This window comes from Arthrobacter paludis, from assembly GCF_056782315.1.
Window position 1 is genome coordinate 1 of record NZ_JBXAEW010000022.1, and the last position, 55,569, is coordinate 55,569.

At 72.6% G+C, this 55,569-nt stretch carries 50 protein-coding genes and 1 pseudogene (1 of these 51 only partly in view); 22 read left to right on the forward strand and 29 right to left on the reverse strand.

The annotated features are described in order from the left end of the window. Positions 1-139 precede the first annotated feature (139 nt). Genes AC1Q5D_RS15995 through AC1Q5D_RS16015 form a run of 5 tightly spaced genes read left to right on the forward strand, consistent with a single transcriptional unit; the run spans position 140 to position 5,231 of the window. On the forward strand, positions 140-1,465 hold the full coding sequence (locus AC1Q5D_RS15995) for an IS21/IS408/IS1162 family transposase (RefSeq protein ID WP_481739330.1): 1,326 nt from the start codon (positions 140-142) through the stop codon (positions 1,463-1,465). After that, on the forward strand, positions 1,462-2,301 hold the full coding sequence (gene istB / locus AC1Q5D_RS16000) for an IS21-like element helper ATPase IstB (protein ID WP_481739329.1): 840 nt from the start codon (positions 1,462-1,464) through the stop codon (positions 2,299-2,301). The genes AC1Q5D_RS15995 and istB overlap by 4 nt, the downstream gene beginning before the upstream one ends. A gap of 46 nt (positions 2,302-2,347) precedes the next feature. Then, positions 2,348-3,814: a radical SAM protein gene (locus AC1Q5D_RS16005; protein ID WP_481739452.1), complete on the forward strand. Its 1,467-nt coding sequence runs from the start codon at positions 2,348-2,350 to the stop codon at positions 3,812-3,814. Then, entirely contained in the window at positions 3,811-4,638 is an 828-nt protein-coding gene (locus AC1Q5D_RS16010; RefSeq protein ID WP_481739453.1) for a class I SAM-dependent methyltransferase, read from the forward strand. The genes AC1Q5D_RS16005 and AC1Q5D_RS16010 overlap by 4 nt, the downstream gene beginning before the upstream one ends. 44 nt (positions 4,639-4,682) lie before the next feature. Next, entirely contained in the window at positions 4,683-5,231 is a 549-nt protein-coding gene (locus tag AC1Q5D_RS16015) for a carboxymuconolactone decarboxylase family protein (RefSeq protein WP_481739454.1), read from the forward strand. Positions 5,232-5,379: 148 nt separating this feature from the next. Here AC1Q5D_RS16015 and AC1Q5D_RS16020 read toward each other — a convergent pair whose 3' ends face one another. The 3 genes and pseudogenes from AC1Q5D_RS16020 to AC1Q5D_RS16030 form a co-directional block, all read right to left on the reverse strand. Further along, the gene (locus AC1Q5D_RS16020; RefSeq protein ID WP_481739455.1) at positions 5,380-5,850 is read right to left on the reverse strand and encodes a DUF4383 domain-containing protein; all 471 of its coding nucleotides are present in this window, start codon (positions 5,848-5,850) and stop codon (positions 5,380-5,382) included. A 176-nt stretch (positions 5,851-6,026) separates the two neighbouring features. Beyond that, a complete protein-coding gene (locus tag AC1Q5D_RS16025; protein ID WP_481739456.1) occupies positions 6,027-6,719 on the reverse strand; it encodes an esterase/lipase family protein in 693 nt (230 codons plus the stop codon). A gap of 58 nt (positions 6,720-6,777) precedes the next feature. Beyond that, a pseudogene (locus AC1Q5D_RS16030) lies at positions 6,778-7,365 on the reverse strand (alpha/beta fold hydrolase); the annotation flags it as partial. Positions 7,366-7,613: 248 nt separating this feature from the next. Here AC1Q5D_RS16030 and AC1Q5D_RS16035 point away from each other — a divergent pair. Beyond that, positions 7,614-8,378 carry a hypothetical protein gene (locus AC1Q5D_RS16035; RefSeq protein ID WP_481739457.1) on the forward strand — a complete coding sequence of 255 codons (765 nt, stop codon included), beginning with the start codon at positions 7,614-7,616 and terminating at the stop codon, positions 8,376-8,378. A gap of 117 nt (positions 8,379-8,495) precedes the next feature. After that, positions 8,496-9,065: a hemerythrin domain-containing protein gene (locus AC1Q5D_RS16040; RefSeq protein ID WP_481739458.1), complete on the forward strand. Its 570-nt coding sequence runs from the start codon at positions 8,496-8,498 to the stop codon at positions 9,063-9,065. A gap of 172 nt (positions 9,066-9,237) precedes the next feature. Here the strand turns inward: AC1Q5D_RS16040 and AC1Q5D_RS16045 are convergent, their stop codons facing one another. Continuing rightward, the gene (locus AC1Q5D_RS16045) at positions 9,238-9,861 is read right to left on the reverse strand and encodes a GlcG/HbpS family heme-binding protein (RefSeq protein WP_481739459.1); all 624 of its coding nucleotides are present in this window, start codon (positions 9,859-9,861) and stop codon (positions 9,238-9,240) included. 232 nt (positions 9,862-10,093) lie between these two features. Here AC1Q5D_RS16045 and AC1Q5D_RS16050 point away from each other — a divergent pair, with 232 nt between their 5' ends. Both AC1Q5D_RS16050 and AC1Q5D_RS16055 read left to right on the forward strand, forming a co-directional pair. Next, the gene (locus AC1Q5D_RS16050; RefSeq protein ID WP_481739460.1) at positions 10,094-10,843 is read left to right on the forward strand and encodes an ANTAR domain-containing protein; all 750 of its coding nucleotides are present in this window, start codon (positions 10,094-10,096) and stop codon (positions 10,841-10,843) included. A 140-nt stretch (positions 10,844-10,983) separates the two neighbouring features. Then, positions 10,984-12,138, forward strand: a complete 1,155-nt coding sequence (locus tag AC1Q5D_RS16055; protein ID WP_481739461.1) for a glycosyltransferase — start codon at positions 10,984-10,986, stop codon at positions 12,136-12,138. A gap of 78 nt (positions 12,139-12,216) precedes the next feature. Here AC1Q5D_RS16055 and AC1Q5D_RS16060 read toward each other — a convergent pair whose 3' ends face one another. Beyond that, positions 12,217-12,699, reverse strand: a complete 483-nt coding sequence (locus AC1Q5D_RS16060) for an Lrp/AsnC family transcriptional regulator (RefSeq protein WP_481739500.1) — start codon at positions 12,697-12,699, stop codon at positions 12,217-12,219. Positions 12,700-12,839: 140 nt separating this feature from the next. Between AC1Q5D_RS16060 and AC1Q5D_RS16065 the strand changes: the two genes are divergently transcribed. From AC1Q5D_RS16065 to AC1Q5D_RS16075, 3 genes are all read left to right on the forward strand, one after another. Continuing rightward, positions 12,840-14,501 carry a thiamine pyrophosphate-binding protein gene (locus tag AC1Q5D_RS16065; protein WP_481739462.1) on the forward strand — a complete coding sequence of 554 codons (1,662 nt, stop codon included), beginning with the start codon at positions 12,840-12,842 and terminating at the stop codon, positions 14,499-14,501. A 292-nt stretch (positions 14,502-14,793) separates the two neighbouring features. Next, positions 14,794-15,936 (forward strand): ABC transporter ATP-binding protein, encoded by a 1,143-nt coding sequence (locus AC1Q5D_RS16070; RefSeq protein ID WP_481739463.1) that lies wholly within the window; start codon positions 14,794-14,796, stop codon positions 15,934-15,936. Positions 15,937-15,998: 62 nt separating this feature from the next. Further along, the gene (locus AC1Q5D_RS16075) at positions 15,999-17,012 is read left to right on the forward strand and encodes an NAD(P)-dependent alcohol dehydrogenase (RefSeq protein ID WP_481739501.1); all 1,014 of its coding nucleotides are present in this window, start codon (positions 15,999-16,001) and stop codon (positions 17,010-17,012) included. A gap of 456 nt (positions 17,013-17,468) precedes the next feature. On the opposite strand, the gene AC1Q5D_RS16080 is transcribed toward AC1Q5D_RS16075, so the two are convergent. Genes AC1Q5D_RS16080 through AC1Q5D_RS16090 form a run of 3 tightly spaced genes read right to left on the reverse strand, consistent with a single transcriptional unit; the run spans position 17,469 to position 20,675 of the window. Next, positions 17,469-18,359 carry a carbohydrate ABC transporter permease gene (locus tag AC1Q5D_RS16080; protein ID WP_481739464.1) on the reverse strand — a complete coding sequence of 297 codons (891 nt, stop codon included), beginning with the start codon at positions 18,357-18,359 and terminating at the stop codon, positions 17,469-17,471. Positions 18,360-18,362: 3 nt separating this feature from the next. Beyond that, the gene (locus AC1Q5D_RS16085; protein ID WP_481739465.1) at positions 18,363-19,280 is read right to left on the reverse strand and encodes a carbohydrate ABC transporter permease; all 918 of its coding nucleotides are present in this window, start codon (positions 19,278-19,280) and stop codon (positions 18,363-18,365) included. Positions 19,281-19,283: 3 nt separating this feature from the next. After that, on the reverse strand, positions 19,284-20,675 hold the full coding sequence (locus AC1Q5D_RS16090) for an ABC transporter substrate-binding protein (RefSeq protein WP_481739466.1): 1,392 nt from the start codon (positions 20,673-20,675) through the stop codon (positions 19,284-19,286). A gap of 127 nt (positions 20,676-20,802) precedes the next feature. On the opposite strand from AC1Q5D_RS16090, the gene AC1Q5D_RS16095 reads away from it, so the two are divergent. Both AC1Q5D_RS16095 and xylB read left to right on the forward strand, forming a co-directional pair. Further along, a complete protein-coding gene (locus AC1Q5D_RS16095; RefSeq protein ID WP_481739502.1) occupies positions 20,803-21,765 on the forward strand; it encodes a sugar-binding transcriptional regulator in 963 nt (320 codons plus the stop codon). Next, positions 21,762-23,180, forward strand: a complete 1,419-nt coding sequence (gene xylB / locus AC1Q5D_RS16100; protein WP_481739467.1) for a xylulokinase — start codon at positions 21,762-21,764, stop codon at positions 23,178-23,180. The genes AC1Q5D_RS16095 and xylB overlap by 4 nt, the downstream gene beginning before the upstream one ends. 36 nt (positions 23,181-23,216) lie before the next feature. Here the strand turns inward: xylB and AC1Q5D_RS16105 are convergent, their stop codons facing one another. The 5 genes from AC1Q5D_RS16105 to AC1Q5D_RS16125 all read right to left on the reverse strand — a co-directional run bounded on the left by AC1Q5D_RS16105 (position 23,217) and on the right by AC1Q5D_RS16125 (position 29,342). Next, positions 23,217-24,734 (reverse strand): mannitol dehydrogenase family protein, encoded by a 1,518-nt coding sequence (locus tag AC1Q5D_RS16105; RefSeq protein WP_481739468.1) that lies wholly within the window; start codon positions 24,732-24,734, stop codon positions 23,217-23,219. A 364-nt stretch (positions 24,735-25,098) separates the two neighbouring features. After that, entirely contained in the window at positions 25,099-26,022 is a 924-nt protein-coding gene (locus AC1Q5D_RS16110) for a F510_1955 family glycosylhydrolase (protein ID WP_481739469.1), read from the reverse strand. Then, positions 26,015-26,689 carry a DUF305 domain-containing protein gene (locus tag AC1Q5D_RS16115; protein ID WP_481739470.1) on the reverse strand — a complete coding sequence of 225 codons (675 nt, stop codon included), beginning with the start codon at positions 26,687-26,689 and terminating at the stop codon, positions 26,015-26,017. The genes AC1Q5D_RS16110 and AC1Q5D_RS16115 overlap by 8 nt, the downstream gene beginning before the upstream one ends. A gap of 118 nt (positions 26,690-26,807) precedes the next feature. After that, positions 26,808-27,257, reverse strand: a complete 450-nt coding sequence (locus AC1Q5D_RS16120; RefSeq protein WP_481739471.1) for a DUF6153 family protein — start codon at positions 27,255-27,257, stop codon at positions 26,808-26,810. 258 nt (positions 27,258-27,515) lie between these two features. Continuing rightward, a complete protein-coding gene (locus AC1Q5D_RS16125) occupies positions 27,516-29,342 on the reverse strand; it encodes a flavin-containing monooxygenase (RefSeq protein WP_481739472.1) in 1,827 nt (608 codons plus the stop codon). Positions 29,343-29,430: 88 nt separating this feature from the next. Here AC1Q5D_RS16125 and AC1Q5D_RS16130 point away from each other — a divergent pair, with 88 nt between their 5' ends. After that, entirely contained in the window at positions 29,431-30,555 is a 1,125-nt protein-coding gene (locus AC1Q5D_RS16130; RefSeq protein WP_481739473.1) for a GAF domain-containing protein, read from the forward strand. Between the two features lie 62 nt (positions 30,556-30,617). Here AC1Q5D_RS16130 and AC1Q5D_RS16135 read toward each other — a convergent pair whose 3' ends face one another. Next, positions 30,618-30,905 (reverse strand): hypothetical protein, encoded by a 288-nt coding sequence (locus AC1Q5D_RS16135; protein WP_481739474.1) that lies wholly within the window; start codon positions 30,903-30,905, stop codon positions 30,618-30,620. 203 nt (positions 30,906-31,108) lie between these two features. Here AC1Q5D_RS16135 and AC1Q5D_RS16140 point away from each other — a divergent pair, with 203 nt between their 5' ends. From AC1Q5D_RS16140 to AC1Q5D_RS16150, 3 genes are all read left to right on the forward strand, one after another. Then, positions 31,109-31,933, forward strand: coding sequence for an alpha/beta fold hydrolase (locus AC1Q5D_RS16140; protein WP_481739475.1), 825 nt, complete (start codon positions 31,109-31,111; stop codon positions 31,931-31,933). Between the two features lie 187 nt (positions 31,934-32,120). Next, on the forward strand, positions 32,121-32,531 hold the full coding sequence (locus AC1Q5D_RS16145) for a four-helix bundle copper-binding protein (RefSeq protein WP_481739476.1): 411 nt from the start codon (positions 32,121-32,123) through the stop codon (positions 32,529-32,531). Between the two features lie 145 nt (positions 32,532-32,676). Further along, positions 32,677-34,029 (forward strand): DUF2254 domain-containing protein, encoded by a 1,353-nt coding sequence (locus AC1Q5D_RS16150; RefSeq protein ID WP_481739477.1) that lies wholly within the window; start codon positions 32,677-32,679, stop codon positions 34,027-34,029. A 22-nt stretch (positions 34,030-34,051) separates the two neighbouring features. Here AC1Q5D_RS16150 and AC1Q5D_RS16155 read toward each other — a convergent pair whose 3' ends face one another. The 15 genes from AC1Q5D_RS16155 to AC1Q5D_RS16225 form a co-directional block, all read right to left on the reverse strand. Continuing rightward, positions 34,052-36,949: an FAD-binding and (Fe-S)-binding domain-containing protein gene (locus AC1Q5D_RS16155; protein ID WP_481739478.1), complete on the reverse strand. Its 2,898-nt coding sequence runs from the start codon at positions 36,947-36,949 to the stop codon at positions 34,052-34,054. 73 nt (positions 36,950-37,022) lie between these two features. Next, on the reverse strand, positions 37,023-37,943 hold the full coding sequence (locus AC1Q5D_RS16160; protein WP_481739479.1) for an alpha/beta hydrolase: 921 nt from the start codon (positions 37,941-37,943) through the stop codon (positions 37,023-37,025). Between the two features lie 44 nt (positions 37,944-37,987). Next, a complete protein-coding gene (locus AC1Q5D_RS16165) occupies positions 37,988-39,316 on the reverse strand; it encodes an MmgE/PrpD family protein (RefSeq protein WP_481739480.1) in 1,329 nt (442 codons plus the stop codon). A gap of 73 nt (positions 39,317-39,389) precedes the next feature. Next, positions 39,390-40,217, reverse strand: coding sequence for a DUF6282 family protein (locus AC1Q5D_RS16170; protein WP_481739481.1), 828 nt, complete (start codon positions 40,215-40,217; stop codon positions 39,390-39,392). Between the two features lie 2 nt (positions 40,218-40,219). Then, positions 40,220-41,068 carry a nitrilase-related carbon-nitrogen hydrolase gene (locus AC1Q5D_RS16175; protein ID WP_481739482.1) on the reverse strand — a complete coding sequence of 283 codons (849 nt, stop codon included), beginning with the start codon at positions 41,066-41,068 and terminating at the stop codon, positions 40,220-40,222. Continuing rightward, positions 41,061-42,029 (reverse strand): glycine betaine ABC transporter substrate-binding protein, encoded by a 969-nt coding sequence (locus AC1Q5D_RS16180; RefSeq protein ID WP_481739483.1) that lies wholly within the window; start codon positions 42,027-42,029, stop codon positions 41,061-41,063. The genes AC1Q5D_RS16175 and AC1Q5D_RS16180 overlap by 8 nt, the downstream gene beginning before the upstream one ends. 39 nt (positions 42,030-42,068) lie before the next feature. Further along, positions 42,069-42,839, reverse strand: coding sequence for an ABC transporter permease (locus tag AC1Q5D_RS16185; protein ID WP_481739484.1), 771 nt, complete (start codon positions 42,837-42,839; stop codon positions 42,069-42,071). Continuing rightward, positions 42,836-43,834, reverse strand: a complete 999-nt coding sequence (locus tag AC1Q5D_RS16190; RefSeq protein WP_481739485.1) for an ABC transporter ATP-binding protein — start codon at positions 43,832-43,834, stop codon at positions 42,836-42,838. Before AC1Q5D_RS16190 ends, AC1Q5D_RS16185 begins: the two co-directional genes overlap by 4 nt. After that, positions 43,827-44,474 carry an ABC transporter permease gene (locus AC1Q5D_RS16195; protein WP_481739486.1) on the reverse strand — a complete coding sequence of 216 codons (648 nt, stop codon included), beginning with the start codon at positions 44,472-44,474 and terminating at the stop codon, positions 43,827-43,829. The genes AC1Q5D_RS16190 and AC1Q5D_RS16195 overlap by 8 nt, the downstream gene beginning before the upstream one ends. After that, positions 44,461-45,309 (reverse strand): IclR family transcriptional regulator, encoded by an 849-nt coding sequence (locus AC1Q5D_RS16200; protein ID WP_481739487.1) that lies wholly within the window; start codon positions 45,307-45,309, stop codon positions 44,461-44,463. Before AC1Q5D_RS16200 ends, AC1Q5D_RS16195 begins: the two co-directional genes overlap by 14 nt. A gap of 203 nt (positions 45,310-45,512) precedes the next feature. Continuing rightward, positions 45,513-46,220, reverse strand: a complete 708-nt coding sequence (locus AC1Q5D_RS16205; protein WP_481739488.1) for a DUF4240 domain-containing protein — start codon at positions 46,218-46,220, stop codon at positions 45,513-45,515. 126 nt (positions 46,221-46,346) lie between these two features. After that, positions 46,347-47,591, reverse strand: coding sequence for a cation:proton antiporter domain-containing protein (locus tag AC1Q5D_RS16210; RefSeq protein ID WP_481739489.1), 1,245 nt, complete (start codon positions 47,589-47,591; stop codon positions 46,347-46,349). Between the two features lie 149 nt (positions 47,592-47,740). Further along, positions 47,741-48,535 carry a TM2 domain-containing protein gene (locus AC1Q5D_RS16215; RefSeq protein ID WP_481739490.1) on the reverse strand — a complete coding sequence of 265 codons (795 nt, stop codon included), beginning with the start codon at positions 48,533-48,535 and terminating at the stop codon, positions 47,741-47,743. Positions 48,536-48,577: 42 nt separating this feature from the next. Further along, complete coding sequence (locus AC1Q5D_RS16220; protein WP_481739491.1) at positions 48,578-49,231, reverse strand: hypothetical protein; 654 nt, start codon at positions 49,229-49,231, stop codon at positions 48,578-48,580. Between the two features lie 116 nt (positions 49,232-49,347). Then, complete coding sequence (locus AC1Q5D_RS16225) at positions 49,348-49,890, reverse strand: hypothetical protein (RefSeq protein WP_481739492.1); 543 nt, start codon at positions 49,888-49,890, stop codon at positions 49,348-49,350. Between the two features lie 238 nt (positions 49,891-50,128). On the opposite strand from AC1Q5D_RS16225, the gene AC1Q5D_RS16230 reads away from it, so the two are divergent. The 4 genes from AC1Q5D_RS16230 to AC1Q5D_RS16245 form a co-directional block, all read left to right on the forward strand. Next, positions 50,129-52,216: a hypothetical protein gene (locus AC1Q5D_RS16230; RefSeq protein ID WP_481739493.1), complete on the forward strand. Its 2,088-nt coding sequence runs from the start codon at positions 50,129-50,131 to the stop codon at positions 52,214-52,216. A 44-nt stretch (positions 52,217-52,260) separates the two neighbouring features. Next, positions 52,261-53,832: a class I SAM-dependent DNA methyltransferase gene (locus AC1Q5D_RS16235; RefSeq protein ID WP_481739503.1), complete on the forward strand. Its 1,572-nt coding sequence runs from the start codon at positions 52,261-52,263 to the stop codon at positions 53,830-53,832. Beyond that, on the forward strand, positions 53,829-54,995 hold the full coding sequence (locus AC1Q5D_RS16240; RefSeq protein ID WP_481739494.1) for a restriction endonuclease subunit S: 1,167 nt from the start codon (positions 53,829-53,831) through the stop codon (positions 54,993-54,995). The genes AC1Q5D_RS16235 and AC1Q5D_RS16240 overlap by 4 nt, the downstream gene beginning before the upstream one ends. A 161-nt stretch (positions 54,996-55,156) precedes the next feature. Further along, positions 55,157-55,569 carry the 5' end (the start) of a type I restriction endonuclease subunit R gene (locus tag AC1Q5D_RS16245; RefSeq protein WP_481739495.1) on the forward strand. The gene runs 2,833 nt beyond the window's last position, so only the first 413 of its 3,246 coding nucleotides appear in the window; the start codon lies at positions 55,157-55,159; its stop codon lies beyond the right edge, outside the window.

Here is a 55,569-nt window from a genome sequence, read left to right on the forward strand (position 1 = left end):
TGATCACGCTCATCGAAATTCCCCACCCGGCGCTCACTGAATTTCCCCAGTTCGTGTCAGTCCCTGAATAGGGGCGGGCCCTCCCCGAAGCTGGTGGTCTCTGACCACACACCGGCTTTCGAGAAAGGCCCGTCCCTTCATGCTGCCATGGAAGGAAGACGTGGAGATCCACGCGTTGAAAGAGCGCGGCTGGAGCATCAGCCGCATCGCCAAACACACGGGGCGGGACCGCAAGACCGTCCGCGCCTACCTCAACGGGGAACGGACCCCGGGGATGCGCCGCCGCTCCGGACCGGATGTTTTCGCCCGGTTCGAGGCCTACGTCACCGCCCGGCTGGCCGAGGACCCGCACTTGTGGGCGTTGACCCTGTTCGACGAGCTGGCCGGGCTGGGCTATGACCGCTCGTACCAGACGCTGACCCGCCAGATCCGCGCCCGCGGGCTGCGCCCGGCGTGCGTGGCGTGCGGGAAGGTCACCGAGCGCCCGAACGCGGTGATCGAGCACCCGCCCGGGGAGGAGACCCAGTTCGACTGGCTCGAGCTGCCCGACCCGCCGTCCGGCTGGGGGCCGGGGCGCAAGGCGCTGCTGCTGGTGGGCTCGCTGCCGCACTCGGGCAAGTGGCGGGCCGTGCTGGCAGAATCGATGGACCACGCGCACCTGATGGAGGCCATCACCACGCTCATCGCCCTGCTCGGGGGCCTGACCCGGGCCTGGCGCTTCGACCGGATGGGAACCGTCGCGGTTGCCGGCAGTGGGGACATCAACCCCGCCTTCGCCGGCTTCGCCAAGCACCACGGCGTCGAGGTGCTCCTCTGCCCGCCCCGGTCCGGGCACCGCAAGGGCGTGGTGGAGAAGAACAACCACACCGCCGCGCAACGCTGGTGGCGCACCCTGCCCGATGAGACGGGCTTCGAGGCCGCCCAGGCGAGCGTGTTGGCCTTCGCCCAGTCCCAGGACGCCCGCCGGCGCCGCGGGCCCCAGGGCTGGAGCACGGTGGCGGCGATGGCCGAGGTGGAGGTGTTGCGCCCCGCCCCGGCGGCCGCCTACCCGGTCGCGGTCCAGGACGAGCGCACCGCCTCACGGCAGGGCCTGGTCTCCTGGCGCGGCAACCGGTACTCCGTGCCCCCGGAGCTGGCCGCGGCCAGGGTCGTGGTCACCCACCGGGTCGGTGCCGGGCACCTGCAGATCCGCTCCGGGAACGCGGTCGTGGCCCGGCACCGCATCGCCGAGCCGGGCTTGGGCGCCACCATCCGCGACACCGGACACGTCATCGCCCTGAACGCGGCGGCGATGGCCGCGGTGAACACGGCCAAGCCCCACCGCCGCAAGGAACGCATCCCGCCCGGGGCCGCCGCCCGCGCCGCCGCCGACGCCCTGCTCGGGCGCCCCGCGGCGCCGGAGGCCTCCGTGATCGACCTGGCCGCCTACGAGGCCGCCGCCCAACGAAAGAGCTACCTGCCATGACCACCACCCCCACCCCGGCCGCCGTTCCGTCCACGAACGCGCAGGCGGCCACCTACCAGCGGCTGCGCGCCCATCTGGCCACGCTCAAGCTCGCCGGGGCCGCCGAGGCGCTGCCCGCCGTCCTGGACCAGGCCCGCGCCGACGGCTGGTCGATGACCGAGACCCTCGAGCGCCTGTTGGCCGTCGAGGTCGACAGCGCCGAGGCCCGGCGCCTGGCCGGACGGCTGCGCTTCGCCAGCATCCCCACCCCGGCTACCCTGGCCGGGTTCGACACCGACCACGCCCAGGGCGTCGACCGGTCCCTGATCAACGAGCTGGCCACCTGCCGGTGGCTCGAGAACGCGACCAACGTGCTGCTCATCGGCCCGCCCGGCACCGGCAAGACCCACCTCGCCGCCGGGCTGGCCCGCGCCGCCGTCGAGGCCGGATACCGCACCTACTTCACCTCCGCGGCCGACCTGGCCGCCCGCTGCCACAAGGCCGCGATTGAGGGCCGGTGGGCCACCACCATGCGCTTCTTCGCCGGCCCCACCCTGCTGGTCATCGACGAGCTCGGGTACCTGCCCCTGCCCGGGGAGGCCGCCTCGGCCCTGTTCCAGGTCATCAACCAGCGCTACCTCAAGACCAGCATCGTGATCACCACCAACCGGCCCGTCGGGGCCTGGGGCGAGATCCTCGGCGACACCACCGTCGCCGCCGCCATGCTCGACCGGCTCCTGCACCGCTCCGTGGTCCTGAACCTGGACGGGGACTCCTACCGGCTCCGAGCCCACCACGACGCCGCCGAACAGCTCCGCCGAGCCACTACAGGCACCCCGAAAACGCTGCTAACCTAAACCCCGCGACTGGGGACATTCACCGAGCACCAACCGGGGAATTTCGATGAGCGTCATCACCTTCGAAGCCCTGGTCTACAGCGACGCGGACGCGTACGTGTCCTCCGCGAAGTACAACAAGCCCGGCACGCTGCCGCTGGCCACGCAGACGGAGGTCGTGGACGGATGCCCCAGCGACTGCGGCCTGTGCCCGGCCCACAAGCAGCACGCGTGCCTCGGCGTCATCGAGGTCAACACGAACTGCAACCTCGACTGCCCGATCTGCTTCGCCGACTCCGGCCACCAGCCGGACGGCTACTCCATCACGCCCGAGCAATGCGCCACGATGCTCGACGCCTTCGTCGCCGCGGAGGGCGAGCCGGAGGTCGTGATGTTCTCCGGCGGTGAGCCGACCATCCACAAGGACCTGCTGCGCTTCATCGACCTGGCCCAGGCGCGCCCGATCACCACCGTGAACGTCAACACCAACGGCATCCGGTTGGCCTCGGACCGCGCGTTCGCGATGGCGCTCGGGGAGCGAAACCGCACCGAGGGCAAGAACGTCAACGTCTACCTGCAATTCGATGGGTTCTCCGAGCGGACGCACCTCGAGATCCGCGGCAAGGACCTGCGCGAGCGCAAGCGCCGGGCCCTGGACCACTGCGCGGAGGCCGGGCTGACGGTGACGCTCGTGGCCGCCGTCGAACGTGGCCTGAACGAACACGAACTCGGGGACATCGTGCGGTTCGGCATCGGGCACCCGGCCGTCCGCTCCGTGGCGTTCCAGCCCGTCACCCATTCGGGCCGCCACGTGGAGTTCGACCCGCTGACCCGCCTGACCAACCCCGACGTCATCCGGCTCGTGGCGGAGCAGTGCCCCGACTGGATGATCCCCGCGGACTTCTTCCCCGTCCCGTGCTGCTCGCCGACGTGCCGCTCCATCACCTACCTGCTCGTGGACCAGGGACAGGACCGGGAGACGACCGTGGTGCCCATCCCGCGGCTGATCGACCTCGACGACTACATGGACTACGTCTCCAACCGGGTCATGCCCGACCCGGCCGTGCAATCCGCGCTCGAATCACTGTGGAGCGCCTCCGCGAGCATGGGCTCGGGCGGGACGGCGCGGAGCCTGGAGGCGGCGGCCGCCCAGCTGGAGTGCGAATCCTGCGGGATCGACCTCCCGGCCGCGGCGCGCGAACTCGAGGACAAGGCGTTCATGATCGTCGTCCAGGACTTCCAGGACCCCTACACGCTCAACGTGCGGCAGCTGATGAAATGCTGCGTCGAGGAGATCACGCCGGACGGTCGGCTCATCCCCTTCTGCGCGTACAACTCGGTCGGTTACCGGGAGCAGGTCCGGGCCCAGATGTCCGGCGTCGCCGTCGCCGACGTCGCCCCCAACGCGGCGGGCATCCAGGGGATGCTGGCGGAGACGGCGCACGGCTCCAAGACGGCCGCGGCGGCCCCGGGGGCCGCGAGAACGGCCGGTACCGGGCAGACGAACCTCGGGATGCCGGCGGTGCGGCGGTGAGCGCGGGGCACGACGCCGGGGCCGCGCAGGGGACGGCCCCGGAGGAACTGAAGGCCTGCTGCTCCGGCGCCTACGGCTCGGACGCCGCCGCCCTGCTGCTCGGCCCCAGCCACCATCCCGGCGGCCCGGCCCTGACCCGGACGCTGGCCCGGCGCTTGAGGCTGGCCCCCGGCGACACGGTCCTCGACGTCGCCTGCGGCGGGGGCGGCACGGCCCTGCTGCTCGCCCGCGAGTTCGGGTGCCGGGTCGAGGGCGTCGACCTGGGAACGGCCCAGATCGAACGCGCGTCGGCGGCCGCGGCGCGGAACGGGCTGGGCGGACAGGTCCGGTTCCGGGTCGCGGACGCCGAACGCCTCCCCTTCGCGGACGGCACCTTCGACGCCGTGGTGTGCGAGTGCGCATTCTGCACGTTCCCCGACAAGGCGGCGGCCGCCGCGGAGTTCGCCCGCGTCCTGCGCCCCCGCGGCGCCCTCGGCCTCACCGACGTCACCGTCGCCGGCGGCCGGCTCCCACCGGCCCTGACCGACACCACCTCCTGGATCGCCTGCGTGGCCGACGCCCGCGACCCCGACGACTACCGGACCCTGCTCCGGAGCGCGGGCCTCGCCGTCGTCCACTCCGAGGACCACGCGCCCGCGCTGCTGGCGCTGCTCGACCGGATCGACGCGCGCCTCGCCACAGCCGCATGGGCCGCCCCCGCCGCCCTGGACGCCGCGGGCCTCGATCCCGCTGCCGTTCGGCGCTACACGGCCGCCGTGCGCCGGGAGGCCCAGGCCGGCGCCGTCGGCTACGCCCTGTTCCACGCCCGGAAGCCGCCCGCATGACCGGCGGCCGCCGGAACCACACCCCTACCGAAAGGAGCACCACCATGCCCCGCATCCCCACCCTGGCCGCCGACACCGCGCCCGAGGGCTCACGGACCCACGCCACAGCGCTGGAGAAGAAGATGGGCAAGCTGCTCAACATCCACGCAGGGATGGCCCAGTCCCCCGCCGTCATCGCCGCCTACTCCGGCATCCAACAGGCCATCGCCGAGCACGGCACGTTCGACGCGCGGACGCGCGAGGCCATCGCCCTGGCCGTCGGCAACCAGAACGGCTGCGACTACTGCCAAGCCGCACACACCGCCGCGGGTGCAAAAGCCGGCCTGGACACCGCCGAAATGCTGGCCCTCCGGGCCGGAGAAGTCGAATTCGACGCAAAGCTCGCGGCCATCACCGGCCTCGCCCGGGAGGCCGCCGCCACGACCGGCCACGTCTCGGACGCGGCCTGGGACGCGGCCCTCGAGGCCGGCTGGAGCGAGGAGGAGCTCGCGGAAGCGTTCGTGCACATCGGTGTGAACCTCTACACCAACTACTTCAACCACTACGCCGGCACCGAACTCGACCTGCCCGAGGCCCCTCCGCTCGAGGGCTGACAGCCCAGCACGGCGAGCCGCGAGCCTACTCGACGGCGAGGCCGGGGGGCCCCCGGTGGCCGGGTGGGGCGTGGTCCCCACCTCGGCACCGGAGGGCCTCGCCGCCGACGTCACGCCACGCTCTTCACAAGGTCCGTGGGGACTACGTCTAGCGCATGCCCACGCTGGGATCGGCGGTCCGCAGGTGGCGGCCCAGCACGAGGGCGAGCCCGACCATGGCGACGCCCAGGACGAAGTGCAGCCAGTTGTCGGCCGTGTTCACGGGCACGAAGTTCGCGGGGGTGTCGTGGCCGATGACCAGCCCGTAGATCCACAGGACCAGGTACACGACTCCGCCCCACAGCAGGTAGTGCTTGGAGCCCGTGGCGGACTTGGCGCAGGCCAGTCCCACGATGCCGAACAACAGGTGGACGATGTTGTGCAGGACGGACACCTGGAAGATGCCCAGAAGCATCGACTCGGAGTCGTGCCCGGCGAAGGACATCTGGTCGAAGTTGGTCGTGACGCCGGGGATGAACCCGAGGACGCCGACCAGCAGGAAGACGACGCCGACGGCGGCGGCGGCCTTTTGGACGGCGGTGCGGCCGGTGCGCGCGGCGGGTGTTGCTGGGATGCTCATGGTGGTCCTTCCGTAGGGGGCGCGGTCCGGCAGGCTTCGCGGGTGCCGGCCGGCCCGTTGGTGTTCCACTCCTGACTTTCCTCACGGTAGGTTCGCCGGTCCCGCGCGGCCAGAGTTGCCGCAAGCGCGGGCCCGCGGAGCGCGGGACCGCGGGCGCGGGGCCGGGTCGGCGCCCGTCAGTGCCGGCCGGACACCTGCCGTTCCACGACGGAGAGCAGACGCGGGTCGCGGATCGGGCGGAAGTGCCCCATCGACTCCAGCCGGATGTTGGAGGCGCCCTCCAGGTGGCTCCCGCCCGGGATATGCGGATCGAAGGCGCTGTACACGGAGGCGATCCGGTGGTTGACCTCCAGGTTGCCCGCCAGCCTGAGCAGCCCCGCATTGCGCGGGGAGAAGTCGCGCAGCCGGGGCAGCGGCGCGAAGCGCGCGTAGACCGAGCCCGAGAACGGGGTGTTGATCGCGGTCATGCCGGCCACGCGCCACGCCTGGTCCGACGCGCTCATCACGTACTTCCCGATGAGCCCACCCTTGCTGTGCGCCACGAACAGCACACCGCGCAGGTCGTTCGCCTCCAGGTAGTCCGCGACGACCGCCGCCATGAGCGGCACGCTGCCGCGGTTGTAGCCCAGGCCCTTGACCACGTGGACGGGGTGGCCGGCCCGGTGCAGCCGCTCCGCGATCGGATGCAGGAACTGCCAGGTCTCGTAGATGCCCGGGATCAGGACGACAGGAGCCGCGCCGGGCCGGGTCCCCTCAAGGAAGTGGCGGTACCGGGCGGGGAACAGGAACGCGTGGGCCTGCCAGTACGCGACGTAGGCGTAGTCGGCGCACCACGCGCGGCCCCTGAGGACGAGCTCGCCAAGGCCCATCACCGCACCTCCGCCAGGCTGCGGCACCAGGCGGCGACCGCGTCCGCGGCCCGCATCATCACGATGTGGGTTCGCCGGCCACCTCCACGGTGTCCGCGCGGGGGGCCAGCCGCGCCAGGTCCTCGATCCAGCGCCGCGGGGCGATGGGGTCCCTCTGCCCGCGGGCGATCAGCACTCGGGCCCGGACCCCGCCGATGGAGTCCTCGATGTGGTGGCCCAGCATCGCCGGGACGCTCTTCAGGTACCAGGCCGGGCCGCACCGGAAGAGATAGTCGCTGAACACGACCGCGTTCACGGCGGGCGGCTCCCGCAGCGTGTCCTGCCCCAGCCGGAGCGCCTGCCTCCAGAAGCCGCGCTCCGCCGCGTGGTTCGTGGGGCCCAGGAGCACCACGCCGGCGACGTCCGGTCGGGCCACGGCCAGCTCCACGACGATTTGCGCCCCCATGGAGTGCCCGACCAGCACAGGCCCCTCGATCCCCAGCGCCTCCAGGGCGGCCCCCAGCACGCGCGCGTAGTCGGGCACCGACAGCGGGCGGTCGGGCTTGGGGACCCTCCCGTGGCCCGGCAGGTCCACGTTGTGCACCGTGGCCTCCCGGGACAGCCGCTCGGCCAGCGGGCGGAAGTAGCGCGAGGAGACGCCCAGCCCGTGGACGAGGACTTAGGCCGTCCGCCCCGTCCCGGACGTGTGGACGCGCACGGCGGCGCCGTCGACGACGACGTCGCGCTGTTCGCTCGCTGCTGCCAATGCGTGCCTCGGTTCCTCGCGGGGTGAGCAGACTGTACAGCGGCCGGCGCGCTCCGGCCGTACTGGCTGCAACGCTGCAATTCGCCTTTCCGTGCGGGGCCGCGTCGTGGACCATGCCTGGGGATGGCACACGACGGCGAAGGAACCCCATGATCGCGGACCTCTGGCACTCCCTGGCCTGGGCCCTCGGGCTGACCCTGGTCCTGGCCGGGCTCCATCTGGCCGCACCGCACGTGCGCGGGCTGCCCGCCGTCCCCGAGCGGTACACCGGCTCTTTCGCCGGCGGTCTCGCCGTCGCGTACGTGTTCCTGCACCTGCTCCCCGAGATCGCGGCCGGGAACGAGGCGGTGGGCGAGGCCCTCTCCGACGTCTTGGAGCCGACGCCGCTGCTGGAGCTGGCGATCTTCCTGGTCGCCCTCGCCGGCTTCACGGCGTTCTACGGCCTGGACCGCCTCGCCCGCTCCAGCAGGGCCCGCGGTGGGGGGAACGGCTCCGCCGGGGCGTATGCGCTCCACCTGGGCTCGTTCATGGTCTACAACGGGCTGATCACGTACACGATGGCCCTCCGCGTGCGCACCGGCCTGCTCTTCGCCCTGCTGTTCACCGTGGCCATGGGCCTGCACTTCATCCTCACGGACCGCTCCCTGCAGGAGCACTACCCCCGGCGGTTCCGGCGGCAGGGGCGGGTGCTGCTCGCGGCCTCCCTGGTCGGCGGCTGGGTCTTCGGCATGGCCTTCGCCCCCACGAGCACGCTGGTGGTCGCGCTGCTGACGGCGTTTCTGGGCGGGTCGATCCTGTTGAACGTGTTCAAGGAGGAATTGCCCGAGGGGCGCGGCTCGAGCTTCGTGTGGTTCCTGGTCGGGCTGGGCCTGTACGCGGCCCTGCTGGCCGGGGTCACGGCCCTGTCGGAGTGACGCGACGGTCTCCGGCCGCCGTTTCGCGAAGGGTTGTCGTCCCCCGGGCGCGTGCCTAGCTTGGCGGACACGGGGGACGCAGTGTCCCAGTCACCGCGGAACACCAGGAGGGCCACCATGACCGAGACCCACACCGCCGGGCGGGACGTCGTCGACATCCTCACCGCCGACCACCGCGAGATGGTCGAGCTGATCGGCGGGATCAAGGGCGCCGCGGATCCCGACGAGCGCCGGGACCTGGCGGACACCGTCATCGCCGAGGTGATGCGGCACGCCGTCGCCGAGGAAATGCACGTCTACCCGGTCGTGGAGGAGCACGTCCCCGACGGCAGCGAGGACGTGGAGCACGACAAGAAGGAGCACCAGGAGATCGTCGAGCTGATGAAGCGCCTCGAGGACGCCGACGCCGGCGACGCGTCCTTCCTGCAGCTCGTGGGGGAACTGGAGGAGCAACTGCGGCACCACGCCCAGGACGAGGAGACCGAGCAGTTCCCGAAGCTGCGGGCCCACATCCCCGCGGCGACGCTCATGGACCTGGGCGCGAAGGTCGAGGAGGCCAAGAAGGTGGCGCCCACCCGGCCGCACCCCTCGGCCCCGCACGCGGAGCTGTTCCACAAGAGCGTGGGCGCCGGCGTCGGCATGGTCGACCGGCTGCGGGACAAGCTCGAGGGGCGGCACACCGGCTGACAGGACGACGTCCCCGGCGCCGCCCGGAAGGCCCAGGACCCCGAACGGATGGACCCGACCACGTGGGCCGTCCTGGAGCCCCCGGGGAGATCGGCGTCGCGCCCAAGGGCAGTGCCGCGCCCCGGGCCTGACGCGCGGCAGGCCCGGGGCGCGGCCGATCGGGTCGGGTCCCCTACCGGTTGAGGGAACCCGAGATGGCATCGAGGCCCGCCTGGGCGCAGGCCTCGTCGGCCTCGCCGCTCGGGGCGCCCCCGACGCCGATGCCGGCGATCGGCTGGTCCCCGGACCGGACGGTCACGCCGCCGCCGAGGAAGATCGTGCCGGGGATGTCCCGGATGGTCGCGCCGTCGCCCTGGGCGCGCCCGGCCAGCTCCGACGTGTTGGCCCCGAACGCCGCGGCCGTGTACGCCTTCAGCCGCGCGGTCTCGATCGTGTGCTCGGCGGCGTTGTCGCCGCGGACGAGCGCGTGGAACTGGCCGAACCGATCGACGACGGCGACGGACACGAACGGCAGGTCGTCGTCCTCGCACCGGGCCAGGGCCGCCCCGGCCGCCTGCATCGCCGCGGACGCCGAGAGCCGTGGCGTGTCCAGGACACCGTCCTCCCCGTCCTCCGCGGGCTCCGTCGCGGCGCCGCCGCCGCCCGTCGCCGCGAGGGACGTGCTCGGGGCCGGCCCCGCGGTGTCCGGGGCGGTCGCGGAGCCGGTCCCGGCGGTCGTACAGGCCGCCAGTCCGACGGCCAGCGCCGCACTCGAGGCCAGGGCGCCCGCCACCCGCCGCCAGTCCTTACCGCCCATGACGCGCTCCCTTGTCCCGAGAACCACCGCTGGCGCCAGTCTCCCGCCCGGTTCACACGCCGCGACACCCCCAATGAGGGTGCCCCGCCCGCCGTGTCGCGGATCGGCTCCTCGGCGGGAGCCGGCCGGGACGCGCGGCGGGGCCCGCCCACACCCGCCGGGGACTGTTCCCGCACGCCGTCCCGGGGGTGTCTACTGGTGTCGGAACCGCCCGACGACGTGAGGAGTGGACATGACCGAGCAGGGCCAAACCACCGGCCGCGCCACCGATTGGGCCGACGCCGGCGCCTCGCTCCAGGAACTGGTTCTGCAGAGCGCGGACGTCGACGAGTTCCTCGGTTGGCTGGCCCGCCATGCCGCCGATTCCCTCAGTGGCGATGGCCTCGTGGTGCACTGCGGCGTGACCCTGCTGCGCGACAAGGACATGGCGACCGTGGCGAGCAGCGGGCCCAAGGCGCTGGAGCTCGACGAGACGCAGTACAAGTACGGCGACGGGCCGTGCCTGCGGGCCGCCCGGACGAACCACCTGACCCATGTGCTGGACACGGAGACGGAAATGGAGTGGGCCGGGTACCTGGCCGAGGTGCGCCAGAGCGGGATCCGGTCCATTCTGGGTGTGCCCGTTGCGCTCGACGACGGCAATGGGGGCCTGAACCTCTACGCCACCGAGCCCTCCGCCTTCGACGGGGAGATGATGGCCCGCGCCATCGCCTACGCCGAGCAGGCATCGACCTCCCTGCGGCTGGCCGTGCGCATGGGCCGGCTGGCCCAGGGCAGGGACGACCTGCGGGCGGCCCTGGAGTCCCGGACGGTCATCGACCTGGCCGTGGGCATCGTGATCGCGCAGAACAAGTGCACGCAGGCGGAGGCCTTCGGCATCCTGCGCGACGCCTCCTCGCACCGCAACATCAAGCTGCGCGACCTCGCCGCCCAGCTCGTCGAGGGGATCACGGGGCAGCCTGCCACGACCCACTGGGAGTAAGCGGGCAGACGCCGTCGCGCGGCGCGGGACCGGGTGCCGTAGAGTGGTTCCCACATGCCGGTTCAGCCACGGGCCCCATGTCCGATTCGTGGCACCCGGATTTCCCCCGTGCGGCCACCCAGACAGAGGTTGGTGGCCCCATGCTGCTGTTCCACGACTCCCGGCGCGACGAGACCGAACGTACCGCGGCCCCGGCGTTCCCCCCGACGGACGGGCCGCTCCCCGAGGACCGGCTGCGCATCGCCGTGATCGCCCGCCCCCACCACCCGCTGGTGGTGCCTTTCCCGGGGGCCGTCGAGTCCCAGACGGCGCAGCTGGCCGCGGCCCTGCACCGCCGCGGGCACCACGTGACGGTCTTCGCGAAGGAGGGCAGCCAGGTCCCGTCGACCGCCCTCGTCGACACCATGGAGGCGGTGTTCGACATCTCCGGCTACCCCGCCGAGGGCGAATCGCAGCGCTTCCTCAACGCGCGGCTGGACTCCGCGATGCACGAGGCCATGGACCTCGTCGACGCGGGCGGGTTCGACGTCGTGCTCAACGCCTCCGACAGCCCCGTGGTGCCGGAGCGCCTGGCCGGGCGGCCCGCCGTCCACGTGCACTACTTCCGCCGGTCGCACCGCGTCCGCATGGCCCTCCGCGGCGGCCTGCGCTCGGATCCCCTGCACGCCCACGTCACGCTCTCCGAGGCCAACCGGTCGGCCTGGGCCCAGCACATCCCCCGGATGGAGACGGTCCACCCCGGCGTGGACACGGGCTGGTGGCGCCCCGTCGAGTCCCGGGAGCCGGGGACGGCCGTGTGGGCCGGCCGCATCGCCCCCGAGAAGGGCACGCACGTGGCCCTCGAGGCGGCCACCACCGCGGGGCTGCGCCTGACCCTGGCCGGCTGGGTCGAGGACGCCGACTACTTCACCGAGGAGGTGGTCCCGCGCCTTGGCGGCCAGCACCGGTACCTGGGGCACATCCGCCCGGAGGACCTGGCGCCGCATCTGGCCTCCGCCTCCGTGTTCCTCCACGCCCCGCAGTGGGAGGAGCCGTTCCCGCACGCGGCCCTCGAGGCGATGGCCTGCGGCACGCCGGTCGCGTCGCTGCCCAGCCCCTCCGCGGAGGAGCTCATCGCGCCCGGCACGGGGACCATCGCCGAGGGCCCCGCACCGCAGGACCTGGCCCGGGCCGCGCTCCGTGCGTCCCGCCTGCCCGGCACGCACGCCCTGGTCCACGCCCGGCGCTTCTCGCTGGGGCGGATGACCCGGCGCTACGAGGAGCTGATGCTGGACCGCGTCGCCCTCCTGAACTGAGGCGGGCGGGCCGGGCGGCGGCGGCGCGGTGCCCCGCGCGGCCGGGGGAACGGCCGGCGCCCCGCCCGCCCCCCGCCCCTACCCCTCCCCGGCCGCCTGCTCGAGCAGCCCGGTCAGGCGCAGCGGCATGACCTCGAGCAGCCCGATCGACGTGCTGGAGCGCAGGACCCCGGGCGTCTCCAGCATCAGGGTGGTGATCCGGTGCAGGTCCACCGTGTCGCGGGCGGCCACGCGCAGGCGCAGGTCCGCGTCCCCGGTGGCGGAGTAGATCTCGATGATCTCCGGGATCCGGCGCAGGCCGGCCATGGCCTCGTCGCCCATCCCCTGCCGGATGGACAGCTCGACGAACGCCACGAGGTCGTAGCCGAGGGAGCGCGGGTCCACGCGCTGGCTGAACGAGCGCAGGACCCCGCCGTCGGTCAGTCGGCGCAGCCGCGCGTGGACGGTGTTCCGGGCGACGCCGAGCCGCTGGGCCAGCGCGAGGATCGTCGCCGACGGGTCGTCGTCGAGGGCCAGGAGGATGCGGGCATCGAGGGCGTCAAGTCGGTGCATGGTGAGCATTTTGGCACGCATAGACGCCTTTCCTGGGCACCTGTCGCAATCGGGAAGCGAGCTCTTGCGCGGGTGACCGGGGCCACCGCACCCTCGTGGTGAGTCATGCGGCGCGCCTGCCGCGGAACGCCACGCCGGAAGGACCCACGATGCCCGCAGCGTCCCCCCACACCGTCTCCTCGGCCGTCGCCGAGGTCATCGCCGAGCGCACGGACCACCTCTTCGGGCTCATGGGCAACGGCAACGCCCACGTGATCAGCCACCTCACGTACGGCGGCTTCCCGTTCACGTCCGCCCGCCACGAGGCCGCCACGGTCACCATGGCGGACGCGTACCACCGGGCCACCGGGCGCGTCGCGGCGGCGACGACGACGTACGGCGCCGGCTTCACCAACACCTACACGGCCCTGGCCGAGGCCCGGATGGCGCGCGTGCCGCTCGTGCTCGTGGTCGGCGACGCCCCGACCGCGGGCCCGCGCCCCTTCGACATCGACCAGGCCGGCGCCGCGGAGGCCGTCGGCGTGACGACCCTGGTGGCGACGCCGGAGAACGCGACCGCCATGGCGCACCGGGCCTTCGACCTGGCGGTCCGGACCGTCCAGCCCGTCGTGCTCGCCCTGCCCTACGACCTGGCCACCGCACCGCTGACGGAGCAGGTGGAGCTCGAGCCGCTTCCGGCCAAGCCGGCCTGGAACGCGGCCCCGGAGGAGCTGGAGCGCATCGCGGGCGTCCTGCGGGCGGCACGCCGCCCCCTGGTGCTGGGCGGGCGCGGCGTCGTCCTGGCCGGCGCGGCCGGCGCGCTGCGCGAGGTCGGCGACCGGCTGGGCGCCCTGTTCGCGACCTCCGTGATGGCGGCGAACCTCGTCGATTCGCCCTGGGACCTGGGCATCGCCGGCGGGTTCACCCGCGACCACCGCCTGGAGCTGGTCCGGCAGGCCGACGTCGTGCTCGTCGCCGGGGCCTCCCTCAACGCGTTCCAGTCCCGCTACGGGACCCTGTTCGGCCCGGACGCCCGCGTCATCCGCGTGGACAACGAGCCGGAGACGGCCCACCCGGCCGTCACCGAGTACGTGCGCGCGGACCTGGCGCCGTTCCTCGAGGGGCTGGCCGGCCGCATCCCGGCCGCGGAGGAGTCCGGCACGTGGCGCGCCGCCGTGCCCGAGGTCGCCGGGGAGGCCTTCCGCGGCTCCGAGCCCGTCGAGGACCCGGCCGAGTTCGGGCCGGACGGCCGGCTGAACCCGCGGGCCGTCGTCGCGGCCCTCGAGGACATCCTCCCGGCGGAACGCTCGGTGGTCATGGACGGCGGGCACTTCATCGGCTGGGCCCCGATGTACCTCTCCGTACCGGACCCGCAGGCGATGGTGCTCGTCGGGACGGCGTTCCAGTCCATCGGGCTGGGCTTCGGCTCCGCGGCGGGGGTCTCCGTGGCCCGCCCGGACCGGACCACCGTGTTCGTCTCCGGCGACGGCGGCGGGCTCATGGGCCTGGCCGACTTCGAGACGTTCCTGCGGGCGACCCGCCGCGGCGTCGTCGTCGTCCTCAACGACTCGGCCTACGGCGCGGAGCTGCACCAGTACGCGTCCAAGGGCCTGGACCCGACCGCGATGCTCATCGACGAGGTGGACTTCGCCGCCGTCGGCCGCGCCCTCGGCGCCTCCGGCGCCAAGGTGCGCACGCTCGCCGACCTGCGCGCCCTGCGCGAGTGGCTGGAGGCGGACGACGACGGCGTCTTCGTGCTCGACGTCTCGATCTCGCAGAAGGTCGTGGCGGAGTTCATGGCCGCGTCGCTGACCGCCGGCAAGCGGCTGTAGCCGGGGGCCAGCCGATGCATACGGGAGGCACAGTTCCCGCATAGGGTCCGCCGCTAGCGTGGAACACGCCTCACGAAGGTGCGAGTGATGAGAGGGCCCCAAGCCGTTCCCCCCAATGGCTTGGGGCCCTCGTCGCGCCCGGCGACCCGGGGACGCCGGGCGCGGCCTCGCCGCCCATGGCCATCACAAATGATTACCTGCTAACATCTCATTTGTGAGTGGTGCACGTCACCGCCCGCGCCGCCCTTCTCCCCGGATCGTCCGGCACGTACCTGCCGGGAAAGAGGCCCGAATGTCCGCCGTGTCCTACGACAACGTCACCTGCCAGTACCCGGGGGCCGAGCGCCCCTCGGTCACCGACCTGAACCTGGAGATCGCCGACGGCGAGTTCCTGGTCCTCGTCGGCCCGTCCGGCTGCGGGAAGTCCACCACCCTGCGCATGCTCGCCGGCCTCGAGGAGGTGACGTCCGGGACCATCAGCATCGGCGACCGCGACGTGACCCACGTGCCGCCGAAGGACCGGGACATCGCCATGGTGTTCCAGAACTACGCGCTCTACCCCCACATGTCCGTGGCGGAGAACATGGGCTTCGCCCTGAAGATCGCCAAGGTCCCCGCGGACGAGCGGCGGCGCCGTGTCGAGGAGGCCGCCAAGATCCTGGACCTGACCCAGTACCTGGACCGCAAGCCGAAGGCCCTCTCCGGCGGCCAGCGCCAGCGCGTGGCCATGGGCCGGGCGATCGTCCGCTCGCCGCACGTGTTCCTCATGGACGAGCCGCTGTCCAACCTCGACGCGAAATTGCGCGTGCAGACCCGCACCCAGATCGCGTCCCTGACCCGGCGGCTGGGCGTCACCACGGTCTACGTCACCCACGACCAGGTCGAGGCCATGACGATGGGCGACCGCGTGGCGGTGCTCAAGGACGGCGTCCTGATGCAGGTCGACACGCCCCGCAACCTCTACGACCGGCCGGCCACGGAGTTCGTCGCCGGGTTCATCGGCTCCCCGGCCATGAACCTGTTCCGCGCCGGCGTCCGCGACGGCGCCGCCGTCTTCGGGACGCTGTCCCTCCCGCTGACGCCCGCCCAGCGCGAGGCGCTGACCGGCGATTCGGTGTCGGTCGGCATCCGCCCGGAGGACCTGCGCCCCGGCCCCGAGGGCGAGGGCCTGCCGCTCGAGGTCGACGTCGTCGAGGAGCTCGGCGCCGACGCCTACGTCTACGGGCACCTCGCCCCGACGGCGGCGGCGGACACCGTCCTGCCCGTCGAGACGGCCGACGGCGCCGACGACGACGGGGGCCCCGGCGCCCACGAGATCGTGGTCCGCACGGACGGGCGCACGCCCCCGCAGGCGGGCACCACCGTGTGGGTCTCCCCGACCCTGGACCACGTGCACCTCTTCGACGTCGCCACCGGCCAGCGCCTGCCCGACTGACCGGAGGGACCCCAGTGCACACCGAAGCCCGGGGAGGCGCGGCCGCCGCGCCTCCCCCGACCATGCGCGCCTCCGTCCTGGAGGCCCCCGGCCGGCTGTCCGTCGAGGAGCGGCCCGTCCCCTCCCCCGGCCCCGGCGAGGTCCTCGTCCGGATCCTCGCCGTGGGCGTCTGCGGCTCCGACACCCACTACTTCGAGCACGGGCGGATCGGGGACTTCACCGTCGACGGCCCGCTGGTCCTCGGGCACGAGCCCTCCGGGCGGATCGCCGCGGTCGGCCCCGGCGTCGACCCGGCCCGCGTCGGCGAGCGCGTGTCCCTGGAGCCGGGCGTGCCGGAGCCGTTCTCGCCCGAGACGCTGGCCGGCCGCTACAACCTGGACCCCGCCGTGCGGTTCTTCGCGACCCCGCCCGTGGACGGGGTGTTTTGCGAATACGCGGTCCATCCGGCCGCCTTCTGCCACCCGGTCCCCGACTCCGTCTCCGACGAGGCCGCGGCCCTGCTGGAGCCGCTCTCCGTGGGGATCGCGGCCGTCCGCTCCGGCGGGGTGGGGCTCGGCTCGCGGGTGCTCGTCGCCGGGGCCGGGCCCGTGGGCCTGCTCGCCGCGCGGTGCGCCGCGCTGGCCGGGGCCGCCGACGTCGTCGTCACCGACTCGCGCCGCGAGCGGCTGGAGGCCGCGCGCCGCTATGGCGCCACGGCCGCGTTCGCGGCCGCCGACGCCCCCGACCCGGCCGGCCCGTTTCCGGGCTCCGGCTACGACGTGTTCATCGACGCCACGGGCGCCGAGCCCGCGGTCCTCTCCGGCCTCCGGCGCCTCGCTCCTGCCGGGCGGGCCGTGCTGGTCGGCATGGGGATCGACACGCTCGCGCTACCGGTGCCGCTGCTGCAGAACCGCCAGCTCTCCGTCACCGGCACGTTCCGGTACGCGAACACGTGGCCGACGGCGGTGCGCCTGGCCGCGTCCGGCGCGGTCGACCTGGACGGCCTGGTCACGTCCCGCCACGGGCTCGACGGCGTGGGCGACGCGCTCGTCGCCGGCCGGCGCGACGGGGCGCTCAAGGCGGTCGTGCGGCCCTGACCGGCGCGCCCGGACGGCCCGTGCGCACGGCGTGGCCGGCGCCCGGACGGCCGGCGTCGCACCGGCGGGCGCTCACCCATGAGTGCACATGCGAAGGCCCGGCTCCCCCTCGGGGAGCCGGGCCTTCCGGCGTCCACGGTCGGGCCGCGGCCGGACCTCGCTGGGGATCGCCGGAAGCGGCGGTGCGGCGCCGGTGCGGCGGGGCGGCTGGACGCGAGACGACCCGCCGTGCGCGAAACGACCCGCCGTGCGCGAAACGACCCGCCGTGCGCGAGACGCCCTGGTATGCCGGGGTGTCTCGCACGCGGCGGGTCGCCTCGTACCGGTCGGGGCGTCTCGTACCGGCCGGGGCCCCACACGCGGCGGGGGCCCCGCACCGGCCGGGTCGCCTCGTACGGACCGGGCCCTCACCCGCGGCGGGGACCCCGCACCGGCCGGGTCGCCTCGCCCCGCGGCCTACTTGATGGCGCCCATCGACAGGCCGCGGACCAGCTGCTTCTGGGCCACCCAGCCGGCGATGACGACCGGCAGGGACGCCAGCACGCTCGCGGCGGAGAGCCGGGCCAGGAACAGGCCCTCGCTGGTCATGGTGGACACCAGCATGACCGGGACCGTGGCCGCCTCGACCGCGGTGAGGTTCAGGGCGAAGAAGAACTCGTTCCAGGCGAAGATCACGCACAGCAGGGCCGTGGCGGCGACGCCCGGGGCGACCATGGGCAGCAGGATCCGGCGCATCGTCGTCATCAGGGACGCCCCGTCCATCTGGGCGGCCTCGAGGACCTCCTTCGGGACCTCCTGGAAGAACGAGCGCATCATCCACACGGCCAGCGGCAGGTTCATCGCGGCGTAGAGCAGGACCAGGACCCACACGTTGTCCAGGACCCGCAGGCGACCGGCCACGACGTAGATCGGCACGATCACAGCCACGACCGGCAGCATGCGCGTGGAGATGAAGAAGAACAGCACGTCCTTCGTCTTGGCCACCGGCCGGATGCTCAGCGCGTACGCGGCGGGCACGGCCAGCACCAGCACGATCGCGGTCGAGACGACCGTGGCGATGGCGGAGTTCAGGAAGTACGCGCCCGTCGTCGGGCCGAGGATCGCGGCGTACTGGTCCAGCGTCGGGACGAACCAGAACGTGGGCGGGTTCGACGCGGCGTCCGCCTCCTGCTTGAAGGAGGTCAGGACCATCCACAGCACGGGCATGAAGAAGACGAGCGCGACCGCCCAGGTGAAGACCGTCAGGGCGGCACCGCGGGCGCCGCGCCCGCGGCCGCGCGCCGTGCGGGGCGCCTGCTTCGGACCCGCCGGGGCCGGGGGCGCGGGGTTGAGGGTATCGGTGGCCATCGGTCAGTCCTCCGTGCTCATGAAGCTCTTGAAGATCAGGCGCAGCGCGACGCTCGCGATCAGGATGGTCGCGATCACGACGACGACGCCCATCGCCGCGGCCTGGCCGACGTCGAAGCCCAGGAAGGCGCGCTGGTAGATGTAGAAGGGCAGGTTGGCGCTCTGCGTGCCCGGTCCGCCGGCCGTCATGAGGTAGATCTGGTCGAACGTGTTGACCACGTAGATCGCGCCGAGCAGGACGCCCAGCTCGATGTAGCGGCGCAGGTGCGGCAGCGTGATGTACCCGAACGTGTGCAGCTTGGACGCGCCGTCGACGGACGCGGCCTCGAGCACGTCGCGCGGCTGGCTCTGCAGCCCCGCCAGCACGAGCAGCATCATGAACGGCGTCCACTGCCAGATCAGCGCGACCAGCACGGACAGGAACGGGAACTGCGACGTCCACGCGACCGGGGAGATGCCGACCAGTCCGATCAGCCAGTTCACCAGGCCGTAGGTCGGGTTGAACATCGAGATCGACCACAGGATGGCGCTCACCACGGGCATGATCAGGAACGGGGTGATCAGCAGCGTGCGGACGATGCCCTGGCCCAGGAACTTGCGGTCCAGCAGCAGGGCCAGCCCGATCCCGAGCAGCATCGCAATGGCGACGCACCCGAGCGTGTAGAGCACGCTGTTCAGCGCGACGGAGCGGAACGTGGAGTCCGTGAAGATCGAGACGTAGTTCCGCAGCCCGACGAAGACGTCGGAGTCGGGGTTGAGCAGGTTCCAGGACCGCAGGGAGTACCAGATGGTGATCAGGAACGGGATCTGGGTCAGGAGGATGGTGAAGACGAGGGCCGGCAGCAGCGGCATCCGCCGCCGCCACGCCTCGGCCCGGGCCTGCTCCCGGTTGCCCCGCGGGGCGTGCACCGTGGTGGACATGGTCTAGTTTCCGTTCTCGCGCTGGTAGACGACGGCGACGTCCTCGGCGTACGCCTGCGATTGTTCGAGCGCCTCCCGGACGCTCACCTGCCCGGCGATGGCCGCCGAGATCTGCTGGCCGACCCGCGTGCCCAGGTCCTGGAACTCGGGGATCGCCACGAATTGGATGCCCTCGTAGGGCACGGGGCGGGTCATGGTCTGTTCCTGGGTGGCGTTGTTCATCGCCCGCAGCGTCGGTTCCGCGTACTCCTCGGAGACCTCGCGGTACTCCGGGATCTCGTAGGTGGATTCGCGGCTTCCGGGCGGCACCCGCTCCCAGCCGATCTCCTCGCCGACGAGGTGGGCGTAGTCCTTGTCGGTCATCCAGGAGATGAAGTCCCAGGCCGCATCCTTGTGCTCGCTCGTCGACGGGATCGCCAGGGACCAGCTGTAGAGCCAGCCGGCGGCCTCGGTGTCCATGACGGGCGCCGGGGCGTACCCGTTCTGCCCGGCGACGGTGGACGACGACGGGTCCTCGACGGTGGAGACCATCGCGGTCGCGTCGTACCACATGGCGGCCTGGCCCTGGCTGTACATCGTGATGCAGTCCCCGTAGCCGGCCGTCGCGGCGCCCGGTTCGCCGTAGGTGCGGACCAGGTCGACGTAGTCCTCGACGGCCCGCGTCGTCTCGGGCGACGTGAGCGTCGGGTTCCAGTCCCGGTCGAACCAGCCGCCGCCGTACGTGTTCATCACGGTGGTCAGCGGGGCCATGACCTCGCCCCAGCCGGCCAGGCCGCGCAGGCAGATGCCGGCGAGGTTGCGCTGCGGGTCGTGCAGCTCCGCGGCGAGCTCGCGCACCTCGGTCCAGGTCGGCTGCTCGGGCATCGTCACGCCGGCCTCGCGGAAGAGCTCCTTGTTGTAGACGAGGAAGGAGGACTCGCCGTAGAACGGCACGGAGTACATGTCCCCCTCGTGGCTGAGCGCGGAGCGGATGGAGCCGATGAAGTCCTCGTCGTCGTACCCCTCGGTCTCGTCGATGTAGGGCTGGAGGTTCTCGATCCAGCCGTTCTCCGCCCACATCGGGGTCTCGTAGTTGGAGATCATGACGACGTCGAACTCGCCGCCGCCGGTGGCGACGGACGCGGTGATCTTGGCGCGCGCCTCGTTCTCCGGCAGGGACACGAACCGCACGTCCGTGCCCGGGTACTCCTGCTCGAAGTGCTCCTGGAGCGAGATCGCGTCCTGCATCTGCGGGTTCGCGACGATCGCGACGACGATCTCCTCCCGCGCCTCGGCGGCCGGGCCCCCGCACGCCGACAGCAGCAGCGCGCCCGCGAGGCCGATTGCCGCGGCGGCCCAACGGCGCGCTCGCGGCCCGGAGGGGCCAGACTGGGGGTGGAGGACTTTGGTGCGCATGCTGCTCCTCTTCGGGCACGTGATCCGTGGACCGGGGATCGGACTGGGTGACGGGCGCACTGCCCATCTGTGATGCTAGCCATATATACTCAAATGAGCAACACCACGACTCTCAAATGTGGAGACCATGATCAAGTCGAAAGATGAACCCCGGGCCGACCGGTCCCGGACGCTGATGCTCGCCGCGGTCGGTCGCGACCACTTCCTCGACGGCAAGTCCAAGGTCCAGATCGCCGAGGAGCGCGGCCTGTCCCGCTTCCAGGTGGCGAACATGCTCCAGGAGGCCCAGGACCGCGGGATCGTCCGGATCACCATCCACGTGCCCGACGACGACTCCGACGTCGCCCTCGCCGAGGCGCTGGGCATCCGCAGCGTCGTGACGGTCGGGGCGGGCCGGGCCGGGACCTCGCGCGACGACCTCGCGCGGGCCGTCGCCGACGTCCTCTTCCGCGCGGTGCCGTCGGGCAGCACGGTCGGCGTCGCGTGGTCGCGCACGCTCCAGCGCGCGGTGGGCCACCTGCCGCCCATGCCGACGTGCTCGTTCGTGCAGCTCGCCGGGGCGATCTCGGACGACGACGACGTCGCCGGCCCGCGCCTGCTGGCCGCCCTCGAGTCGCGGGCCGCCTGGCCGCTGTGGGCGCCGCTGGTGGTCGACGACGCGGCCGCCCTGCGCTCGAGCCCCGAGATCCGCCGCACGCTCGACCGGGCGGACGACCTCGACGTCGCGGCCATCGCGATCGGCCGCTGGATGGAGGGCACGTCCACGGTCTGGTCCCGGGTGCCCGACGCCGCGCGCCGCGCCGCGACCGAAGCCGGCGCGGTCGCCGAGATCAGCGGCCGCCTGCTCGACGCCGAGGGCCGCGACGTGGCCTCGCCGGTCGACGGCATGGTCGTCTCCGCGACCATGGGCCAGATCCAGCGGGCCCGCCACACGATCGGCGTGGCCTACGGGGCCGAGCGGGCCGTGGCCGTCCAGGCGGCCGCCCGCCGCGGCGTGGTGGACACGCTGGTGTGCGACGGCTCGCTGCACACCGAGCTCGCCGCGCTGCTCGGCCTGGACGCGGGGGCCGACGGGGAGGTGGCGCGATGAGCGTCGTCGTCGGCATCGACTCCTCGACCCAGTCCTGCAAGGTCCTCGTCGTCGACGCGGCCACCGGCGCCGTCGTCGCCTCCGGCTCCGCCCCGCACCCGGACGGCACCGCCGTCGACCCCGCCGTGTGGCTGAGCGCCCTGCGCGCGGCGTGGGAGGCCGCCGGCGTGCCGGCGCGCGACGACGTCGTCGGCGTGGGCGTCTCCGCGCAGCAGCACGGGCTCGTCGCCGTCGACCGCGACGGGGCGCCCGTGGTCGAGGCGCTGCTCTGGAACGACACGCGCAGCGCCGGCCAGGCCCGCCGCATGGTCGACGAGCTGGGCGTGGCCGCGTGGATGGACGCCGTGAACGTCCTGCCCGTCCCGTCGATCACGCTGACCAAGCTGGCGTGGCTGCGGGAGACCCGCCCCGAGGCCGCCGCGCGCGTGTACCGCGTGATGCTGCCGCACGACTGGCTCGTCCTGCAGCTGACCGGCGCGTTCGCCACGGACCGTTCCGACGCGTCGGGGACCGGGTACTTCAGCGCCGCCACCGGCGAGTACCGCACGGACCTGCTCGAGCGGTTCTTCGGCGCCTCGCCGGAGCTCCCGCCCGTGCTCGGGCCCGGCGAGGCGGCCGGCCACCTGCTGCCCGAGTGGGGCGGGTCCGCCGCGCGGCCGGTGCCCGTCTCCGCGGGCGCCGGGGACAACGCCGGCGCCGCCCTCGGACTCGAGCTCGAGCCCGGGGACGTCGCGGTCTCCGTCGGCACCTCCGGCACCGTGTTCGCCCGCTCCAACGAGCCCGTGGTGGACCCCTCCGGCCTGACGGCGGGCTTCGCCGACGCCACCGGCGGGCACCTGCCCCTGCTGTGCACGATCAACGCGGCGCGCGTCATGGCGTCCACGGCGGGGCTGCTCGGCGTGGACCTGCCACGGTTCACGGAGCTGGCCCAGGCCGGGCCGGGCGACGCCGGCGGCCTGACGATGCTGCCGTACTTCGACGGCGAGCGGACCCCGAACCTGCCCGACGCGACCGGGCAGCTGCACGGGCTGACCCGGGCGTCGTGGACGCCGGAGAACGTGGCCCGCGCGGCCGTGCTCTCGGTCGCGAACTCGCTCGCGGACTGCCTGGACGTGTTGCGCGGGATCGGCACGGAGACCCGCCGCGTGCTGCTCATCGGCGGCGGCACGCGCTCCGCGGCGCTGCGCCAGGCGCTCGCGGACACCATGGGCCTGCCCGTGTCCGTGCCGCACCCGCAGGAGTACGTGGCCCTCGGGGCCGCGCGGCAGGCGGCGTGGGCCGCCACCGGCGCGCTGCCGGCGTGGGGCGTGCTCGTGGAGACGGAGCTGGCCCCGGCGTCCGACGGCGGCGCCGCGGCCTACCGGGCCCGCTACGCGGAGCTGCGCGCGGCGCTCCTGGAGCGGTCCGCGGGGTAGCCGGGCCCGCGGGTCAGGCGGAGCCGGGCCGGCGGGTCAGGCGGAGGGGCCGACGAGGGACTCGAGCGTGGCCCGCGCGCCGTGACGCTGGAACGACTCGAGGGCGCGCAGGTAGGGCCCCGTGAATTCCGGCCGGTCGGCGAGGTCGCCGAAGAGCTCGCGGTCGCGCACGAACGCCAGCGGGTCGTCGCCCTGCTGCCGGGCGGCGGCGTCCATGACCCGGGCCCGCCGCTGGTCGACGACCTCGATCGGCGCGCCCTGCTCGTCCGTCCCCTCGGCGTAGCGGGCCCAGGAGGCGACGATGGCGGCGGAGACGTCGACGGGGCGGCCGGCGTCGAGGTTCTCGCGGATGGCGGGGACCAGCCACTGGGGGATCCGGTCCGAGGACTCGGCGCAGAGGCGGGCGAGCGTGTCCCGGACGGCCGGGTTGGCGAAGCGCTCGATCAGCCGGTCCTTGTAGGCGGGCAGGTCGACGCCGGGCACGGGGCGCAGGGTCGGGGTGCCCTCGCGGTCCATGTAGGCGCGCAGGTAGGCGACGAAGAGCGGGTCGGTGCAGACCTCGTGGGCGTACCGGTAGCCGGCCAGGTAGCCCGGGTAGCAGAGGGCCTGGTGGCTGGCGTTGAGGAGGCGCAGCTTCATCAGCTCGTAGGGCTCGACGTCGTCGACGAGCTGGACGCCGGCCTCCTCGTAGGGCGGCCGGCCGGCGGCGAACCGGTCCTCGAGGACCCACTGGATGTAGGGCTCGCAGACCACCGGCCACGCGTCGGCGATCCCGTGGTCCTGCGCGAGGCGCTCGCGGTCCTCGTCCGAGGTGACGGGCGTGATCCGGTCGACCATGCTGTTGGGGAACGGCACCTCGTCGCGGATCCAGGCGGCCAGGTCCGGGTCGCGCAGCTCGGCGTAGGCGGTGAACTGGCGGCGGGCGACGTCGCCGTTGCCCTGGATGTTGTCGCAGGACATGACCGTGAAGGGCCCGGTCCCGCGCTCGCGGCGCCGGTGCAGGGCCTCGACGACGAGGCCGAAGACGGAGCGCGGACCGCCGCCGCCGTCGCGCGCCGCCGCCAGGTCGTGGGCGACGTCGGGCTGGTCCGCGTCGAACTCGCCCGTGGACTGCTTGAAGTTGTAGCCGCCCTCGGTGATCGTCAGCGAGACGATGCGCGTCGCGGGGTCGGCGAGGCGCTCGACGGCGGCCTCCGGGTCGTCGGGCGCATGCACGAAGTCGACGATCGAGCCGACCACCCGCGGCTCCGTGGACCCGTCGGGGTGCTTGACCACCACGGTGTACAGGTGGTCCTGGGCGGCGAGCGCGTCGCGCATCCGGGTGTCCCCCGGCAGCACGCCCATGCCGCAGATGCCCCAGTCGAGCGCCAGCCCGCGGTTCATCAGCGCGTCCAGGTACACGGCCTGGTGGGCGCGGTGGAATCCACCGACGCCGAAGTGCACGATCCCCGCGCTGACTTCAGCGCGGTCGTACGTCGGCCGGGCCGCCTGAAGGTCCGGCAGCGAGGACGCGGAGAGGGGCGCGGCCTGGGATGAGGGGGCGTTGCTGGGCACGGCAAACTCCTGACCTGATGGTGACGCGGGTCTCTTCGGACCACCGCCGACAGCGTATCACACATGAGAATCATCGGGGTCTCAAATGTGAAAAGGCGCCTCGGGGCCCCTTCCCCGCTCCCGGGCACAGCACCGGGGACGCCCGGGACACATCTGCCTCCGCGACGGCCCAGACCCCGCGTCCGACCCGGCGTGTTCCGCGCGACACGCCGGGTCCACGGCAGTGGCCGCGCGCGAATGTGTCCCAGCCGTCCCCGCGCCGCTCCGGGCCCGGGGGGCGGGGGCTGTCGGGGGGCGGGGTCTGTCGGGTGGCCGGTGGCTCGGGTCAAGCCGGGGGTGCCGGCAGCCCGCGCCCCGGCCCGGCTCAGCCCGCGCTGGCCTCCAGCGCGGCGAACGTCTTCCCGCCGTCGTCCGAGTGCCGCACCTGGTCTCCCGTGACGACCCAGACCTCGGGCCCTCCCCCGGCCCCGGGGCGCGCCGCGATCGCCGCGGGCGGCCCACCGGCCTGGCCGGCGGCCTCCCAACTGCGGCCCGCGTCCGTGGTCACCTGGACCTCCCCCGACGGCGTCACCCCGGCGGCGGTCCGCGCGTCTGCGAACGCGATGTTCTGCAGCACCGGACCGCCCTCCGGTTCCGTCCAGGTGACCCCGCCGTCGGCCGAGCGCCAGACGCCCTGCTCCGTGGTGCCGAGCACGACGTCGCCGTCCGGGTGGCCGGCGAGCGCGTAGGGGCGCAGCGGGGTGTCGACGGCGGTCCACGACTGGCCGTCGGCGGTCGTGCGGAGCGTGCCGTCGAAAGCGACGATCCCGGCGCGGGTGGTCGTCAGGGCGTGGAAGTCGGACTCGCCCTGCCGGGAGAGCTGTTGCCAGGTGGAGCCGCCGTCGTCCGAGCGCAGCAGCCCGGCCGGCTCCGGGATCCCGGTGGCCGGGTCCGGGTGGCCGGAGGCGTAGAGCGTCTCGCCGTCGGCCGCGAACCCCATCAGGTCGATGTGCGGCCCGATGCGCTCCGCCCCCGCGGCCGCGGCATCGAATAGCCCCTCGTGCGTGGCGACGAGGACGCGGCCTTCGGCGTCGACGTGGAGCCCGTGGACGTGGGCGGACGGGATGGCGGGGGCGGCGGCCCCCTCCTGCGCCGACGGGGACGACGACGCCGTCGCACCCTCGGGTTGCGGCTCCGGCCCGCCCTGGGGCGCCCCGCACCCGGCGAGGACGACGGCGGCGGCGCCGGCGAGGGCCAGTGCGGCGCGCCGCGTGGCCGCCCTGGCCGCGGCGGTCCGGCGGCTACCCATGGAGCATCGCCTGCATCTGCTGGATCTCGGCCTCCTGGGCGTCGACGATCGCCTGCGCCAGCTCGAGCGCCTGCGGGTTGGTGCCGTTGGCCAGCTCCTCCTCGGCCATGGCGACGGCCCCCTCGTGGTGCGCGATCATGCCCTCCAGGAACAGGGTGGCCGCCTCCTCCCCCTGGGCGGACTCGAGCTCGGCCATCCGGTCCTCGCTGAGCATCCCCTCCATGGCGTGGCCGTCGTGCCCTGCCTCGACGGGCTCGCCCCAGGCCTCCAGCATGGCGGTCATGCGCTCGATCTCGGGGGCCTGCGCCTCCTTGATCTGCCGGGCCATCCGCGCCACCTCCGGGTCCAGCCCGTCCTTGGCCTGCATGGTCTCGCCCATCGCGACGGCCTGCTCGTGGTGGGGAATCATCATCTGCGCGAACGTCGTGTCCGCGTCGTTGTGCTCGGCGCTGATCCCGCCGGTCGCCTCCGCGGAGGACGTCGGTTCGGAGTTGGCCGGGGAAGTGGCCGACCCGGAGCCGCCGTGGCCGTCGTGGGTTGCGGCGCTGCTGGATTCGGCCGGGCCCTCGGCCGCCGGTTCCTGCCCGGCGCAGCCGGCGAGCGCCAGGCCGGCCGCCAGCGTCAGGGCGGTGAGGACGGGTTTCGGGAAGTCGTAGGTGTGCTTCATGTCGTGGTCTCCTTCGATCGTGGTCGCGTCGGAGGCACGCCCGTGGAGCCGGACTGGCGTCTGGCGGGGCGCGCCGCGGGCCGGCGCCGGCCGCGCTGGGCCGGACCGGTGGGACGCCCTACGTGCGGCTAATCGAAAGTTGGACCAGGGAAGGAGCCGGCGGCACGTAGTGCCGCCGGGGTGGCCGCCAAGCCGGCGGCGCCGGCAGTCCGCGCCCGGGGACGGGGCGGAGGGCCCCGCGGAACAGCCGGAACAGCAGCGGAATGGAGGCGAGCACGAGCAGGCACAGGCCCGCGAGCGTCTGGGCGCCGCACAGCTCTCCGCAGCCCGCGGCGAATCCGGCACCGCCGTCGTCGCCGGCCACTGCCCGGGCGACGGCGTGGCCGTGGCCCGCATGCGCCGGGGCAGCACTGGCGTGCGTCGCGGTCGCCGTGCCGCCGGGGGCGTGGGCCGCGTGGCCGAGGCCGAGCGTGTGCATCCCGAGGAGGCCGAACAGCAGCGCGAGCAGACCCAGGCTCGTAGCGACCGGGCGTGCGGTCGGGAGCCACAGGCCGAGCGGGGTTCGCATGGCGTGTCCTCCTCCCGTGGCAAGCCGGGCCAAGGCTCGTCCGGCCTGGCTCGTGGACCGGCAATGGCCGGGCCCTCCCCCGATTCTACGGTTGGCGCGGCGCGGGCTCGGCCGGCTGCGGGGACGCCCGGGACACATGCCCCGCCACGCGATCCCCGATCCGTCGTCGCCCCCGGCGTGTTGCCCGGGACACGCCGGAGTGAGCTCGGTGGCGGCGGCCGAATGTGTCCCGGGCGTCCCGCGGGGTCGACCACCCGGTCAGTGCGGGTGGTGCGACGCCTCCAGCTCGAACACGGGTGTCGGCAGCCCCTCCATGCGCGCCTTGAGTTGCAGCGCCAGGTACTTGGAGTAGTGCCGGCTCTGGTGGAGGTTGCCGCCGTGGATCCAGAGGTTCGCGACGTTGGTCGGCTTCCACATGTTGCGCAGCTCCCCCTCCCAGGGCCCGGGGTCGCGCGTGGTGTCGGAGCCGTAGCCCCAGCACTTGCCGACGCGTTCGGCGACCTCGGGGGAGATCAGGTCGGCGAGCCACTCGTTCATCGACCCGTACCCGGTCGCGTAAACCACGAGATCGGCGGGCAGCTCGGTCCCGTCGGCCAGCACGACGGCGTCCTCCGTGAGCCGCTCGACCTGCCCGGCGGCGAGCCGGACCCGTCCGTCGATGACCAGCTGGGAGGCGCCCACGTCGATGTAGTAGCCGGAGCCCCGCCGCAGGTACTTCAGGAACAGGCCGGAGCCGTCCTCACCGAAGTCGAGCTGGAACCCGGCGGCCTCGAGGTCCTGGTAGAAGCCCTTGTCCCGCCGGGCCATTTCGTCGTAGACGGGCCGCTGCACGTCCGGCAGGACGCGGTACGGCCACGACGCGAAGAGCATGTCCGCCTTCTCGGTCGTCACCCCCGCGGAGAGCGCCTCCTCCGAGTACAGCGGGCCGAGCGCCAGGTCCATGAGGGATTCGCTGCGGGAGATGTGGGTGGAGGAGCGCTGGACCATCGTGACCTCGGCGCCGTGCTCCCACAGGTCGGCGCAGATGTCGTGGGCGGAGTTGTTGGACCCGATGACGACGGCGCGCTTGCCCTCCCAGTTGTCCCCTCCGGCGTGGGCCGAGGAGTGGTGCTGCCGCCCGCGGAAGGTTTCCGCGCCGGGGAAGGAGGGGATGTTCGGGTAGCCGGAGACGCCGAGGGCGAAGACCAACTGCGTCGGATGGAGGACCGTCTTGCGCCCGTCCCGGTCCAGCACGACGGTCCAGGTCCCGGACGCCTCGTCCCACTGTGCCGAAGTGCACTCGGTCCGGGACCAGTAGTTCAGCTCCATGATGTCCGCGTAGTGCTTGAGCCAGTCGGCGATCTTGTCCTTTGCGGGGAAAACCGGCCAGTCGTCGGGGAACGGGAGGTACGGCATGTGGTCGTACCAGACGGGGTCGTGCAGGTGGAGGGACTTGTAGCGGTTGCGCCAGGCGTCGCCGGGGGCGTCGTTCTTATCGACGACGACCGTCGGGATGCCCAGCCTCCCCAGCCGGGCCGCCAGACCGATGCCACCCTGGCCGCCGCCGACGACGAGGCAGTACGGCTGCTCGGTGTCGCCGAGCGCCTCCTCGCGCTGCCGCCGGCGCTCCAGCCACGTCGTGCGGCCGCGCTGGATCTCGTGGACGACGCCGCGGTCGCGCGCGGCCCCCTTGCGCTCCTCGAACCCCTTGAGCTCCTGCAGCGTCGTCAAGAGGATCCACGCCTTGCCGCGCCGGAGGCGGAGCAGCGCCCACCCGCGGCCCTGGCCGGTCTCGAAGCGCAGCCACGCCTCGGTGACTCCGTCCACCGTCGTCGGCTCCCCCTCAACCTCCCACCCGGTGGGGCGGGCGTGGCCCAGCGTCGCCTCGAGCATGTGCCGGATTCGCTCGCGCCCCTCGAGGGTCTTGAGGTTCCATGTGAACGCCAGGAAGTCGCGCCAGAACCCCTCCTCCTCGAAGAGGTCAGCGGCCGCCCGCGCGTCCTGCGCGCGCAGGGCCGCGTCGAGCTGCCCGATCCACGCGCGGACCTCGTGGGCCTCCGCGTTCGTGTCCGTGCCCGTGTCCGCGCCGGTGGCTGTGTCCGTCATGGTTCCTCCCGTCCCGTTGCCCCGACTCCCGCGGGGGCTAAGCTGGTGTGACACCGCTCACTGTCCTCGCCAGGGGGTTACACGGACGTTGCACGCCCAGCCAGCCCAGCCGCCGCCGCCGTCGCCCGCTTCCGCGCCCGGGGGGCGCGGCGGGATCGACGCGGCCTGGGAGCGCTGCTCCGCCCTCGGGCTGTCGCGGGACCTGGGCGGGCCGCGCCGCGTGCTGGCGGACGACGACGTCGGCGCCCGACGCGGGGACTCCCCGCTCGCGCGGCACGTCGACGTCGCGGCCGACGTCCTGGGGCTATCCGCCGGCCCGTCCGAAGACCGGCTCGCCGTCATCGCCGGCCCCGACGGGACCGTGTTGTGGCGCCGCGGCGGGAAGGCCGCACTGCGCCGCGCGGACCGGCTGGGATTCGTCGAAGGGGCCGGGTGGGACGAGGACGGCGTGGGAACGAACGCGATCGGTCAGGCCCTGCTGAGCGGGCGCCCCGAGGAGCTGCGCGGTCCCGAGCACTTCGCGCTGTCGCACGGCGACTGGGACTGCACGTCCGCGCCGGTGCGCGATCCCGCGACGGGCGAGGTGCTCGGCGTCCTGGACCTGTCCGGCCCGCGCGAGAGCGCGACCGCGGACACGCGGCACCTGGTGCGCTCCGCGGCCCGGGTGCTGGAGGCGCTGCTGGGCGGTCCCGGCGCGGCGCCGTCGACCACGGCGGGGCCGCGGCTCGAGCTGCGGCTGCTGGCCGAACCGGCGATGGCGCGGGTCGACGGCGGCGCATGGTTCGAGCTGACGCTGCGCACCGCGGAGATCCTGGCGCTGCTGTGCCTGCGCGAGCGCGGCTGGAGCGCCGAGGAGCTGGCGTACGCCGTGTACGGGGACGACGGCACGCCGGGCACCATCCGCACGGAGATGCACCGGCTGCGACGCCGGTTGGGGCCGGTCGTGGCCACCCGGCCGTACCGGTTCGCCGAGCCGGCGCGCGTAGCCAGCGACGTCGGCCAACTTCAGGTCGCCCTCGAGTCCTTCGACGCCGAACGGGCCCTGTGCCTGTACCGGCAGCCCCTGTTGCGTTCCTCGGCGCTGCTCGTCGTCGAGGAATGGCGCGCCGAACTGGACCGGGTGACCACGGACGCCGTGCGGCGCAGCGGGGACGCGCGGCTGCGCGTCCGGTGGGAGCACACGGAAATGGGGCGGCCGGACCCGCTGCCGTAGCCACGAACCGCACCCGCGCGCGTTCGGTCCATCGAGAACACTGCGTGAGCGCGGCTTCCGCCTCAGTCCCGGGCGCCCGGCCCGTGGGGCCTGTCCAAGGCACCAGGACCGCGGATCCACCGGTACAGCCCGTACAGGGCGGCCGACAGGCTCACGGCCACGCCGGACCACAGGATGAAGGCGACCGGGCCGTCGAAGCGGCCGAGCGGCAGGAAGAAGACGGCGAACAGGACGGCGACCATGAGACCGCCGAGGAACAGCCACTTGCCCGGCGGCGGCCCCTCGCGGTCGCGGTCCCATCCCCAACGCCGGCCGGGGCGCCCGTTCGGTCCCCTCGGATCGTCAGCCATGCCACTCACCCCTTCACCTCGACCATGGGCGCGTCCCGGCCGAGGGTCAAGGGGCCCGCTGCGCCTTGCTCCTCACCCCCTTCAGCTGCCCGCCCGAAAGGAGACGGCCCCGGAAAAGAACCGCGAGCGGCCACTGCCTCTCGGGAGGAAACCGCGACCCCGAACTCCTTGGCGCGGCGGCAGGGCGGCCCTAGCGTGGGCGCGTGACCACCTCTGACTCCACCGTCCGCCGCCACGACCTCGATCTCGACGGGAGCCGCCTGTCCTACCTCGCAGCCGGCGACGACGACGCACCGCCGCTGATCCTGCTGCACGGCACGTTCTGGAGCCGGGTCTGGCAGCCCGTCCTCCCGGCACTGGGGCGGCACCGCCGCTGTATCGCACTCGACCTGCCCGGGTTTGGACGGAGCGCCGGCGAACTCCGGCCCGAGGACGCCACCGTGCCGGCCCTGGCCGACACGGTGTTGGGCGCCGCCGACGCGCTCGGGATCGGGGACTTCGCGGTGGCGGGGCACGACATCGGTGGCGGCATCGCCCAACACCTTGCCGCGCGCAGTGGACGCGTGGACCGGATGGTCCTGGTCAACGCCGTCATGTTCGACTCGTGGCCGGTGCCCGCCGTCGAGCGCTTCCGCGACCCCGCGGTGCGGGAGGCGACCAGCCCCGGGAACCTGTTGCGGGCGCGGACGAAGACCATGCCGCTCGCCGTCGGCCGGACGCTGTCCGAGGAAGAGATCGCGGACTACGTCTCGCCCTGGCGGGAACCGGCCCGTGCCCGCTCCTGGATGGCCATGGCCGCGGCCGCCGACGCCGGGTACACGCTGGATCTGGTGGCCGGCCTGAAGGACGCCGCCGTCCCGACGCGCCTCGTGTGGGGCGTCGACGACGACTTCCAGAAGGTCGCATTCGCGCGGCGCTACGTGGAGGAAATCCCGAACAGCGACCTCGTCGAGGTCCCGGGCAAGCACATCCCGACCGAGGACTCGCCCCGGGAGGTGGCGGCCGCCATGGAGGAGCACCTGGGGTGAGGCGCTGCCGCGCCGATGGCCGGCCCCTCGACGGGTGTCCGCCCTCCACCGGCCTGCGTCTCCCGCTCCCCTTCAAGCCGGCCCGGGACCGGCCTACGGTCGAAGGGCGTGGGTCCGGAACGAGCCGAACCGCAGGGCGGCGCACCGGACTCCCGTGGCACTCCGACCGCCAACCGAAGGAAACGCCATGACACACCACGTGAGCTCCATGCTGGATACCTACCCGAAGAACCTCGGCGACATCGACCGGCAGAAGCTGGCCGAATGCATCGAGGCCTGCTTCCAGTGCGCCCAGACGTGCACGGCCTGCGCCGACGCCTGCCTCGCCGAGGACAAGGTGGCCGAACTGGCCCAGTGCATCCGGCTGAACGCCGACTGCTCGGACATCTGCACCACGACCGGCAACGTCCTCTCCCGCCAGACGGGCAACAACGCCGCCGTCACCCGCGCGATGCTGGAGGCCTGCCGCCAGGCCTGCCGGGCCTGCGCGGAGGAGTGTGGGCAGCACGCGGAGATGCACGAGCACTGCAAGGTGTGCGCCGAGGCGTGCCGCCGCTGCGAGCAGGCCTGCGCCGAGCTGCTCGCCTCGCTGGGCTAGGGGCCGGCGGCCAGGCCCGCGCAGCCCCGGGGTTGGGCGGGTCTGGCCACCGACACTTACATGGAGACGCCGCCCCGGCACACCGCGAGTCCCGGGGGTTCCGGAACCCTCCGGAACCCCCCGGGCATGCTGGCAGGATGGGCCCATGGATGATGCGCCGGACAAGCAGCGGGCCGCCGACGCGCCCCGCTCCGCCTCGGCCCCAGGACACCGGGCCCGGGGCGCGGTCCCGCAGGTTCCTGTCGAGACGTGGTGGCATCGGCTCTGGAAACCGTTCTGGGCCATCCCCGCGGCCTGTGTCGTGGCCGCCGTGGGGCTGGGCCTCGGGTTGCCGCTGGCCGAGGAGCAGTGGGGCGGCGCGCGGCTGCGGTACGTCTTCCAGGGTGGCCCGGACGGCGCGCGCCAGGTGCTGAGCACCGTGGCCTCGGCGATGATCTCGGTGACGGGCCTCGTCTTCTCCATCACCATCGTGGTGCTGCAGCTCGCCTCGAGCCAGTTCACGCCGCGCCTTCTCGGCGGCTTCCTGCAGAGCCGTGTGGTGCAGGGGACCCTGGGGATCTTCGTGGCGACCTTCGTCTTCGCCCTGACGGTGACGCGGCATGTGCGCGGGGCCAACGAGACAGAGCAGTTCGTGCCGCACGTCTCGGTGACCCTGGCGTTCGCGCTGGTACTGGGGTCGGTCGGCTTCTTCCTGGCGTTCATCCACCACATCACGACAGCCATCCAGGTCTCCCACGTCGTCTCCCGCATCGGGGAACGCACCCTCGGCGTGGCCGACAGGATGTACCCGGAACCCGCCGGGTCGGGCATCCCGGCCTTGGGACCGACCTGGTCGCCGGCCCCGGGGACCGGCCATGTCGGGCTCGCGTCGCCGCGGCACGGGGTGGTCACGCACGTCGACTACGCCGGACTGGTCCGGTGGGCCCGGCAGCGGGACGTGGTGGTCACCGTCGACCGCCCCGTCGGCCAGTTCCTCACCGAGGGCCAGGGCATGCTGCGGGTCTGGGGCACGCGGGACCTCGACGACGGCGCCCGCCAGGAGGTCTACCGGCTCGTCGGCCTCGGCCCCGAGCGGGAGTCCCGGCAGGACGTGGGGTTCGGGGTCCGGCAGCTCGTGGACATTGCCGACCGGGCGCTCTCCCCCGGCATCAACGACCCGACGACGGCGGTGCAGTGCCTCAACGAACTGCACCGCCTGCTGCGCGTGCTGGTCCAGCGCGCCTCCCCGAGCCCGTACATCACCGACGACGACGGCCTCGTGCGCGTGGTGCACCATCCCCAGCCCATCGCCGGGCTGCTGGAGCTCGCCGTCCTGGAGATCGCGCATTTCGGCAAGGACACCCTGCAGGTGCCGCAGCGGCTGCGGCTGCTGCTCGAGGACCTCCTCGAGGTCGCAGACGACCGCTACCGCGACAATGTGCGGCAGCTGTTGTCCGAGCTCCCGGACCCGGGGCGGTCCCCCGAAGAGGCGATCGGGGACGACGCGACGCTGCAGTGACGCGGCCAAGGCCGCCGCGGGTTCATCCTCGTCGCGCGGGCGTCGACGCGGCCGGGCAGTCGGCTCCGGGACGCGGCGGCAGGGCCGCGGCGAGGACCTCTGCCAGGTGCACGCCCTCGGCCCCGGTCCCCTGCGCAATCTGGGTGCGGCAGGAAAAACCGTCGGCGAGGACGATTGCCCCCTCGCCGGCCTCGCGGATGGCGGGGAACAGGTTGCGCTCGCCCAGCGTCTGCGACACCTCGTAGTGGCCCGGCTCGAAGCCCCAGTTGCCGGCCAGGCCGCAGCACCCCCCGCCCACGACGGCGGGGTCGACCCCCAGCCTGGCCAGAACCCCGAGTTCGTCGCCGTACCCGTGGGTGGACTGCTGGTGGCAGTGGACCTGGCAGACGGCGGCCGCGGGACCGGCGGAGGTGGAGAGGGTCCCGAAGGGCCAAGGCTTGCCGTCCTCCGCGTGGCGGGCGGTGAAGGCCCCCAGGGTGGTCGTCAGTTGGGCGACCGTGGCCGCCCTCGCGTCGTCCGGCAACAGCTCCGTGATCTCGTCCTGCAACATGACCGTGCACGAGGGTTCCAGCCCGATGATGGGGTAACCGGCCTCCAGGAGCGGCTCCATGACGTCCAGGGTGTCGCGCAGGACCTTCCTGGTCATGTCCAACTGGCCGGTGGAGTGCCACGTGAGCCCGCAGCAGACGTTGTCCATGGGAAGCAGGACCCGGTAGCCCATCGCCTCGAGGACCTCGACGGCCGCCCTGCCGGGGGCGTCGGCAGAGAAGTTGGTGAAGGTATCGGGCCAGAGGACCACGGTCTCGCGGCCGTCGGCGTCATCCCCCGGGCGCCTGCCGTTCCGATCCCGGAACCAACGCGTCAGCGGTTTGTCGCTGAAGGAGATCATGCGGCGCCGCGTCTCGATTCCGCCCAGCCGCTTCGTCAGTTCCTCCACGGGCCGGAAAGACTCGAGAAGGTTGATGAGCCGGAAGCCGAACGGGACCCTTTCGACGAGCCGCATCAGAAGCGGCATCCACCCCATCGTGAACTGTGCCATGGGCCGCCTGTTCCGGCCGATGAACGAGCGGAGGCCCTGGCCGAAGTGGTGGTGGAGGAACTCGGCCTTGTAGGTGGCCATGTCGACGTTGACGGGGCACTCGGTGGCGCACGCCTTGCACGAGAGGCACAGGTCGAGGGCCTCGAGGGTCTCCTTCGACTTCCATCCGTCGGTGATGGTCTCGCCGCGGAGCATCTCCGCCAGCGCCCGCGCGCGGCCCCGCGTGGAGTGCACCTCGTCCCCGGTCGCCTGGAAGGAGGGGCACATGGCCCCGACGTCTGAACGGCACGCACCGACGCCGACGCACCGGTTGACGGCGCCCGCGAAGGAGCCGCCGTCCCGGCTCAGCGCGTGGACAGGACGGAGGTCGAAAGTCCGTGCGCCCGGGCCCGGACGGATGCCCTGGTCGATGGGCTCCGGGTCGACAAGCACGCCCGGATTGAACACGCGGTCCGGGTCGAAGACCCGCTTGAATTCACCGAAGGCGGCGATGGCCTCCGCCGAGTAGATGGCGGGCAGCATCTCGGAACGGGCCCGCCCGTCGCCGTGCTCGCCGGAGACGGATCCCCCGTAGGCGCGCACGAGCTCGGCGGCCCGCTCGATGAACGTCCGGTAGCCGGCCACGCCGGCATCCGAGGCCAGGTCGAAGGAAATGCGGATGTGCACACATCCCTCGCCGAAGTGCCCGAAGGGGATGCCGGTCAGGCCCAGTTCGTGAAGCAGTCGATAGAGGTCGCGGAGGTACTCGCCGAGCCGTGCGGGCGGAACGGCGGAGTCCTCCCACCCCGGCCATGCCTCGCCGCCGTCCGGCAGGCGCGTCACGATGCCGGCCCCCGCCTCGCGGATCGCCCACAGGGCCTTCGCAAGCGGTCCCTCGGGAACGACGATCGAGTCGACGACGGCCCGACCGACGAGCCCCCGCAAGCGGCCGGCGCTCGCCTGGGCCTCCTCCAGGGTGTCGGCTCCCACCTCGCAGTAGAGCCAGCCGCCGCCGGCCGGTAGTTCGGATCCCGCACGCTCCCGTCCGGGCCGGGTCTGCAGGGCCTCGATCAGGTCTGCCCCCATGCCCTCGATCGTGTAGACCCCGGGGACACGCAAGTGGGGCGCTGCCGTCGCTGCGGCGATGGCGTCCTCGAAGCCGAGCACAGCCAAGGCGGTGTGCGCGGGTTTGCGCACCAACCGCACGGTGAGTCGTGTGATGATGCCGCACGTGCCCTCGGACCCGGCGAAGGCCTTGGCCGTGTCGAAACCGTTCTCCTCGAGGAGGTAGTGCAACCCGTACCCGGACACCTGGCGCGGGAACTGTCCCAACTCGGTCCGGAGCATTGCGAGGTGGCGGTCGCGGATGGCCTGCAGGGCCCGGTCGATGGCCGGCTCCGACGTCCCGCCCCTGCGCAGTTCGACCTCGCGGCCGTCCGCGAGCATGACCGTGAGCGACTCCAGATTGTCCGCCGACGTCCCCCACGCGATCGAGTGCGAACCGCAGGCGTTGTTGGCCACCATGCCACCGACCGTGCAGCGTGAATGCGTGGAGGGGTCGGGGCCATACGTCAGCCCGTACTCCGAGGCTGCCTCACGCAGCTGGTCGCAGACGACTCCGGGCTCAATGGTGGCGGTCATCTTCTCGGCGTCGATGGACAGGATCCGGTTGAAGTGGCGCGACGTGTCGATGACCAGGCCATCTCCCATCGCGTTTCCGGCCACGGAAGTCCCGCCTCCCCTGCCGACCACGGGCCACCCGCGCTCGCGGGCCAGGGCGAGCAGGTCCCTGAGTTCCTCGACGCTGGACGGCTCGGCGACCGCGGCGGGCAGTCGGCGGTAGATCGAGGCGTCGGAGACGTAGGCGGCACGGGTGGTGAGGTCGTCTCGGATGGCGGTCATGGGTCCGTTCTCTGCAGTGTTGGTTCCGGGTGGGCCCCTCGGCCCCGGCGGGGGCCGAGGGGCGGCGGGGCGACTACGCGGACACGAGCCGCGCGGGCGCGGCGCTGACCCGGAACGCCTCGGTGAAGAAGTCCTCCACGCGGTCGCACAGGAGGTGGAACTCCGGGTGTTCGCCGTACATGAAGTCGTTGTGGCGTCCGTCGATCGTGTAGAGGGTCTTCGGCGAGGACGCCGCCTCGAAGAGGCTGGCCGCCTCCTCGTAGGGGTGCAGCGTGTTGCGCGAGCCGTGGCCAATGAACAGGGGGATCCCGCCGAGGTGGCGGGCCGCGCGCTCCACCTTCAGGTCGATGATGGACTCGGTGAACTGCAGGCGGGTGGGGTGCCCGAAGCCGTAGACCTGCTCCAGCTCCTTGCCCACGTAGTCCTTGGTGGCCGGGTCCAGCGGGTAGTGCTCGAACGTGTCGGCCAGGCGGGACTCACCCTCGAGAACGCGCCGCGTCCGGTCCTCGGCGACCTCGTCCAGGATGCGGGTCCACTCGTCGTACGTGTGGATCGACTTCAGCCAGCGCTCGCCGTCGTAGAAGCCGTTCAGGGCCGCGACGCCGGCCACGTTGTGCCCCTTTTCGGCAGCCAGGACGACGTTGGCGGCGCCCATGCCCCAGCCGATCAGGCCGATGCGGGAGTTGTCGACATCGTCCTGCGCCTGCATGAACGTCACCGCGTTGCGGATGTCCTCGACCTGCTGCTCGATCAGGACCGTGCCCTTCTCGCCCTCGCTGTCGGCCATGCCGCGGTAGTCGAAGCCGAGGCAGACGTACCCTCGCTCCGTCAGGTTCTGGGCGAACATCTTCGGGTAGAACTCGTTGAACCCCTGGTAGCCCGAATTGACGATCAGGGCCGGGTGGGGGCCATCGGTGGCCGGGTTCTCGGGGTAGTAGATCGTCGCCTGCAGGCGGCAGCCTTCACTGAAGAACGAGGTCTGCTTCTCAATCATGATGGTTCCTTCGGTTGGTTCGGCTTGTGGTGGGTGTCATGGGGTCAGGGGGTTGAATGGGCGGGCCCGGGGCCCGGGCTTCCGGGAGGCTCCGCGAGGAGGCCTAGCAGTGGGCCGAGCGTCCCGCTTGGCTCGGACAGGACGGCCGCGGCGATCGCCTCACTCCGTCCCGCGCCGAGATGGGCGGTGTTGATGCGTAACTTGGCCAGCAGGTCGTCGTCCCCCAGCGGCGATTCGGGGTCGCCGTCGGCCTCGGTCGGTCCCGAGGAGTAGGTTCGGCCGGCGGCGCAGGTGATGGTGACCTGCGCCCTACGCCTCGCCGGGAACTCCTGCGTCATCCGGGGCGAGGCGGACACGCGGACCCTGCCGGCGAGCGCGAGCGCTTCGGCCTCCCGTTGGGGATCCAGGACCTGTTCCGGCCCGAGATCTCCGTGGACGAGCGCCGCCGCGAGGGCGAAGGGCAGGCTGTACTGGGCCTCCTCGGTGGTCTGCGGGTTCCGCGTGCCGAGACTGGCCGCTGCGTCGAAGGTGGTGACCTCGATGCCGCGGATCCGTCCGGCCGGAAGGCCGTGTTCGGCCACCAGCGCCAGACCGGCCTGGACGGCGGGCTGGGCCCACCGGCACACCGGGTATGGCTTGAAGTACTGCTCCGAGATGCGCCAGGTCCGGCCCAGGTCGTCCCATTCGGGGTGGGGGCCCACAAGCTCCGCGGGCGCGCCCGTGAAGCCGCGTGCGGCGAGTAGTGCGGCCGACACCCCGGTCTGGGCGCCCCACGCCGAGCTGTCCTTGACCATCGTGGGGTTGCGGATCGAGCGCATCATGGGTCCGCGCGGCGCCGAGTACTCCGCGATTCCGAGGGCGTGCCCGGTCTCCGCCTCTCCGAGTCCGAGGACCCGGGCCGCCGCGGCCGCCGCCCCGATGGCGTTCCAGGCCCCCGAGCTGTGGTAGTCCGCCGCCGTGCGGTGGAGGACGATGCCCGCACGCAGGGCCACCTCGTACCCCACCACCAGCGCCGACAGGAGGTCCCCGACCGTGTGGTTGCCGTCGAGCACGGACAACGCCGCGGGGAGCACCGCGGCCCCCGCGTGGCCCTTGGTGAGCCGGTGGCCGTCATGGCCGTCCATGGCGTCGATGGTGCCCGCATTGGCCAGGGCGGCATGCGCGGCCCCCACTCGGCGGCCGTCGAACAGCAGCAGCGCGGGTCCCGCGGCCTGGCCACCCTGGTCGTGGGCATGGTCCCGGAGGATCCGGGACAGGGGCGTCCTGGTGCCCGCGGCAGCCACGCCGACCAGGTCCAGCAGGCAGCGGCGGGCCTGGTGCAGGACGTCCTCGGGGACGCCACGGTGGTTCGCGCCGCGTATGAACGCGCTCACGGGATCGTGCCGGGGGCTCACGGGCAGGGCCTTTCTGGGAAGGAGGGAAAGTCGGGTTTGGGGCGGGCGTCGGTTAGGCGGGGCTGAAGAGCGCCCTGGGGGTCGTGGACGCCGCGGCCTCCAGCCAGCCCCGGTCGAGTCCCTCTGCGGCGAGGGTGTCGATCAGCAGCAGCAGCGCCTCCGGGGGCAGGGGGGAATCCGGTTGCCCCGCGTCGGAAGACAGGACCAGCCGGTCTCCGGCGGCCTCCGCGGCCCTAGCCAGCAGGGCCGGCGTGCATCCGGGCTGGTGGAGGAGCTGGTACGTGGTGATCTCTGCGAAGCCCCCGTTCTCCACCAGGGTCCTGATCGCGGCCGGGTCGAGCCCCGGGACGGTGTAGGACGGGTGGGTGAAGAGGACGCGCTCGATGCCGTAGGACCGCGCCCGCTCACTGAGCCAGCGGCACTCGTCGCCGCTCAGGTGTCCCGTCGCGAGGACGGCGTCGTGGTCCGCGACCAGCGCCAGGACCGTCTCCACGGCCTCCGCGGCCTCCGGGTCGACCGGGGGGATCGCGTAGGTGTGGGTGCCGATCCGCGGCTCGTGGTTGCAAAGCCGTGGGAGGTCGGCCGTGTGCTGCGTGTGCGCGTCCGCCGTCGGCATCCACACCACCCGGCCGCCGGCGCCCAGCGCCGCGGCGACGGCGCTGGGGTTGACGCCGCCACAGTGCTGGTTGAGGGCAATGCCGCCGTAGACGTCCTTCCCGGTGAGCCGGGCGACGGCGTGGGCGCGCCCGACGGTCGACTCGTAGTGCGCCTTCAGCACGAACCCCGAGAAGTCGGCGAGCCCGTAGGCCCTTCCGATGTCCGAGTCGTCACCGATCCGGTCGAGCACGTCCGGTCCGGCGTGGACGTGGCTGTCGAACACGGTTACAGCCCTTCCTCGGCGAGACGCGCGGCCTCCCGGGCGATGGTGTGTGCCCGGGTCTCCTGGAGGAGGGGCCACTGGCGGCGCAGGGCCCGCAGCTCGTCCAGGTCCAGCACGCAGTCCAGTTCGCCGGGTTCGCTGCCCAGCTGGCCCATGACCTCCCCGCTGGGGTGGATGACTCGCGATCCTCCCCAGAAGGTGCGACCGGCCTCCGCCCCGCTCCGGTTCACGAAGACCACGTAGCACTGCAGGGCCACCGCGGCGTGGAGGAGGAGGATCTCCCAGGCCTTCGACGTGGGGAGCCCGACGTCGCTGGTCGCGCTGTTGGTGGGCACCAACAGGACCTCGGCGCCGCGGTGGGCAGCCAGCCACGGGAGGACGGGCTGCCAGGCGTCGTTGCAGATCAACGTGGAGACCCGCGCCTTGGGCAAGTCGTAGCAGCGCAGGACCTCCCCGGGACGGAAGTGCTTGCGCTCCTCCCAGGCGCGGTAGGTGGGCAGGAACATCTTGCGTTGGATCCGGGCGTCGCCGCGGGTGAGCAGGGCGGCGCTGTTGTACGTGTGGTGGCGGTGAGCCTCGGCGAACCCGGTGACGACGGCGGGGCCCTCCTGGCCCAGGGCCAGGAGGCGCGGGTCGTCCGCGCGCAGGGGGAGGGCGTCGGGCGCCTCGCCCAGGTGGTAGCCGTGGGTGGCGAGTTCGGGGGCCACGACCAGGTCCCGGTCCGGGGCCTCCGCCACCGAGTCCGCGAGCTCCCGCAGGTTGGCTTCGACGTCGCCGAGGCGGGGTGCCGTCTGCAGGACGCGGACCTTGAGCTGGCCCGACGCGCTGCCGGACGTGGTTCCGTTATTCACCGACGAACCCCTTCTCGACCAGCCACTCCGTGGCGGCCTCCTCGGGCGTCTCGCCGTCGACGTCGACCTTCGCGTTGAGGGCCTGCAGCGTCTCGTCGTCGAGCGCCTCGGTGACGGGGGCGAGGACCTCTTCGATGGCGGGGTTCGCCTCGAGGACGTCCTGGCGGATCGTCATCGCGGGGTTGTAGGCCGTGAAGAACTTCTGGTCGTCCTCGAGGACGACCAGATCCAGGGCCGCGATGCGCCCGTCGGTCGCGAAGACCTCTCCGAAGACGCACGGGTTGGCGGTGTCGATGGCGTTGTAGACCGCCCCGGCGGCCAGCTCCGAGACCTGGTCGCTGGGGAGCTTGAACCCGTACGCCTTCTCGAGGCCGGGCCAACCGTCGTTGCGGCCGAAGAACTCCGCGGCGCCGCAGAAGGAGGCCTTGGCCGGGTCGCTCTCGGCCAGCTTGGCGTAGTCGGACAGCGTCTCGACTCCGAGCTCCTCCGCCTTCTCGCGGCTGACCGCGACGGCGTAGGTGTTGTTGGCCGGGGCGGGGTCGAGCCAGTCGATGGAGTTCTCCTCGAGGTCGCGCTGGGCCACCGCCTCGTAGAGCTTCTGCGGGTCGGAGATCGGCTTGGATTCGCCCAGGTGCGTGATCCAGCCGGTGCCCGTGTACTCCCAGTACATGTCGATGTCCCCGCTCTCCAGCGCGGAGCGCACGCTGCTCGTTCCGGACATCCCGCAGCTGCGGGTGGCCGTGGCACCCGTCGACTCCAGCGCCTGGGCGGCCAGCTCGCAAAGGACCAGCTGTTCGGTGAACTCCTTGCCGCCCACCGACACCTCGGCCCCGGAGAGGTCGGCGATGTCGGCGAGGGAACCGGCACTCACGCCGCTCGGGGGCGCCTCGCCCAGGCCACAGCCGGACAGAAGCATCGAGCCGCCCAGCACGCCGGCGAGGATCATCGTGTTTTGACGCATGGTGGTTTTCCTTTGGTGTGTGTCGGGAAGTGGAGGTGTCTAGATGCCCTTGGGCCGGAGCCGGCGCTCCGCCAGTCCGGCGGCCCAGTCGACGAGCAGGGCCAGGGCGATGGTCAAGAAGCAGCCGGCCAGGAGGATCGGCATCCGATTGAAGACGATCCCCCGTTCGATGAGGTCGCCCAATCCCCCTGCGTTGGTGTAGGTCGCCAGGGTGGCCACCCCGACGTTGAGGATCAACGAGACCCGGATGCCTGCGAGCATGACCGGCACGGCGAGGGGCAGCTCGACCGTGAAGAGGATCCTTCGGGGGCTCATCCCCATGCCGCGGGCGGCGTCGACGATCGACGGCGAGACCTGCTGCAGCCCCACGATCGTGTTGCGCAGGATCGGCAGCAGGGCGTAGACGACGAGCGCGACGACCGCCATGTTGAACCCCACGCCGTAGACGAGCGCGAGCAGCACCAGGATCCCGATGGAGGGAATGGCCTGGCCGGCGTTGGCCACCGCCAGGACCGGGGGCCGGAGGAGCCTTGCGGAGGGCCGGCTCAGCACGATGCCCGCGGGGACGCCGATCGCGATCACCACGACGGTGGACACGGCGACAAGCAGGACGTGTTCCTTGAGCCGATCGAGGATGACCCCCGGCTCGAGCGCCCGGGCCTCGATGGTGTCCAGCGGCGCGGTGCCGATGTAGGCGAACGTCCCCAGGACCAGCACCAGCGCGACGGCCGGCAGCACCCAGGTGGACCACTCCCGGCGGCCCTTCGGCGGGGCGCCGGCCTGGTTCAGGGTCGCGGTGGTGGTGCTCACTGCAGCGCCCCCTGCTTTGCCTCGGAGGCGGCCAGGAGCATGTCTTGGACGGTCATCGTGGTGCCGCCGGTCACGTGCACCCTGTCGGCCCCGTTCGCAAGCATCTTCTCGAGCACCGAGGACACGGTCTCTTCCGGCGAGACGGTCAGGTTCGGGGGGAAGGCGTCCGCGGTCCCGGCGCCCCGGAGGTCGCGCATACGCAACAGGCCCAGCCGGCGCAGGGCGGCCCCCTCGCCGATGAAGGTGCGCACGAAATCGTCGGCGGGATTCGTCAGGATCTCCAGGGGCGTGTCGAACTGCGCCAGCCGCGAGCCCTCCGCGAAGATCGCTATCCGGTCGCCCAGGCGCAGGGCCTCGTCGATGTCGTGGGTCACGAAGACGATCGTTTTCCGGATGCGCTCCTGGAGCCGGAGAAACTCGGCCTGAAGACGGTCGCGCGTGATCGGGTCGATGGCGCCGAACGGCTCGTCCATCAGCATCACTGGGGGGTCCGCGGCGAGGGCGCGGGCCACGCCGACGCGCTGCTGCTGGCCACCGGAGAGCTGCTTCGGGTAGCGGGACCGGTAGACGGCGGGGTCCAGTCCGACGAGGTCGAGGAGCTCGTCGACCCGCTCGGCGGTTTTGCGCTTGTCCCAGCCGAGCATCTTCGGCACGAGGGCGACGTTCTGGCCGATGGTCATGTGCGGGATGAGGCCGACCTGCTGGATCACGTAGCCGATGTGCCGGCGCAACTCGTCCGGGTTGGAGTGGGTGACGTTCTTCCCGTCGATCCAGATCTCGCCGCCGGACGGCTCAACGAGGCGGTTGATCATCCGCAGGGTCGTGGTCTTCCCACAGCCGGAGGGCCCGACGAGGCAGACGAACTCCCCGCGTCGGATCTCCATGTCCAGGGGCGCCACGGCGGGCGCGGCCGCGCCGTCGTACTGCTTGCTCACGCCGATCAGGCGGATCATGGCGTCGCCGGAGTCGCTCGGGGTGGTGTGGTTGTCAGACATGGAGACCTCGCGGGGTTGTGATCCGGCCGAAGATGATGAACAGGACGTCGAGCAGGGCGGCGACGATGACGATGGCCACCACGCCGGAAAGGGCTTCGTTGAGGGCATTCGCCCCGCCCATGCGGGACAGCCCGCGGAAGATGAGTTCGCCCAAGCCGGGACCGCGGACCGCGGCTCCGATGGCGGCGATGGCGACGACCATGATGGTCGAGACGCGGATGCCGTTGAGGATGACGGGCCAGGCGAGCGGCAGGCGGACCGCCCACATGCGCTTCCACGTCCCCATCCCCATCCCGCGTGCGGCGTCGACGACGCCCGCGTCCACCGTCTCGAGGCCGGTCACCGCGTTCCTGAGGATGGGGAAGACGGCGTACAGGGTCAGTGCAAGCACGGTGGGCGCGACACCGAGTCCGAACAGGGGGATCATCAGGCCGAAGAGCGCAAATGACGGAATGGTCAGGATGGTTCCGGTGACGGACAGGAGGCCGCGGCGGACCTTGGGGAGGCGGTCGGTGCAGAGCGCGAGGACGAGGCTGACGACGGTCGCCATCGCGACGGCGAGCAGCACGACCTGGACGTGTTGGGCGAAAAGGAAAACGATTCGGGCGTAGTTGTCGCCGACATAGTCAATGAAGCTCATGGGATCCTTCTGACATCGGCGTCGCGGCGTTGGCGGGCATCGTGTTGTTCCTTGGTTGGGCTGGGGCTGCGGCGGGAGGGGAAGACAGCGACTGGCTCACGTAACGGGCGGCCTGGCTGATTTGCCGGCCCGCGCTCTGGAGGTTGTTGCCGAGCCGGTAGGTGGGCGCGGAGAGGTTCAGTGCGGCGACGATCCTCCCGTGGATGTCGCGCACGGGCGCGGCCACTCCGGCCAGCCCGTCCTCGAACTCGTCGACGACGACGGCGTAGCCGAGCAGCCGCGCCTGGGCGACGCGTTCGGCCACTTCGTCGACGCTCCGTGGCGCCTTGGAGCCGGGGCCACGCCGAAAGTCCTCCGCCACGAGGGCACGGATTTCCTCCGGCGTGTGGTCGAACAGGAGGGCCCGGCCGGAGGAGGTAAAGGCGATCGGCACCGCCCGTCCGACCCACCCGACCGCCTCGACGGCCCGGCGCGGGCCTTCGGACACGATGGTGAGGACCTCGTCGTTGCGCCGGATGCTGAGGTGGATCCGCTCGCCGAGCTTGCGTGCCAGCTCGCGCATCACCGGTGGGGTCAGCAGGAGGAGGCGCTGGTCGCCGGCCTGGGCGGCGATGGCGAACAACCGCCAACCGAGCCGGTGGAGTCCATCCCCGTCGCGCTCCACCATGCCGAGGTCGACCAGTGGCCGCAGCTGCCTGGACACGCTGGACTTGTCTCGCCCCAAAGCTCGGGCCAACGCCGTCACCGTCAGGCCCGAGGAACCGCCGGGGTCGGCTGCCAGCGCCTCCAAGATGGCCAGCATCTTGGAGGCCGCTGTGTCCTGGGTCTCATCCATGTCTGCAACTATCCGGGCGTGATGCGGTTGTTGCAATGGGCCGTTGCATTTTCTGCAACTAGGTCCCTGACGCGAGAAGTCCCCCTGCGCGGGAGCACCGCTACGGCCCCTCGTCAGGCCTCCGGGGCGCGGACCACTGGCGAACGCCTACCTTTCCGGCCGCGACCCGGAGGCCCCCGCCGCCCGGCGTTGCCCGGGGCGACCTACCAGAGCGGCAGCGGCTCGAGGCGCGGATAGCGCGCCCGCAGGCCCTCCCAGTCGTCCTCGTCCCACTTTTCCCCGGTGGGTTCGTCGCCGCCGTGGAGTCTGGGCAGGTTCGGGAAGTCGACGTCCAGCTCCCGGCCGGTGGCGGCCACATACGCGTCGTACGCGATGTAGGACAGGAGCTCGGCGTCCCCGAGCTCCTCGCCGAGGGCCGTGCCCCTCTCGGCCAGGGCCTCCGGGTCGGCGCGCACGGCGTTGAAGTACTCCTCGCCCTGGCCCACGACCCAGGCGCGGAAGTAGTCGAAGCAGTCGTCGGAGCACCCCCCGAGGAGGACGTAGGCGGCGCCCCACAGGTCCCACGAGTACAGCTCCTGCCGGTGGACCACGAAGGCCGCGTCGAACGCCGCGATCTCCGCGGGCGGCATGGCCGCCAGGATCCGCTCGAGCGCGGCGGCCTGCCCTTCCATGCCGGCGTCCCCGGCCCGCGAGGCCTCGATCACGGCCCAGAAGCGCGCCTCGTCCATGACCCCGGCGGACGGGGCCGCGGGTTCCGCTTCCAGCCCCGAGGCGGACGGGGACGTTCCCGCGCTCCCGGCGCCGGGCACGCTCTCGTCGGCCATCTGGACCAGCTCCGGCTCGACGCCGCAGGCGCTGAGGGCCAGACTCAGCGCAACCGGAAACGCGGCCATGGTCCCCCAGCGGTGCATGTGTCCCCCAACCTGTCTGGAGGGAGATTAGCACCGGCACAGCGTGCGCCGGGCGCGACCAGACGAAGCTCCTGCACGGCGAACGCCCGCCTTTCCCTGGCGCCACCCGGTCCCGCGGCGGCCTCTTCAGGCGGGGAGGTCGTGCTCCTCCTTCTGCTCCGGCTCGCGGGCGCGCAGCCACGAGGCCAGGGGCACCGTGCTCACGCCGTGGACGACGACGGAGACCGTGATGGCGAGCGTGGTGTACACGAAGATCTCGTGGTTGCCCGTGTGGCGTTCGGCCAGGGTGGCGTAGAAGAGGGCGGACACGCCGATGGGGCCGAACCAGCTCAGGAAGAAGGTCTCCGGCACGTCGTGCACCCGCCTGAGGAGGGGCCGCAGCAGCCAGACCGCCACGAGCCGGCGCCCGAGCACCGCCACCGCCAGCGCCCCGGCGGCGCCCCAGCCGAGCCCGGCCCAGGCCCCCCACGGGAGCGCCATCCCCAGCAGCACGAAGACCGGAAGCAGGACCAGGCGGCTGATGGCGTCCTGGACGCGGTCCTCCTGTTCCTCGTCGCGCTGCGGGATGGTCTGGCCGAAGACGGCGCCGGCGACGAAGACGGACAGCACCGCGTCGAGCCCCAGCAGTTTCCCCGCCCCGAGCACCAGGAGGCCGAGCGGGACGAGGAACCCGAGGTAGGAGCTCTCCTCCATCAGGCCCCTGTCCCTGGCCGCCACGAAGAGCCGGCCCAGCAGCCAGCCCGCCAGCGCGCCGAACGCGGCCCCGGCCAGGACCTCCCACAGCAGGACCCGCGTGAGCAGCTCCTGCCACGCCTCCCCCGGCTTCACCATCAGCAGGATCGGGGCGAAGACGAACAGGTACGCCGCGCCGTCGTTGATCCCGCTCTCCGCAGACAGGTTGTGCCGTACCCGCTCGGTGATCTTCTCCTCCGCAAGCGACCCCGTGACGATGGGGGTGGTCACGACGGGGTCCGTGGGGGCCAGGATCGCCCCGAGGAGCAGTGCCACCAGGAAGGGAACGCCGAGCAGCGCCCAGAGCACCCCCGTGCCGACCGCGAACATGAGGGCCATCCCCAGCCCGATGATGGCCGCGATCCAGCGCAGGTTCTCGCGCCAGTACCCGTGTGGCAGCCGGAGCGCCACGCCCATCAGCCCCATGGCCAAGGTGATCCGGGCGGCCTCCTCCAGGAGGGTCCCGGGCGCCGGGCCGAAGTCCTCGACCCGCAGCAGCCCCACGCCGTACGGCCCGATCGCCACCCCCGCCGCCAGCGCGAGCACGGGCCCGGGCAGGCCCAGGCGCTGGAGCAGCCGCGAGAACGCCGACAGGACGAGTAGGGTTCCGGCGAAGAGCGCCAGGGCCAGATCGATCATGGTGCACCACCTCCGTCTGAGCCGCATGCGTCCGACGTCGACACCGTAGGCATCCGGGGCGGCCGGCAACTAGGCCTGCCGGAAGCCGAACGTCCCGCGAGAAGGCGGGCCGCCCCACCGGGACGGCCCGCCTCCTGCGGCGCTCGCGACTACCGCTTCTCCTCCACGGTCACGGTCCAGCCGTCCATGTTGGCGGCGGTGACGTTGAGGTAGTAGCTGCCGGCGTTCTTGTGCAGCGCCGTGGTGGCCTCCTCCGGCTCGGTGATCATCACCAGCGGGATGCCGCCGTCGGCCTGCAGGTCCGTGCCCTCGTCCAGGAGGTAGACGGCACCGATGGACATGTCCGGGTCGCCCTCGAACGAGTACGTCAGGCGGGCCTCGGCCTCCGTGAGCTCGAAGACGCCGCCGGCCTTGTCGGCGCGGCCCTCCAGCGTTGCGACCTCGGTCCACGCGGCCTCCGGCTCCGCGGCGGGGGCCGCCTCCGAAGCGGCGGGCGCGGCCGCCTCCGCGGGCGCCACGGCTTCCTCCGCGGCCGGCTCGACCGCCGGCGGGGCCTCGGCGACGGTGGCGCCGCCGTCGTCCACCGCCGTCCCGGTCGGGGCGGACCCCGCCCCGGACGCGCCGTTCACGGCGCCCAGCACCACGAGGACGCCGGTGACAATCCACGCGAGCACCCGGTGCTTGGCGTACCCGGCCAGGGGCAGGCCGCGCTGGTCGCGCATGCCGCCGGCCAGGATGATCACCAGGTCGACGAGCGCCCACACGCCCAGGCCACCGAGCGTGAACAGCTTCAGCAGGCCGGTGCCGACCTTGCCGAGGTAGAAGCGGTCGACGCCGAGGACGCCGAGGAACAGGGACAGCAGCCAGGCCGCGACGAACGACTTGTGGGCGGGCTGCGGGTACCCCGGCGCTGCGGCCGGGTAGGGCTGGGTCTGGAAGCTCATGGTGTTCTCCTTGGATGCGGGATGGGGTGCGTGTGGGCGCGGCTACTGCTTGGACCAGGTGCCGCAGCGCTTGGAATTGAAGTCCTGCCCCTTGGACAGGGAGACCTGCGGCCGTCCGCCGCCGGGAATGTCGTTCTCGACGATGTCGTCACCGTTGGTGCCCGTGACGAGGACGGCCCAATAGCAGTCGGAATCGACCGGGCCGGTCGTGCGGTAGGTGCCGGGGGCGATGTCGACGCCGACGGTCCAGACCCCGTCCGAGACCGTGTTCGCCTCCTTTTCCTCCTCCGCCTTGCCCACGGCCTTCTCCCGCTCGGCGACGGCGGCCTCGGCCTCCTCGAGCTCGCCGGCCCGCTTCTCGGCGGCGGCCTCGCGTTCGGCGAGTTCCGCCTCGCGGTCCTCGAGCCCGGCGACCACCCCGTTGTAGTCGTCGACGGCGCCGTCATACTGCTCCTGGAGCCGGTCGCGCTCGGCGCCGAGCCGCTCGTGCTCGCCGGCCAGCTCCACGTACTGCTCGCTGGCGGTCGGGTCGACGCCGGCCGCGCCGGCGGCGGCGCCGCCCCAGAACGCGAGGCCGAGGGCGACGACGGCGGCGCCCGCGAGGCCTGCCCGCTTCGCGGCGCCGGACTTCCCCGGGACCCCGCCCGGAGTGTGGTTCGCCGGCCCGCTGGCCGGCGGCTGGATGGTGGTGTCCATTGGTGTTCCCCCTTGATGGTGTTGCGCCCGAACCCGTCCCCACGGCTCCCGGCCCACCCGGTCCCCACCGGGTGTGGTGCCGAGGCTACAGATGGCCCCCGACGGTTTGGATCCGGCTACGGCGTTTCCTCGGCGATCACGTCGAGGCCGTCGTCCGGGTGGTAGCCCCACGAGGCCGTGAACCGGCCCCACTCGGCGAACTGGCGCCCATCGAGCGCGCTCGTGGACTCCATGTGCGCGGACACGCTCTGCGGGCTGCCAAGCCCGTCCAGGACGCACAGGACCTCGGCGTACTCGACGCCGATGATCCCGTCGTACTCGTGTCCGGTGGACAGTTCGACGGCGGCGCCCCCGTCCAGGAGCTCCACGCCGAGGTCCCCGTCCACGAGCCCACAGCCCTCGACGGCGCCGGCGATGGTCGGCCCCTCGGCGACGGGCACCACGGTGACGCCGTCCCCTGCCGGGCCGGCGGCGGCGGGCTCCCCCTGCCCCGCCGCCACCAGCCCGGTCCCCAGCCCGAGGCTCAGCCCGAACGCCAGGCCCACGACGCCGTACATGCGGGCGGTCCCCCGGCCGCCCCCTGCGCCGGCGCCTGGGCGGCGCCGGCTCCCCCGAGTCGGTGCGGCCGGCGGCGCGGCGTTCTCCTGCGTGGTGTCCATCGTGTCCTCCTGGCGGTGCGGGCCTGCCGGCCGGTGCGGTGGCGGGCGGGGAGCCGTTCCCCCAACGGTGTGCGCTCCCCGCCCGGCAACCACCGAAGCGGCTGCAGGAACGAAGCTACGGCCGTACCGGAACGTCTAGGACGATTTCCGTTGATAAGACCCCTTATCGAGGAAGACGATCGTGGCGGAGCCTGACCCGATACGATCGACCCATCGCGCCACACGGGAGGGGGAAACGATGGCCGAGCTCTTGCTGTCCCTGTCGGACGTCGCCCGTCTGGCCGACGTCCGGCGGCCCGTCGTCAGCGTGTGGCGCACCCGCGCCCGCGGCACGGGCCTCCCGTTCCCGGATCCGGTCCGCCGCCGGGAGGGCCGGGAGCTCTTCGACGCCGACGCCGTCGCCGCGTGGCTCGAGGCCACCGGGCGGGGCAACAACCCGGAGGCCCCGCGGGACGCCGCCGCGTTCCTCGCCGCCGGCACGCACGACACCGCCGAGCTCACCGCGGCCCTGGCCCTGCGCACGCTCGCCGGGGAGCCCCTGGCCGGGCTCGACGCCGAGGACCTGCTGGACCTCGCGGACGAGACCGACCCCGACGACGCGTTCCTCTACCGCGAGCTGGAGGCCGCCGGCCGTCGGCTCCCGGGCCTGGCCGCCGCGGCGGACCGCATGGCCGACGCCGCCTACACCCCGGCCGCCGCGTTCGAGCGGCTGCTCGCGGACCGCGTCCGCATCGGCCTGCCGACCCACGCGCGCACCGCGCTGTCGGCGGGGCTGCTCGAGCTCGCCGCCGACGCCTGCCTGGCCATGGCCGCCACCACGGGAGCCGCCGCGTTCGCCGAGGCCACCCCTGGCGGCAGCGACCTGGCCGCGGCCCTCGCCGACGCGCTCGGGGAGGCGGGCGAGGCGGTGCTCGCCGTGGGCGCCGGCCCGGTCGCCCCGTCCGCGGGCGCGGGCGCGGACGAGGGCGGCGTCCCCGGCAGACTGGCCGACCGCGCGGAGGAGGACGGCACGGAGGACGACAGCTCCGTTCGGCTCGCCGCCCGCCGGCTCGCGGTGCTGGGCGCCGCCCGGGAGAACCTCGACGTCCGGGACCCGGACGCGCTGCCGGCGGGGCCGCGCGTCGTCGCCGCCCACCACCCCGGCCCTGCGGACCCGTCCGCGGACGCGGCCGCCGTCCTGTCCGCCGTGGACGAGCTGGCCCTCTCGCTCGGCCCCGACGACGCCGGGCTGGTCATCGCGCCGGCGTCCGTGCTGGTCGACGCCCTGTTCGGGCCCGCGGAGACGCAGCGTTCACAGACCCTGCGCATGGGCCGGATCCGCGCGGCCGTCCGGCTGCCCGCCGGCCTGGCCCCGGCGCGGGTGCACCAGCCGCTCGCGCTGTGGGTGCTCGGTTCGGACCAGCGGGACCTGCCGATCGCGGAGCGGTGGACGATGGTCGCCGACCTCTCCGCCGACCGGCTGGACGCGGCGGCACGGCAGGACCTGGTCTCGGACCTGGCCGCCTCCCTCGGGACGGTGCGGGACGTGAGGGCGCACGCGTTCCGGTTCGCCCGGCTGGTGCCGACCAGCGCGCTCCTCGCCTCCCGCGGCGCCTTGACCGCCGACGCCCGCGGCCCGCGCCACCCGGGCGGTCCCGCCGGCGACGTCATGCGCCCGGCCGACGTCCTCGTGCGGGCGGAGCGCCTGCTGCGTGAGTTGGCGGAGCCGCTGGACGCCTCACCAGACCTCGCGGTCGGCCCGGCCACCGGCACCGCCGCCCGGTGGACGACGCTCGGCGAGCTGCTGGACGAGGGAGCCCTCGAATACCTGCCCGGGACCCGCCTGGAGGACGCGGAGCTGTCGGACGGGCCGGAGGGCCTGGCCGTCGCCGGGCCGGACGACCTCGCGAGCGCCGCCGTCGTGCCCTCCGCCCGCGTCCCGCACCTGGCCCTGGCCGCCAACCACCCCCGCGCGCGGCTGACGGAGGCCGGCGACGTCATCGTGCGCACCGGTCCGACGCCCGCGGCGGCGGTGGACCGGGAGGGCTCCGCCGTCGTCCGCTTCCCGGCGCGCGCCCTGCGCGCCCGCACGGAGACGGGACTGGTGCCCGCGGTCCTCGCGGAGGACCTCGCCGCCGCCCCGGGCGGGCCGTGGCGCCGCTGGCCGGTCCGCCGCTTCGACCCCGCCGCCGCGGCACGGCTCGGGGACGCGCTCGCGCGCCTCGACGCCACCCGCGACCTGCTCGACGCCCGGCTCGCCCGCCTGGACGGGCTGGCCGCCCTGATCACCGCCGGCACCGCCGCCGGCGCCCTGGACACCACCACCGCAATGGAAGGAAGGCCCTAGTGCCCCCGAGGAAGAAGGCCGCCGAACCGGCGCTGCCGAGCACCATGAAGGAGCTCAAGGACACGCTCTGGAAGGCCGCGGACAAGCTGCGCGGGTCCATGGACGCGTCCCAGTACAAGGACGTGATCCTGGGGCTCGTGTTCCTGAAGTACGTCTCCGACGCGTTCGAGGAGCGCCGGGCCGCCCTGCTGGCCGAGCTGGAGGCCGACGGGCTGGACGCGGAGCAGGCCGCCCAGCTGGTCGACGACGTCGACGAGTACACCGGCCACGGCGTGTTCTGGGTGCCGGAGGAGGCCCGCTGGTCCTACCTGGCCGAGCACGCGAAGGGCCTGGCCGCCGCGGACGGGCGGGCGCCGAAGAGCGTCGGCGAGCTCGTGGACTCGGCCATGGGGCTGGTGATGGAGGCGAACCCGACGCTGGCCGGGACGCTGCCGCGGATCTTCAACCGGGACAGCGTGGACCAGCGGCGCCTGGGCGAGCTCGTGGACCTGTTCAACACGACGCGCTTCCGCGGGGAGGGCGCCACCCGGGCCCGGGACCTGCTGGGCGAGGTGTACGAGTACTTCCTGGAGAAGTTCGCCCGCGCGGAGGGCAAGCGGGGCGGCGAGTTCTACACGCCGGCCGGCGTGGTGCGGGTGCTGGTGGAGGTGCTGGAGCCGACGCACGGGCGGGTGTACGACCCGTGCTGCGGCTCGGGCGGCATGTTCGTGCAGACGGAGAAGTTCCTGGACGCCCACCACGAGGACCGCACCGCGATCTCCGTGTACGGGCAGGAGCTGAACGAGCGCACGTGGCGGATGGCGAAGATGAACCTGGCCATCCACGGGCTCAACGCGAACCTGGCCTCCCGCTGGGGCGACACGTTCGCCCGCGACCAGCACCCGGAGCTGGAGGCGGACTTCGTGATGGCGAACCCGCCGTTCAACATCAAGGACTGGGCGCGCAACGAGTCGGACCCGCGCTGGCGCTACGGGGTGCCGCCGGCGAACAACGCGAACTACGCGTGGATCCAGCACATCGTCTCGAAGCTGGCCGACGGCGGCTCCGCCGGCATCGTCATGGCCAACGGGTCGATGTCCTCCAACTCGGGCGGGGAGGGCAAGATCCGCGCCCAGCTGGTGGAGGCGGACCTTGTCTCCTGCATGGTGGCCCTGCCGACGCAGCTGTTCCGCTCCACCGGGATCCCGGTGTGCGTGTGGTTCCTGGCCAAGGACAAGTCGGCCGGGGCCGGCGGGTCCGTGGACCGGACGGGGCAGGTGCTGTTCATCGACGCCCGGAACCTGGGGCACATGGTGGACCGGGCCGAGCGCGCGCTGTCCGACGAGGACATCGCGCGGATCGCGGGGACGTTCCACGCGTGGCGCGGGACCGAGTCCGCCGCCGGCGAGGCCTACGAGGACGTGCCCGGGTTCTGCTACTCGGCGCCACTGGAGGAGATCAAGGCCGCGGACTACGCGCTGACGCCAGGCCGGTACGTCGGTGCAGCCGAGGTGGAGGACGACGGCGAACCGATCGAGGAGAAGATCGCCCGGCTCAAGCAGGAGCTGTTCGAGCAGTTCGAGGAATCGGAGCGGCTGGCGGCCGTGGTCCGGGAGCAGCTGGGGAGGGTGTCGTGACAGGAACGCACAGGACCTTTGGCGACCTCGTCGATGCCGGCGCTCTCACGTTCGGCGACGGTTACCGGACCAAGCGCAGCGAACTCGGCGGACCCGGATTCCGAATTATCCGTGTCGCCGATGTTCGCGATGGCGCAGTGCACCTAGACGGCCCTGACTTCGTATCGGAGGACTACGCCGCTTCCATCGGACCCAAGATTGGGATGCCCGGCGACATCCTGCTCACGACCAAGGGGACTGTCGGGCGCGTGGCGGTCCTGCCGGCGACAGATGAGCAGGTCGTCTACAGTCCGCAGTTGTGCTTCTTCCGGGTCGTTGACGAAACAGTAATCGAACCTCGCTTTCTACAGTATTGGTTCAGCAGTCGCGAGTTCTGGGTCCAGGCCAACTACCGGATGAACAACACCGACATGGCCGCCTACATCAACCTGGCCGACATTCGGTCGCTCTCGATCTCGCTTCCCACCCCCGAGGACCAGAGAGCAGTCGTCGAAGTGCTCAGCGCTCTCGATGACAAGATCACGGCCAATCGCAATTTGGTGAATCTCATCAAATCTCACTTGCAGGCTGAGCTTTTCGCCGCCCTTCAGGCTGGATCGATGGGGCAGTCACTGGAAAGCGTGTCTGAGTTCCACAACCGCCGGAGAGTCCCCCTATCTGCAAGCGAGCGGAACGCTCGCCCAGGGACCGTGCCCTACTACGGTGCCAGCGGTGTATTCGGGCACGTCGATGTTGCGCTCTTTGACGAACCCCTGGTGCTAATCGGCGAGGACGGGTCTGTCGTAACCGACGACGGCACCCCGGTCACTCAGTACATCTGGGGGCCATCGTGGGTAAACAACCATGCACATGTGGTTTCAGGAACTGCTCTATCGACGGAATTGCTCTATCTGGTCCTTCGAACGACCCCTGTGGCTGAGCTAGTCACAGGCGCCGTACAGCCCAAGATCAACATGCGCAATCTCAAGGGTCTGACCTTGCAGCTTCCCCTGGAACCAGCACGCACGAAGCTTGAGTCCATTGTGTCTTCGGAAATGGCCGTGATGCGAAGTGTCACAGCTGAGCGCCTATTGCTCGAGGGCGCTCGCGACGCCCTCCTCCCCCAGCTCATGTCCGGCAAGCTCAGGGTGAAGGAGGCCGAGAAGCTGCTGGAAAACGTGTAGCCAACTCAATGCTCCAATCGTGCAAGAGCGTTTTGCAAAATCAGCGCATAGGCGGGGCAGCACAGGCCGGTTGATACGGGAACGTTGCAAACAACTCCTGCAACATTCATGCAGCAGGAACTAGGGTCGATCTAGCGTGCGCTGATAAGGGGGAACTTCAGGTGACGCTCACGAACACCTTCACCGAGGCCGACTGGGAGCAGCTTGTACTCGAGCAGCTCGGCGAACACGGCTGGGAGCCCAAACACGGGGACGAGATCGCGCCGGGCATCGGCGAGCGCGTCGGCTGGGACGAGCTGCTGATTCGCCCGCGCCTGCTCGAGGCCATGCGGCGGATCAACCCCGGCGTCCCCGTCCAGTACCTCAAGCAAGCGCTGGCGGAGATCGCCACCCCGCGGTCCCAGGACGCCATCGCCGAGAACCACCGCATCCACCAGATCCTCGTCGAGGGATACCGTTTCACCTACCTCGACCCCGACGGAACGGAGCGCACCCCCACGCTCCGCGTCGTGAGCGACCAGGAGCAGCTCAACGACTGGCTCGCCGTCAACCAGGTCACCCTGGTGCAGGGCGA

What these genes read in the sequence shown, in the direction of transcription:
- AC1Q5D_RS16095 (WP_481739502.1), top strand. Translation starts at nt 20,803, where the DNA reads ATGATCAAGTCGAAAGATGAACCCCGGGCCGACCGGTCCCGGACGCTG.
- AC1Q5D_RS16020 (WP_481739455.1), bottom strand. Translation starts at nt 5,850, where the DNA reads ATGAGCATCCCAGCAACACCCGCCGCGCGCACCGGCCGCACCGCCGTC.
- AC1Q5D_RS16125 (WP_481739472.1), bottom strand. Translation starts at nt 29,342, where the DNA reads ATGACGGACACAGCCACCGGCGCGGACACGGGCACGGACACGAACGCG.
- AC1Q5D_RS16055 (WP_481739461.1), top strand. Translation starts at nt 10,984, where the DNA reads ATGCTGCTGTTCCACGACTCCCGGCGCGACGAGACCGAACGTACCGCG.
- AC1Q5D_RS16040 (WP_481739458.1), top strand. Translation starts at nt 8,496, where the DNA reads ATGACCGAGACCCACACCGCCGGGCGGGACGTCGTCGACATCCTCACC.
- istB (WP_481739329.1), top strand. Translation starts at nt 1,462, where the DNA reads ATGACCACCACCCCCACCCCGGCCGCCGTTCCGTCCACGAACGCGCAG.
- xylB (WP_481739467.1), top strand. Translation starts at nt 21,762, where the DNA reads ATGAGCGTCGTCGTCGGCATCGACTCCTCGACCCAGTCCTGCAAGGTC.
- AC1Q5D_RS16160 (WP_481739479.1), bottom strand. Translation starts at nt 37,943, where the DNA reads ATGATTGAGAAGCAGACCTCGTTCTTCAGTGAAGGCTGCCGCCTGCAG.
- AC1Q5D_RS16145 (WP_481739476.1), top strand. Translation starts at nt 32,121, where the DNA reads ATGACACACCACGTGAGCTCCATGCTGGATACCTACCCGAAGAACCTC.
- AC1Q5D_RS16090 (WP_481739466.1), bottom strand. Translation starts at nt 20,675, where the DNA reads ATGCGCACCAAAGTCCTCCACCCCCAGTCTGGCCCCTCCGGGCCGCGA.
- AC1Q5D_RS16060 (WP_481739500.1), bottom strand. Translation starts at nt 12,699, where the DNA reads ATGCTCACCATGCACCGACTTGACGCCCTCGATGCCCGCATCCTCCTG.
- AC1Q5D_RS16110 (WP_481739469.1), bottom strand. Translation starts at nt 26,022, where the DNA reads ATGGGTAGCCGCCGGACCGCCGCGGCCAGGGCGGCCACGCGGCGCGCC.
- AC1Q5D_RS16005 (WP_481739452.1), top strand. Translation starts at nt 2,348, where the DNA reads ATGAGCGTCATCACCTTCGAAGCCCTGGTCTACAGCGACGCGGACGCG.
- AC1Q5D_RS16225 (WP_481739492.1), bottom strand. Translation starts at nt 49,890, where the DNA reads ATGGACACCACGCAGGAGAACGCCGCGCCGCCGGCCGCACCGACTCGG.
- AC1Q5D_RS16015 (WP_481739454.1), top strand. Translation starts at nt 4,683, where the DNA reads ATGCCCCGCATCCCCACCCTGGCCGCCGACACCGCGCCCGAGGGCTCA.
- AC1Q5D_RS16220 (WP_481739491.1), bottom strand. Translation starts at nt 49,231, where the DNA reads ATGGACACCACCATCCAGCCGCCGGCCAGCGGGCCGGCGAACCACACT.
- AC1Q5D_RS16075 (WP_481739501.1), top strand. Translation starts at nt 15,999, where the DNA reads ATGCGCGCCTCCGTCCTGGAGGCCCCCGGCCGGCTGTCCGTCGAGGAG.
- AC1Q5D_RS16120 (WP_481739471.1), bottom strand. Translation starts at nt 27,257, where the DNA reads ATGCGAACCCCGCTCGGCCTGTGGCTCCCGACCGCACGCCCGGTCGCT.
- AC1Q5D_RS16205 (WP_481739488.1), bottom strand. Translation starts at nt 46,220, where the DNA reads ATGCACCGCTGGGGGACCATGGCCGCGTTTCCGGTTGCGCTGAGTCTG.
- AC1Q5D_RS16190 (WP_481739485.1), bottom strand. Translation starts at nt 43,834, where the DNA reads ATGTCTGACAACCACACCACCCCGAGCGACTCCGGCGACGCCATGATC.
- AC1Q5D_RS16115 (WP_481739470.1), bottom strand. Translation starts at nt 26,689, where the DNA reads ATGAAGCACACCTACGACTTCCCGAAACCCGTCCTCACCGCCCTGACG.
- AC1Q5D_RS16050 (WP_481739460.1), top strand. Translation starts at nt 10,094, where the DNA reads ATGACCGAGCAGGGCCAAACCACCGGCCGCGCCACCGATTGGGCCGAC.
- AC1Q5D_RS15995 (WP_481739330.1), top strand. Translation starts at nt 140, where the DNA reads ATGCTGCCATGGAAGGAAGACGTGGAGATCCACGCGTTGAAAGAGCGC.
- AC1Q5D_RS16210 (WP_481739489.1), bottom strand. Translation starts at nt 47,591, where the DNA reads ATGATCGATCTGGCCCTGGCGCTCTTCGCCGGAACCCTACTCGTCCTG.
- AC1Q5D_RS16195 (WP_481739486.1), bottom strand. Translation starts at nt 44,474, where the DNA reads ATGAGCTTCATTGACTATGTCGGCGACAACTACGCCCGAATCGTTTTC.
- AC1Q5D_RS16155 (WP_481739478.1), bottom strand. Translation starts at nt 36,949, where the DNA reads ATGACCGCCATCCGAGACGACCTCACCACCCGTGCCGCCTACGTCTCC.
- AC1Q5D_RS16180 (WP_481739483.1), bottom strand. Translation starts at nt 42,029, where the DNA reads ATGCGTCAAAACACGATGATCCTCGCCGGCGTGCTGGGCGGCTCGATG.
- AC1Q5D_RS16070 (WP_481739463.1), top strand. Translation starts at nt 14,794, where the DNA reads ATGTCCGCCGTGTCCTACGACAACGTCACCTGCCAGTACCCGGGGGCC.
- AC1Q5D_RS16230 (WP_481739493.1), top strand. Translation starts at nt 50,129, where the DNA reads ATGGCCGAGCTCTTGCTGTCCCTGTCGGACGTCGCCCGTCTGGCCGAC.
- AC1Q5D_RS16035 (WP_481739457.1), top strand. Translation starts at nt 7,614, where the DNA reads ATGATCGCGGACCTCTGGCACTCCCTGGCCTGGGCCCTCGGGCTGACC.
- AC1Q5D_RS16200 (WP_481739487.1), bottom strand. Translation starts at nt 45,309, where the DNA reads ATGGATGAGACCCAGGACACAGCGGCCTCCAAGATGCTGGCCATCTTG.
- AC1Q5D_RS16085 (WP_481739465.1), bottom strand. Translation starts at nt 19,280, where the DNA reads ATGTCCACCACGGTGCACGCCCCGCGGGGCAACCGGGAGCAGGCCCGG.
- AC1Q5D_RS16065 (WP_481739462.1), top strand. Translation starts at nt 12,840, where the DNA reads ATGCCCGCAGCGTCCCCCCACACCGTCTCCTCGGCCGTCGCCGAGGTC.
- AC1Q5D_RS16215 (WP_481739490.1), bottom strand. Translation starts at nt 48,535, where the DNA reads ATGAGCTTCCAGACCCAGCCCTACCCGGCCGCAGCGCCGGGGTACCCG.
- AC1Q5D_RS16045 (WP_481739459.1), bottom strand. Translation starts at nt 9,861, where the DNA reads ATGGGCGGTAAGGACTGGCGGCGGGTGGCGGGCGCCCTGGCCTCGAGT.
- AC1Q5D_RS16150 (WP_481739477.1), top strand. Translation starts at nt 32,677, where the DNA reads ATGGATGATGCGCCGGACAAGCAGCGGGCCGCCGACGCGCCCCGCTCC.
- AC1Q5D_RS16080 (WP_481739464.1), bottom strand. Translation starts at nt 18,359, where the DNA reads ATGGCCACCGATACCCTCAACCCCGCGCCCCCGGCCCCGGCGGGTCCG.
- AC1Q5D_RS16235 (WP_481739503.1), top strand. Translation starts at nt 52,261, where the DNA reads ATGAAGGAGCTCAAGGACACGCTCTGGAAGGCCGCGGACAAGCTGCGC.
- AC1Q5D_RS16135 (WP_481739474.1), bottom strand. Translation starts at nt 30,905, where the DNA reads ATGGCTGACGATCCGAGGGGACCGAACGGGCGCCCCGGCCGGCGTTGG.
- AC1Q5D_RS16025 (WP_481739456.1), bottom strand. Translation starts at nt 6,719, where the DNA reads ATGGGCCTTGGCGAGCTCGTCCTCAGGGGCCGCGCGTGGTGCGCCGAC.